Origin of the sequence: Pseudomonas simiae, from assembly GCF_000934565.1 — a bacterium.
Classification (GTDB): domain Bacteria; phylum Pseudomonadota; class Gammaproteobacteria; order Pseudomonadales; family Pseudomonadaceae; genus Aquipseudomonas; species Aquipseudomonas simiae.
The window spans coordinates 2070228-2127635 of the sequence record NZ_CP010896.1 but is presented as its reverse complement, the minus strand read 5'-3'; the positions used below and the strand labels follow the sequence as shown (position 1 = coordinate 2127635).

The 57408-nt window shown below is 60.0% G+C and carries 48 protein-coding genes, 2 tRNA genes, 3 rRNA genes and 1 pseudogene (1 of these 54 cut by a window edge); 29 read left to right on the top strand and 25 right to left on the bottom strand.

The features are described 5' to 3' along the window. Positions 1–87: 87 nt before the first annotated feature. From cysC to PF1751_RS09720, 8 genes are read right to left on the bottom strand one after another with little or no spacing between them, the layout of a single operon-like run. The gene (gene cysC / locus PF1751_RS09755; protein WP_052806506.1) at positions 88–702 is read right to left on the bottom strand and encodes an adenylyl-sulfate kinase; all 615 of its coding nucleotides are present in this window, start codon (positions 700–702) and stop codon (positions 88–90) included. Further along, positions 699–1928 (bottom strand): MFS transporter, encoded by a 1230-nt coding sequence (locus PF1751_RS09750; RefSeq protein ID WP_010211530.1) that lies wholly within the window; start codon positions 1926–1928, stop codon positions 699–701. The genes cysC and PF1751_RS09750 overlap by 4 nt, the downstream gene beginning before the upstream one ends. Before the next feature lie 10 nt (positions 1929–1938). Next, a complete protein-coding gene (locus PF1751_RS09745; protein WP_010211531.1) occupies positions 1939–2709 on the bottom strand; it encodes a class I SAM-dependent methyltransferase in 771 nt (256 codons plus the stop codon). Positions 2710–2716: 7 nt separating this feature from the next. Further along, positions 2717–3853 (bottom strand): Rossmann-fold NAD(P)-binding domain-containing protein, encoded by a 1137-nt coding sequence (locus tag PF1751_RS09740; RefSeq protein WP_021492059.1) that lies wholly within the window; start codon positions 3851–3853, stop codon positions 2717–2719. Beyond that, complete coding sequence (locus tag PF1751_RS09735; protein ID WP_010211533.1) at positions 3850–4575, bottom strand: SDR family oxidoreductase; 726 nt, start codon at positions 4573–4575, stop codon at positions 3850–3852. The genes PF1751_RS09740 and PF1751_RS09735 overlap by 4 nt, the downstream gene beginning before the upstream one ends. A 10-nt stretch (positions 4576–4585) precedes the next feature. Further along, positions 4586–5314, bottom strand: coding sequence for a sulfotransferase-like domain-containing protein (locus PF1751_RS09730; RefSeq protein WP_042571005.1), 729 nt, complete (start codon positions 5312–5314; stop codon positions 4586–4588). After that, positions 5311–6534, bottom strand: a complete 1224-nt coding sequence (locus PF1751_RS09725; RefSeq protein WP_010211535.1) for a transaldolase family protein — start codon at positions 6532–6534, stop codon at positions 5311–5313. Before PF1751_RS09725 ends, PF1751_RS09730 begins: the two co-directional genes overlap by 4 nt. Before the next feature lie 25 nt (positions 6535–6559). Next, positions 6560–7282, bottom strand: coding sequence for an HAD family hydrolase (locus tag PF1751_RS09720; protein WP_044286946.1), 723 nt, complete (start codon positions 7280–7282; stop codon positions 6560–6562). A 253-nt stretch (positions 7283–7535) separates the two neighbouring features. Here PF1751_RS09720 and PF1751_RS09715 point away from each other — a divergent pair, with 253 nt between their 5' ends. From PF1751_RS09715 to PF1751_RS09700, 4 genes are all read left to right on the top strand, one after another. Then, a complete protein-coding gene (locus PF1751_RS09715; RefSeq protein ID WP_010211537.1) occupies positions 7536–8336 on the top strand; it encodes a glucose 1-dehydrogenase in 801 nt (266 codons plus the stop codon). After that, entirely contained in the window at positions 8329–10155 is a 1827-nt protein-coding gene (locus PF1751_RS09710) for a glycoside hydrolase family 15 protein (RefSeq protein WP_010211538.1), read from the top strand. The genes PF1751_RS09715 and PF1751_RS09710 overlap by 8 nt, the downstream gene beginning before the upstream one ends. Before the next feature lie 48 nt (positions 10156–10203). Further along, a complete protein-coding gene (locus tag PF1751_RS09705) occupies positions 10204–10677 on the top strand; it encodes an isochorismatase family protein (RefSeq protein WP_021492061.1) in 474 nt (157 codons plus the stop codon). 74 nt (positions 10678–10751) lie between these two features. After that, positions 10752–11666, top strand: a complete 915-nt coding sequence (locus PF1751_RS09700) for an alpha/beta fold hydrolase (protein WP_021492062.1) — start codon at positions 10752–10754, stop codon at positions 11664–11666. Here PF1751_RS09700 and PF1751_RS09695 read toward each other — a convergent pair. Further along, entirely contained in the window at positions 11600–12604 is a 1005-nt protein-coding gene (locus PF1751_RS09695; RefSeq protein WP_038453072.1) for a GlxA family transcriptional regulator, read from the bottom strand. The two genes, PF1751_RS09700 and PF1751_RS09695, sit on opposite strands and share 67 nt — an antisense overlap. 90 nt (positions 12605–12694) lie before the next feature. Here PF1751_RS09695 and inhA point away from each other — a divergent pair, with 90 nt between their 5' ends. Continuing rightward, positions 12695–13375, top strand: a complete 681-nt coding sequence (inhA, locus tag PF1751_RS09690) for an isonitrile hydratase (RefSeq protein ID WP_044286945.1) — start codon at positions 12695–12697, stop codon at positions 13373–13375. A gap of 362 nt (positions 13376–13737) precedes the next feature. Here inhA and PF1751_RS09685 read toward each other — a convergent pair whose 3' ends face one another. Continuing rightward, a complete protein-coding gene (locus PF1751_RS09685; RefSeq protein WP_021492065.1) occupies positions 13738–14367 on the bottom strand; it encodes a LysE family translocator in 630 nt (209 codons plus the stop codon). Between the two features lie 160 nt (positions 14368–14527). On the opposite strand from PF1751_RS09685, the gene PF1751_RS09680 reads away from it, so the two are divergent. The 3 genes from PF1751_RS09680 to PF1751_RS09670 all read left to right on the top strand — a co-directional run bounded on the left by PF1751_RS09680 (position 14528) and on the right by PF1751_RS09670 (position 18569). Further along, entirely contained in the window at positions 14528–15043 is a 516-nt protein-coding gene (locus PF1751_RS09680; protein ID WP_044286943.1) for a sigma-70 family RNA polymerase sigma factor, read from the top strand. Then, positions 15030–15980: a FecR domain-containing protein gene (locus PF1751_RS09675; RefSeq protein ID WP_021492066.1), complete on the top strand. Its 951-nt coding sequence runs from the start codon at positions 15030–15032 to the stop codon at positions 15978–15980. Before PF1751_RS09680 ends, PF1751_RS09675 begins: the two co-directional genes overlap by 14 nt. A gap of 105 nt (positions 15981–16085) precedes the next feature. Further along, on the top strand, positions 16086–18569 hold the full coding sequence (locus PF1751_RS09670) for a TonB-dependent siderophore receptor (protein ID WP_044286942.1): 2484 nt from the start codon (positions 16086–16088) through the stop codon (positions 18567–18569). A gap of 247 nt (positions 18570–18816) precedes the next feature. Here the strand turns inward: PF1751_RS09670 and PF1751_RS29170 are convergent, their stop codons facing one another. Continuing rightward, the gene (locus tag PF1751_RS29170; protein WP_162484834.1) at positions 18817–19113 is read right to left on the bottom strand and encodes a hypothetical protein; all 297 of its coding nucleotides are present in this window, start codon (positions 19111–19113) and stop codon (positions 18817–18819) included. Between PF1751_RS29170 and PF1751_RS09665 the strand changes: the two genes are divergently transcribed. From PF1751_RS09665 to PF1751_RS09610, 12 genes are all read left to right on the top strand, one after another. Continuing rightward, a complete protein-coding gene (locus PF1751_RS09665; protein ID WP_044286941.1) occupies positions 19013–20452 on the top strand; it encodes an undecaprenyl-phosphate glucose phosphotransferase in 1440 nt (479 codons plus the stop codon). The genes PF1751_RS29170 and PF1751_RS09665 overlap by 101 nt on opposite strands. Beyond that, complete coding sequence (locus tag PF1751_RS09660) at positions 20452–21912, top strand: mannose-1-phosphate guanylyltransferase/mannose-6-phosphate isomerase (RefSeq protein WP_021492068.1); 1461 nt, start codon at positions 20452–20454, stop codon at positions 21910–21912. Before PF1751_RS09665 ends, PF1751_RS09660 begins: the two co-directional genes overlap by 1 nt. Position 21913: 1 nt before the next feature. Then, positions 21914–22825 (top strand): glycosyltransferase family 2 protein, encoded by a 912-nt coding sequence (locus tag PF1751_RS09655; protein WP_010211549.1) that lies wholly within the window; start codon positions 21914–21916, stop codon positions 22823–22825. Between the two features lie 29 nt (positions 22826–22854). Further along, a complete protein-coding gene (locus PF1751_RS09650) occupies positions 22855–23631 on the top strand; it encodes a polysaccharide biosynthesis/export family protein (RefSeq protein ID WP_010211550.1) in 777 nt (258 codons plus the stop codon). A gap of 14 nt (positions 23632–23645) precedes the next feature. Next, positions 23646–25637, top strand: a complete 1992-nt coding sequence (locus tag PF1751_RS09645) for a GumC family protein (protein WP_021492071.1) — start codon at positions 23646–23648, stop codon at positions 25635–25637. Continuing rightward, entirely contained in the window at positions 25637–26827 is a 1191-nt protein-coding gene (locus PF1751_RS09640; RefSeq protein WP_021492072.1) for a glycosyltransferase, read from the top strand. The genes PF1751_RS09645 and PF1751_RS09640 overlap by 1 nt, the downstream gene beginning before the upstream one ends. Continuing rightward, on the top strand, positions 26817–28145 hold the full coding sequence (locus tag PF1751_RS09635) for a GH39 family glycosyl hydrolase (RefSeq protein ID WP_044286940.1): 1329 nt from the start codon (positions 26817–26819) through the stop codon (positions 28143–28145). The genes PF1751_RS09640 and PF1751_RS09635 overlap by 11 nt, the downstream gene beginning before the upstream one ends. 8 nt (positions 28146–28153) lie before the next feature. Next, entirely contained in the window at positions 28154–29371 is a 1218-nt protein-coding gene (locus PF1751_RS09630; RefSeq protein WP_044286938.1) for a glycosyltransferase family 4 protein, read from the top strand. Next, on the top strand, positions 29362–30465 hold the full coding sequence (locus PF1751_RS09625; protein ID WP_044286937.1) for a glycosyltransferase family 4 protein: 1104 nt from the start codon (positions 29362–29364) through the stop codon (positions 30463–30465). The genes PF1751_RS09630 and PF1751_RS09625 overlap by 10 nt, the downstream gene beginning before the upstream one ends. A 2-nt stretch (positions 30466–30467) precedes the next feature. After that, complete coding sequence (locus tag PF1751_RS09620; protein ID WP_010211556.1) at positions 30468–31895, top strand: O-antigen ligase family protein; 1428 nt, start codon at positions 30468–30470, stop codon at positions 31893–31895. After that, complete coding sequence (murJ, locus tag PF1751_RS09615) at positions 31895–33304, top strand: murein biosynthesis integral membrane protein MurJ (protein ID WP_021492076.1); 1410 nt, start codon at positions 31895–31897, stop codon at positions 33302–33304. Before PF1751_RS09620 ends, murJ begins: the two co-directional genes overlap by 1 nt. An 85-nt stretch (positions 33305–33389) precedes the next feature. Next, entirely contained in the window at positions 33390–34436 is a 1047-nt protein-coding gene (locus tag PF1751_RS09610; RefSeq protein ID WP_031290839.1) for an acyltransferase family protein, read from the top strand. A 26-nt stretch (positions 34437–34462) separates the two neighbouring features. On the opposite strand, the gene PF1751_RS09605 is transcribed toward PF1751_RS09610, so the two are convergent. From PF1751_RS09605 to PF1751_RS09590, 4 genes are all read right to left on the bottom strand, one after another. After that, complete coding sequence (locus tag PF1751_RS09605) at positions 34463–35038, bottom strand: DUF4174 domain-containing protein (protein WP_010211560.1); 576 nt, start codon at positions 35036–35038, stop codon at positions 34463–34465. Positions 35039–35202: 164 nt separating this feature from the next. After that, on the bottom strand, positions 35203–35835 hold the full coding sequence (locus PF1751_RS09600; protein ID WP_044286936.1) for a glutathione S-transferase N-terminal domain-containing protein: 633 nt from the start codon (positions 35833–35835) through the stop codon (positions 35203–35205). A gap of 12 nt (positions 35836–35847) precedes the next feature. Next, positions 35848–36426 (bottom strand): GNAT family N-acetyltransferase, encoded by a 579-nt coding sequence (locus tag PF1751_RS09595; protein WP_042571016.1) that lies wholly within the window; start codon positions 36424–36426, stop codon positions 35848–35850. A 70-nt stretch (positions 36427–36496) separates the two neighbouring features. Next, positions 36497–38854: a DNA polymerase II gene (locus PF1751_RS09590; protein WP_038453063.1), complete on the bottom strand. Its 2358-nt coding sequence runs from the start codon at positions 38852–38854 to the stop codon at positions 36497–36499. A gap of 195 nt (positions 38855–39049) precedes the next feature. Here PF1751_RS09590 and PF1751_RS09585 point away from each other — a divergent pair, with 195 nt between their 5' ends. Next, positions 39050–41287: a TonB-dependent receptor gene (locus PF1751_RS09585; RefSeq protein ID WP_044286934.1), complete on the top strand. Its 2238-nt coding sequence runs from the start codon at positions 39050–39052 to the stop codon at positions 41285–41287. Further along, positions 41274–41475: pseudogene (locus PF1751_RS29420) on the top strand (hypothetical protein); the annotation flags it as partial. The gene PF1751_RS09585 and the pseudogene PF1751_RS29420, both read left to right, overlap by 14 nt. A 50-nt stretch (positions 41476–41525) precedes the next feature. Here PF1751_RS29420 and PF1751_RS09580 read toward each other — a convergent pair. Continuing rightward, positions 41526–41993 carry an SRPBCC family protein gene (locus tag PF1751_RS09580; RefSeq protein WP_010211569.1) on the bottom strand — a complete coding sequence of 156 codons (468 nt, stop codon included), beginning with the start codon at positions 41991–41993 and terminating at the stop codon, positions 41526–41528. 98 nt (positions 41994–42091) lie between these two features. On the opposite strand from PF1751_RS09580, the gene PF1751_RS09575 reads away from it, so the two are divergent. Then, on the top strand, positions 42092–42493 hold the full coding sequence (locus PF1751_RS09575) for a GFA family protein (protein WP_031290841.1): 402 nt from the start codon (positions 42092–42094) through the stop codon (positions 42491–42493). Here PF1751_RS09575 and mrdA read toward each other — a convergent pair whose 3' ends face one another. Then, a complete protein-coding gene (gene mrdA / locus PF1751_RS09570; RefSeq protein ID WP_010211572.1) occupies positions 42494–44386 on the bottom strand; it encodes a penicillin-binding protein 2 in 1893 nt (630 codons plus the stop codon). Between the two features lie 142 nt (positions 44387–44528). On the opposite strand from mrdA, the gene PF1751_RS29640 reads away from it, so the two are divergent. Continuing rightward, positions 44529–44651: a hypothetical protein gene (locus PF1751_RS29640; RefSeq protein WP_021492086.1), complete on the top strand. Its 123-nt coding sequence runs from the start codon at positions 44529–44531 to the stop codon at positions 44649–44651. Positions 44652–44724: 73 nt separating this feature from the next. Here the strand turns inward: PF1751_RS29640 and rrf are convergent. The 5 genes from rrf to PF1751_RS09545 form a co-directional block, all read right to left on the bottom strand. Continuing rightward, a 5S ribosomal RNA gene (gene rrf, locus PF1751_RS09565) occupies positions 44725–44840 on the bottom strand. Between the two features lie 156 nt (positions 44841–44996). Continuing rightward, a 23S ribosomal RNA gene (locus PF1751_RS09560) occupies positions 44997–47888 on the bottom strand. Positions 47889–48126: 238 nt separating this feature from the next. Beyond that, positions 48127–48202: transfer RNA gene (locus tag PF1751_RS09555), tRNA-Ala, on the bottom strand. Between the two features lie 10 nt (positions 48203–48212). Then, positions 48213–48289, bottom strand: a tRNA-Ile gene (locus PF1751_RS09550). A gap of 122 nt (positions 48290–48411) precedes the next feature. Continuing rightward, positions 48412–49948, bottom strand: a 16S ribosomal RNA gene (locus PF1751_RS09545). The 16S, 23S and 5S rRNA genes sit together here with 2 tRNA genes alongside, the layout of an rRNA operon. 642 nt (positions 49949–50590) lie before the next feature. Between PF1751_RS09545 and rhtA the strand changes: the two genes are divergently transcribed. The 4 genes from rhtA (at position 50591) to PF1751_RS09525 (ending at position 53392) form a co-directional block, all read left to right on the top strand. Continuing rightward, positions 50591–51478: a threonine/homoserine exporter RhtA gene (gene rhtA / locus PF1751_RS09540; protein ID WP_010211573.1), complete on the top strand. Its 888-nt coding sequence runs from the start codon at positions 50591–50593 to the stop codon at positions 51476–51478. A gap of 163 nt (positions 51479–51641) precedes the next feature. Beyond that, complete coding sequence (locus PF1751_RS09535; protein WP_021492088.1) at positions 51642–51923, top strand: hypothetical protein; 282 nt, start codon at positions 51642–51644, stop codon at positions 51921–51923. Between the two features lie 111 nt (positions 51924–52034). After that, positions 52035–52766, top strand: a complete 732-nt coding sequence (locus PF1751_RS09530) for an SDR family oxidoreductase (protein WP_044286933.1) — start codon at positions 52035–52037, stop codon at positions 52764–52766. A gap of 35 nt (positions 52767–52801) precedes the next feature. Further along, complete coding sequence (locus PF1751_RS09525; RefSeq protein ID WP_010211578.1) at positions 52802–53392, top strand: 2-hydroxychromene-2-carboxylate isomerase; 591 nt, start codon at positions 52802–52804, stop codon at positions 53390–53392. Here PF1751_RS09525 and PF1751_RS09520 read toward each other — a convergent pair. Then, positions 53389–54375 carry a zinc-dependent alcohol dehydrogenase family protein gene (locus PF1751_RS09520; protein WP_044286931.1) on the bottom strand — a complete coding sequence of 329 codons (987 nt, stop codon included), beginning with the start codon at positions 54373–54375 and terminating at the stop codon, positions 53389–53391. The genes PF1751_RS09525 and PF1751_RS09520 overlap by 4 nt on opposite strands. A 115-nt stretch (positions 54376–54490) precedes the next feature. On the opposite strand from PF1751_RS09520, the gene PF1751_RS09515 reads away from it, so the two are divergent. Further along, positions 54491–55399, top strand: coding sequence for a LysR family transcriptional regulator (locus PF1751_RS09515; protein ID WP_042571648.1), 909 nt, complete (start codon positions 54491–54493; stop codon positions 55397–55399). Here the strand turns inward: PF1751_RS09515 and PF1751_RS09510 are convergent. Continuing rightward, a complete protein-coding gene (locus PF1751_RS09510) occupies positions 55392–57200 on the bottom strand; it encodes an aminopeptidase P family protein (RefSeq protein WP_042571649.1) in 1809 nt (602 codons plus the stop codon). The two genes, PF1751_RS09515 and PF1751_RS09510, sit on opposite strands and share 8 nt — an antisense overlap. 49 nt (positions 57201–57249) lie before the next feature. Next, positions 57250–57408, bottom strand: partial view of a cysteine desulfurase family protein gene (locus PF1751_RS09505; protein ID WP_044286929.1) — the final stretch only. It continues 1002 nt past the right edge of the window; the window shows 159 of its 1161 coding nt (coding positions 1003–1161); its start codon lies off the right edge, out of view; the stop codon is at positions 57250–57252.

The window sequence follows — 57408 nt, the reverse complement described above, 5'->3', positions numbered from 1 at the left end:
TGAAAAAACGCGTTCTCCCTGCGATGGCGCAGATTACCTTGTTTTTTCAGCATGCAGACAGTGTCATCCTCGCGCAAAGACAGACGGCTAGGTGCAACCGTCGTTATGCGCCACCCAATCAAGAATCGTCGCGACCGACTGTTCCACTGAAAGCGCCTGGGTATCCAAATGCACTTCCGGAAACACCGGTACATCGTAGCGGGAGTCGATACCCGTGAAGTTTTTGATCAACCCGGCGCGGGCTTTTTTATACAGACCCTTGGGATCACGTTTTTTCGCGGTTTCCAACGGCGCATCCACATGCACTTCGACGAAAAACTCGTTGCCGATGATCGAACGCGCAAAGTGCCGGCTGGCCGACGAAGGTGAAATCAGCGCCACGATCACGATCAACCCCGCCTCCAGCATCAACCGCGCCACTTCGGCGACGCGACGGATGTTCTCGTCGCGGTCGCTGTCGGTAAACCCCAGGTCCCGGCACAGCCCGCCGCGTACCGAATCGCCGTCGATAATGGCAGTGATTCGCCCCTGCTCCTGCAGCGCGATATCCAACGCATCAGCAATGGTCGACTTCCCGGACGCGGAGAGGCCGGTCATCCAGATGACCACGGGTTTGTGTTTCATGCTCGGATGCCCGGCGCGCCGGCGGCTGAACGCAAAGGCGTGCAGGTTCTGGTTTGAAGTGTCTGGAAAATAACTCATGACTGCTCGCCCTCCCCGACCGAAATGGGCCGTTTACCCAACAGGAACACCATCACGCATTGCACGAACAGCAACAGCGCCACCACCCAGTAGACCGTCGAAAACGACCCGGTCAAATCCTTGGAAAACCCGCCCAGGAAATTGCCACACACGCCACCCAGGCCGATCAACACGTTGGCAATACCGAAGGCCTGGGTCAGACGGCTGACCGGGACGATTTGCCCGATATAACTGGGGACCAGCCCGAAGATGGGATAGAACGCCAGCGCAAACAGAAACGCCGCCAGATAGAACAACGGCAGGCTGTTGAAACTGAACACCAGGCTGGCGGCCAGCCCCGCGCTCAGGAAACACATTGCCAGCGACGCGCGCACGCCCACCTTGTCGGCGATCCAGCCCACCAGAAAACCCGACGCCATGCCTACGGCACCAAGGGTGGTCCAGATAAACCCGGCGTCCCGTACCGACACACCCAATTCATCGCGCAGGAACGGCGCCAGGTAAGTCTGGAACGGCAGCAACGCCATGCCATTGAGAAAGGCAATGGCCCAGGTCAGGTACAACGAGCGACCGAGCCAGGGTTGCTGACGGTCAAAGGCGGTGGTGTCCTCGCCGGAAAACCCGGCGTCCTGGCCCGCAGCCAGGTTGCGCAACAGAAACCACGCCACCCCACACAGGGCCACCGAGATCAGCCCGGCGGTGAGCCAGATCGAGCGCCAGCCACCATTGAGTGTCAGAAACGACACCAGCAAACCGTTGATGAATACGCCGTAGCTGGTGCCGCTGGAAATCAGCCCCATGACCCGCGAGCGATTGCCCGGGCTGAACCCCTTGGTAACGATCTCCGCCAACGGGATATACACCGAAGCGGAACAGCCACCGAGCAAGATCAACAGCGCCCCCGACAACCAGATGCTGTTACTGACGCTTAACCCCAGCAGCGCCAGGGACGTCATCACCGTAGACACCAGGCTGATTTTCCATCCCTCGAAAAACCGGCTGATATAGCTGGTAACCGATGAAAACAGCAGGAAACCAATCTGCGCGCCGCCGGTGATCAGGCCCACGGTGGTGTAGTCGAAACCGATGTCGCGGCGCATGTCCACCACCAGGTTGGCGAACAGGTAAACGCCAAAACCATAAGTGCTGGCCACGAACCCGGTGAGGACCACCGCCAGCACGACGCTGTCCAAGGGGCGCGCATTGCTCTGTACGAGTGTGCTCATCAAGCCCTCCTTATTCGGCGCGCGCAGTGTGGATGACGAAATCACAATCCATCATGTCGTAGTCCAGTTCGAAATCACCGTAACTCTCATGGTGGGTGAACCCGGACTTGAGCACCTCCCCCTTCAATTCGCCCGGCAACAGGGGATAGACCTGCAGCCGGTACAGTTCCGCGTTATCAAAGGAATAGATGAACTCACACAGGTGCTCATCGACCTGTCCCAGGCTGACCGACGCGTTCTTACCGCAGTAATAGTAATTTCCGCTGGCCTTGTAGTTGCCGGCACGGATGGCGAAGAAATTGCGCTGATCCACAATCAGCAAACCACCCGGTTTGAGCAAAGCCCTGAACCTCGCCAACACCCGCAACCGATCGTGGGCGGCGAAGACATGGCACAGCGAACTGCCCAGGCACACCACGGCGTCGAACTGGCCCAGTTCCTGGGGATCCAGTGAGTGCCAGTCGCGATAATGGGACTGAATGTCCAAGCCATGTTTGCGAAAGTTCGCCCGCGCCTTGGTCAACATGGTGCTGCTGCCATCCGTGGCAACCACCTCAAAGCCCGCCTGCTTGAGTTGGACGGCATGGAAACCGCTGCCCGTCGACACGTCGATCACCGAGCGCACACCGTGGCTGCGCAGCAGGTTTTCGAAGAACCCGCCCTCCCCGGCCTTGCGTTTTTCCCAATCGATCAGCTCATCCCAACGCTCGACGAAATCCGCCGAATATTGCCTGGCATAGCTGGGTACATCGTTGTGCTTGCGCCCCGATATCTGATTCATCACACACCTACCAGGTTGAATTTTTGAAGGCCAGGTATTTACTCGCCAGCTCATGGGCAAACTCGGCGGACTGCTCGATGGACATGGTGTTCCTGGAGTACCCCAGCATCGATTGCATGACGGCCATGCAGTGCGGGTTGTAAGTGACCGAACCATCACAGTGGATTTCGTCGATGCCGTCCTGGCTCTGGCAGATGCTATTGATGCGCACCGCCTCATCCTGTGGACAAGCCTCGGAGAACTGCACCTGGATCCGCCCTTCGTGCAGCCACACTGGATAGCCGCCCGGAAGCCCGAGAGGACCCGGCGCATGCACCAGGACCGGCACGGACGAGAACAGCCCTTCGATGACCGTGACCGCAGAGCACGCGGTGAGGAATTGCCCATCCACCCCGCCCAGGCGACGGAACTCGGACTTCACCGTTGAGAAAATCGCCTCGGCCGGCAGGCGCGCCACCTCTGGCCGATTGCGCACGTCATACAGCAGGCGGTAGCTGGCACGCGGTGGCAAACCACCGCGCGGCACGTAGTGGCTGAAGTAGTGCTGGGCATACAGCTGCACTTGCACATCAGCGGGTGCACATTCAAGCAAGCGTGCGATGGAAAGGCGCACGGCCGGAACCAGATTGGCCACATTACCGACGCCAATGTCCGGCGCCAGGCCGATGCGCGCCAGGATCGGGTTGACCGCATCGGGGAACGCCGCATTCACGGTTTTGGTAGCGATGCCGGAGGCTTTCACCGCCTGCATCAAGCAATGCATCAACGTCAGGTGCATGGGCAGCCAGGGACCGAACTGGGCCTGGTCGAGCTTCTCGAACGACAGCTTGGGCAACCCGGTGATGACCCGCCATGACTGCAACGACGCGCAGTTCACCAGCATATCCGGGGCTTCTTCACGTAACAGCCGCGTGACCTTGCCGATGTCCGTCAGGTCGGCAATCACCGGTTTGATGTCGATAAACTGGCCCAGTTGCGCACAGGACAACGCCACCAGGTTGCACAGCCGGATCGTGGCCTCCTCATTGCGGCCCAACACCACAAACTCGAACGCGTTTTTCGGCCCCAGAATCTTCAGGATCTGCAGGCACAGGTTGCCAGCGCCCACCAGCAACAGTTTCCTCTTACGTACCGGAAGGCTCATCGTGGGTAGGCTCCATTGTCGACCGGAATCACTCTGCCAGTGATATGGCGCATCGCATCGCCCACCAGCAGCAAGATGACCTCGGCCACGCCACTGGGCAGGATCGGCTCCTTGAGCACTTCCTGGCGGGCGTACTCGGCGCGTCGGTATTCGGGGATGGTGCCGTAGATGGCGGTTTCATGGATCAGTGCCGGAGAGACCGCGTTCACCCGTACGAACGGCGCAAAGTTCCAGGCATTGGCCTTGGTCAGGCCGATCACCGCCGCCTTGGTGGCGCCGTAGAGCGCATCGCAGCTGCCCACTTCACCGGCCACCGAAGCGATGTTGACGATGCTGCGCGGGGCTTCATGCTGCATTTCCCGTTCGGCGAAGTCCTTGGAGAGGTAAACCAGTGCCTTGAGGTTGACGGTGAGGATCTCGTCTATCTGCTCATCGGAGTAGGCATAGACACTTTTGCCGTGATAAATACCGGCGTTATTGACCAGGCCGTCAATACTTGCATGCCGCTCATAAAGCGTTGGGATAAACCCCTTGATAACAGCCATATCCGAGAAATCAGCACTGTGCGCCTCGAATACATCAGCACCATACAGACCTTGCAGCACGTTAAGGCCCTCGGCATCCTTGTCCGCACCGATTACGAAATAACCCTGCTGAATCGCCAATTCCACAGTGGCTCGGCCAATTCCGTTGGCCGCTCCAGTAACAATCAACTTTTTCATACAACAATCCCTATTGGCAAAATTCATTCATGCGCGCGTAAAACGTTCGATGGTATTCATACATCGCCTTTAACTTCGGATACTGTTCGACTGCTTCAATATCGACGCCCTGCTTATCTGGCGAAACAATCCGCTCACTGTTTTCCGCTTCGACATGCCAACTACGCCACGTCTTCCATTGTTGTGGGCACTCACGTTTCCACGTCATGGCGTGTGGCAGAAACTCTATATTCAGGTGATCACACAATTTGCGAATCACCCGCTCCGGTTCTGCGGCCAAATCATCGGCATTGATTACATAAGGCACTTTCCCCGTCAGTTTGGTGACGACACAAAATATGTCGTACAGCGCTTTATGCCCGATGGCCTGCAAGGGCATTTCGGGATGCACCCGATGATGGGAAATAATGCTGCTGGCGGGTTCGCGAATAAGAAAGATATTGTCCTGTTGCGCGAGAAAGCCAATATCAATTTTCAAGTCATCCAAACAGTGATAACACATGTCTTTATGAAAGACATTCGCACGCTCACGGGCATCAAGCAGATGTTCTTTAATGCCTTGGTAAGTCGTGGGCAAACTGTGATCCCACTCATCAGAGGGGATCGCCGAGTCCTCGGAAAATGCCATATGCGCAAAAGGCTCATGGAAGACCTCGAAATCGCCCCGCTCGATAAATACGCGCTCAAGCACCGTGGAGCGCGAACGTGGGTGCGCCCACAATCCGATCATCCTGTTCATGCAATCACCCCAAATTCGGCGGCGAGCAACGCGTTGAGTGCGCGTTTGAACGGTCTGGTCACTGGGCAGAGCCGAACGCAGTAATCCGCCAGGCGCCGATGCGCGCTGTTGGCTTCATTGCAGGCGTTGATAAAGGCTTCATGGTTACCGAAGTCGTACGGTTCAATGCTGTCGACAAAGTAGGCTTCGTAGAAATAGGGGATGCGAATCAGCTTCGCAAAGGTCGACGTGGGCGGTTTCTGGTGCTCCAGCGCGGGTACGACGGGTTTGCCATGGCTTTCGCGCTCGATCAGGAACTCCACCACCTCCGGTGTCAGCGTGTAGCAGGTCGCCGTCTGCCCGGTCTTCTCCAGATGCCAGCAATGCTTGTTGCCACGTTCGTCCACATCGACCTTTATGCTGGAAAGCAGGGTCTTGACCGGCACGCTCGAGGCCGCCACCAGCGCCTGGATCTGCTCGTAGATCAACAACTCAGCCCAGCGCAGTTCCTCGGCACTCAAGGCCAGACCACGCTCGGCAGCCTGCAGCGTGAACTCGGGCTGGCAGGCGAAACGCCCGATCATGAAGGTGATCACGTACTTGCAGCGCCCGGTGTCGATCCCGTTGCTGCGCGCAGTCGCCAAGCCGCGCTCGATGGCTTGGATACCGGCCTGGAACTGCGCAACCGTGAAGCAGAAGGTGATATTCACCGACCCACCCTGGGCCACCAGGTGTTCGACCGTGACCAGCCCTTCCAGACTGCCGGGCACCTTGACCATCACGTTCGGCGCCAGGCGCTGCAACTCCAACCCTCGGGTGGTCATCCGTTCGGTACAGCGCACGTCAACCGGGTCGACCTGGGCGGAAATCCAACCTTCGACCTGTGCCGATTGCACCCACCTTGGCATCAGCGTCGCGGCACCTTCAACAATGACCTCGTTGTACAACTGCTTGCGCAACTCACTGGGAGACAGGTTGGCCAAGTTGAAACGTGAGGACCAATACTCACGCTTATCGAGGATCACGGCCGTCACCAACCGGGGGTTGGTGGTCGCACTGCACAAGCCCCAAGGTTGGGAAAACTCATCCGGCATCAACGCTTCTATATAAACCGCGGCCGCCGGGTATTTTTCCAGCAGGTGTTGTTTGTACGGCAGGTACACGGCAGGCGACGAATCCCACCACACTTCTGAAGATTGATCGTTGCGTTTGAGCCGTTCCAGGTAACCAAGTGTGTTCACAACGCCGCCTCCCTGAGTTAATAAGTCAATTGAAAATGGTCAATACTTCACGCATGTCGGCAATCGGCAATGCTCCCGCCGCGGCCAATTGCGCATGCCGATGCGGTGGACCAAAGCCCAGCACTTTTATTTGGGCAGCAACGGCTGCCTGGATACCCGTCACACTGTCTTCAACTACCAGCGCATCACTCACATCAATACTGTAAGTGCGACAAGCCGTCATAAACACCAACGGATCGGGTTTCCAACGACCCAATTCATAACAGCTGAATATCCGCCCTTCGAAATAAGAAAACAGTCCAGCCAGGCGCAAACAGTGTTCTATCTTATTGCGTGGTGCACTCGAGGCGACGCAATAAGGCACTTCCAAACTTTCCAGCACTTCGACTATTCCTTCCGTCGCTGTCAACCCGAGTGTCAGCGCGTGCAGCGCTCGCTCGCGAAAGCGTTGTTCAAACACTTCGTCCACACTGATGTTCAATATCTGCTCGGCTTCGCGCAAACACTCAGCAATCTTCCGCCCACGAAAGTGTTCGGTGAAATGTGTCACATCAAGCATCGTGTCGCCCTGAACAAGAGCATTAAGCATGGAGATCAATACAGACAGGGTTATTTCTTCACTTTGGACGAGGACACCATCGCAATCGAAGATGACTAACTTAGGCACGCCAACTAACTTATGCACGCCAACTAAGGCCGCTGCTTTTACCTGAACGGGTAGTTCCCCTATATCGGCCGAATGGCACATGGATTTCTCTTATAGGTGGCCCCGCGATGACTTCCGAACTACCAACGGAGCGGGTTGATGTGTGCCTATAAGACACGCGGCGAAAAAGCCTGTCAAACGCTTTTGAGCGGTTTTTTAGTATCTTATGGTTATTTTTTATAGTTCTGTTATTCCATTTTTCACCATGGTTGTAGTCGCTAATTTCACACGGGTGAACTTCCTTTGCGCGCGATCAGTCAGCTACTTGAACTCACGAATTCAAGGTCGGTGAGCAATGCGTATTTCGTTGGAGCAACAAGTAGCGCTGGTGACCGGTGCCAGCTCCGGAATCGGTGCCGGCGCGGCCAAGGCACTGGCGCAAGCCGGAGCGGCCGTGGTGCTCAATTACAACAGCCAGGCCGCACCGGCCGAGGCCCTGGCAGAGCAGATCAACGCCGAGGGGGGCCGGGCGATTGCCATCGGCGCCAACGTCTCAAAAGAAGACGATGTGGAAAGTCTTTTTGCCCAGACCCTGGATGCCTTCGGTCACCTGGACATCCTGGTGGCCAACTCCGGGATGCAGAAGGACGCCAACCTGGTGGACATGAGCCTGGACGACTGGAACGCGGTGATCGGCGTCAACCTCACCGGCCAGTTCCTGTGTGCCCGCGCGGCGGTGCGCATCTTCAACCGCCAGGGCGTGCGCGAAGGCGTATCGCGGGCGGCGGGCAAAATCATCCACATGAGTTCGGTGCACCAACTGATCCCCTGGGCCGGGCATGTGAATTACGCAGCGTCCAAGGGCGGCGTGGAGATGCTGATGCGCACCCTCGCCCAGGAAGTCAGCGAACAGCGCATCCGCATCAACGGCATTGCGCCGGGGGCGATACGCACCGCGATCAATCGCGCGGCCACCGAAGGCGCAGCGCAGAAGGAACTGTTGAAGCTGATCCCCTACGGGCGAGTCGGCGACGTGGAAGACGTGGCCAACGCCGTGGTGTGGCTGGCCAGCGATGCGTCCGATTATGTGGTCGGCAGCACGCTCTTTATTGATGGCGGCATGAGCCTTTATCCGGAGTTCCGTGGCAATGGTTGATTTGAAGAACGAACAACAAAGCCCCATCGATGCCCACGGCATTATCGGCGATATGCGCAGTGCCGCACTGGTTAACGACAAAGGCAGCATCGACTTCTTCTGCTGGCCGGAATTCGACAGCCCGTCGATCTTCTGTTCGCTGCTGGACAGTCCCGACGCCGGCATTTTCCAACTCACCCCGGACCTGCCCAACGCCCGTCGCGAACAGATCTACCTGCCCGACACCAACGTGCTGCAAACGCGCTGGCTCAGCGACGAGGCCGTGGTGGAGATCACTGACTTGTTGGCCATCAGCGAGGACGTTGATGACCTGCCGCTGCTGATCCGCCGGGTGCGTGTGGTCAGTGGCAAGGCCGACATTCATCTGCGCTGTGCGGTACGCCACGACTACGCGCGAACGCCCACCCAAGCCACCCGTGACGATGGCACGGTGTGCTTCAGCGCCGAAGGCCAACCCGGTCTGCGATTGTCCGGCAGCTACCCGCTGCAGATCAAAGACGGTGCTGCCGTGGCCAGCTTTACCCTGGGCCAGGAAGAAGGCGCCGAGTTCGTCCTCGGTGGCCAGGAGGATGAACGGGTGGACAGCCGCTGCACCGACCTGGCGCTGGCCCACACCTTGACGTTCTGGCGCGGCTGGATCGCGCAATCGAACTACCGCGGGCGCTGGCGCGAAATGGTCAACCGCTCGGCCCTGGCCCTCAAGCTTTTGACCTCGCGCAAACACGGCGCAATCATCGCCGCCGCCACCTTTGGCCTGCCCGAGACGCCCGGCGGTGAGCGCAACTGGGACTACCGCTACACCTGGATCCGCGATGCATCATTCACCGTCTACGCCTTCATGCGCCTGGGCTTTGTCGAAGAAGCCAATGCCTATATGCGCTGGCTCAAAGGCCGGGTCAGCGACTGCTGCAACCAGCCGACCAAGATCAATATCCTGTACGGCATCGACGGCCGCCAGGAATTGCCGGAGGCCGAACTCGACCATTTCGCCGGCCACGGCGGTGCCAAACCCGTACGCATCGGCAACGAGGCGTTCGACCAGATCCAACTGGACATCTATGGCGAACTGATGGATGCCGTCTACCTGGTCAACAAGTACGGCGAGGCCATCTCCCATGAAGGCTGGAAACACACCGTGGAGGTGGCCGATCAGGTCTGTGAAATCTGGAACACCAAAGACGTGGGCATCTGGGAAATGCGTGGCGAGCAGCATCACTTCCTGCACTCACGACTGATGTGCTGGGTGGCGCTGGACCGCGCCATCCGCCTGGCCTCCAAGCGTTCGTTGCCGGCGCCGTTTGCACGCTGGGACCAGACTCGCCAAGCGATCTACGCCGACATCTGGAGCAACTTCTGGAACGAAGAACGCGGGCATTTCGTGCAGCATACCGGCACCACGGCGCTCGACGGTTCCATGCTATTGATGCCGTTGGTGAGGTTTGTCGCGGCGACCGATCCACGCTGGCTCTCGACCCTGGAAGCCATTCAGAAAAGCCTGGTGCGCGACGGCATGGTCTACCGCTACCGCAACGACGACAGCCAGATCGATGGCCTGCAAGGCACCGAAGGCGCGTTTGCGGCCTGCTCGTTCTGGTACGTCGAATGCCTGGCCCGCGCCGGGCAAGTGGAAAAGGCCCACCTGGAATTCGAACAACTGCTGCGTTACGCCAACCCCCTGGGCCTCTACGCCGAAGAGTTCGACAACCAGGCCCGGCACCTGGGCAATACACCCCAGGCCTTGAGCCACCTGGCGTTGATCAGTGCGGCATCGTTTCTGGACCGTAAGCTCAGCGGGCAGAAAACCACCTGGCAACCCTGAAGTGGCCTGTGCACAATGGGCAGGCCCTCGACCACGGACAGGAACGCCATGCGCCAGGTACTGCTGATCATCGACGTGCAACCTTCCTTCAACCCGCCCACGTGGCTGGTGGACGGCATCAACGCCCTGCTCGGGCGCATGCCGTCAGTCGCCACCGTGGAACGCCATGACGAAAGCATCACGCCCTTCGCCCGGCAGCTCGGCTGGCAACCGGCACCGAATGACCAGAGCCTGATTGCAGCCGACCGCATCTTTATCAAGCATGGTTACGCCCCGACACCCGAGACCGTTGCCTACCTGAAAAGCCTCGGGCCAGAGCGCGTACTGGTGTGCGGCATCCAGACCGACACCTGTGTGCTGGCGGCGGGGTTTGCGCTATTTGACGCGGGGTTGCAGCCGACCTTGATCAGCGATCTCACGATGGGTTCGTCGCTGGACCGGTCGGGGCAGTTGGGGGTGGACCTGTGGCGGCATCACTTCAAGCATGTGCTGCGCCGCGCCGACCTCGGCCTGGACACGTAACGCCCCAGCCTTCAGTCCCGCACCCTGCCGTCACGCCTTTCGGCTAGAGTTCCAGCACCTGACAGGAGTCCGCCATGACCATCGCCTTCCCCCTGCACACCGTGCGCACCACCCTGCTCGACGTGGCTTATGAAGCCCACGGCCCACTCGACGGTACGCCGGTGATCCTGCTGCATGGCTTCCCCTACGACCCGCGCGGCTATGACGAGATCGCGCCGGTACTCGCCGCGCGCGGGTGTCGGGTGCTAGTGCCGTATCTGCGCGGTTATGGCCCGACGCGTTTTATCAACGAGCAGGTGATGCGTTCCGGGCAACAAGCGGCGTTGGCCAAGGACCTGCTGGATTTCATGGATGCGCTGGGCATTCCCCAGGCGACCCTCGCCGGCTATGACTGGGGTGGGCGTGCCGCGTGTATCGTCGCGGCGCTGTGGCCCGAGCGGGTGCGCGGGTTGGTGACCGGGGATGGCTACAACATCCAGGACATCGCCAAGTCACTGAAGCCCAGGGCGCCGGTGACGGAGCATCGCTTGTGGTATCAGTTCTACTTTCACACCCAGCGCGGCGTGGACGGCCTGACCGCCAACCGGCGTGAACTGTGCAAGCTGTTGTGGGCACTGTGGTCGCCGTCCTGGGCCGAGGGGCCGGGCCTTTATGAGCAGACCGCGTCGTCGTTCGATAACCCGGATTTCGTCGAGGTGGTGATTCACTCGTATCGCCATCGTTTCATGTACGCGCCCGGCGACCCGGCGTTGGAATCCATTGAAGCCGCGCTGGCCCTGCAACCGACAATTTCAGTGCCGAGCATTTCGTTGTGCGGCGCCGATGATGGCGTGGGCCCGCCGCCCGACGAGGATGATGACATCGAGCATTTCAGCGGGTTTTACCGACGCCAGGTGCTGCCGGGCGTGGGCCACAATATTCCTCAGGAAGCGCCACACGCCACGCTTGATGCGCTGCTTGAACTGCTTGGCGAAAAGCGCTCGCGGTAGGCCTGGGGCGTCACCGACAGGGCGCGAAGGAAGCTGCGTCGCAAGGTCTCTTCACAGCCAAACCCGCACTGCACAGCGATGCGTTTGATCGATGCGGTGCTGTCCGCCAGTTGGCGGCGCGCGGTTTCGACGCGGATCAATTCGACGGCGCGTGCCGGGGTCTGGCCGGTTTCGGCACGGTAGTGGCGCACGAAGCTGCGCTCGCTCATGCCGGCCTGGGCGGCCAGGGTGGGGATGTTCAGGTCGAGGGTCAGGTTTTCGGCCATCCAGGCGTGGAGTTCGGCGAAACGGCTGTCGTCCTTTTGCAGGGACAGGGTCACGCTGAATTGGGACTGACCACCGGGGCGCTTGAGGAACACCACCAGGTGCCGCGCCACTTCCAGGGCGATGGCGCGGCCCAGGTCTTCCTCCACCAGCGCCAGGCACAGGTCGATGCCAGCGGTGACACCGGCGGACGTCCAGACTGCACCTTGCTGAATGAAAATCGGGTTGGACTCCACCGTCAACGAAGGAAATTTGCGCGCCAGCTCTTCGCAACGGGTCCAATGAGTGGCCACGCGACAACCGTCGAGCATGCCGCTGGCGGCCAGCAGGAACGCGCCGGTGCAGACGGACGTCATGCGCCGGGTGTGTTTGGCTTTCTCGCGCACCCAATCCACCAGGGCCGGGTCTTCGGCAGCGCCGTACACGCCCCAACCGCCGGCGATCACCAACGTATCGCACGGCGCGTCCGCAGCCGGTAACGGCTCGGCCACCAGGGCCAGGCCGGCGGAGGTCATCACCGGTTCCGATTGGGCGGCGATCACCGACACCGCGTAAGGCAAGGGTTCGCCGCGCTGGCGCGCCAGGTCATTGGTGGAGGCGAACACCTGCAGCGGCCCGGTCACATCGAGCACCTGGGCATTATCGAAAGCGAGGACGTGAACGATTCGAGGCATGATTGGCGTGATTCGTGGCTTCAATGGCGTATTCGCCAAAGCCTAGGCCTCTAGAGTGAAGCCGTCCACCCCTTTCACGGAGCTTCATTCATGACCTTGCAGATCGGCTTTCTGTTGTTCCCCGGCATCCAGCAACTGGACCTCACGGGCCCCTACGACGTGCTGGGTTCACTGCCGGAGGTGAACCTGCACCTGGTGTGGAAAGACCTGGAACCCATCACCTCCAGCACTGGCCTGGTGTTTACCCCGACCATGACCTACGCCGACTGCCCGCGCCTGGATGTGATCTGCGTACCCGGCGGTTCCGGCGTGGGCGCACTGATGGAAGACCCGCAGACCCTGGATTTCCTCAAGGTCCAGGCACAGATCGCGCGCTACGTGACCTCGGTGTGCACCGGCTCGCTGGTACTGGGCGCGGCAGGTTTGCTACGGGGACGCAAGGCGACTACACACTGGGCCTACCACGACCTGCTCGCCCCGCTCGGCGCCATCCCCGTACACGAACGCGTGGTCCGTGACGGCAACCTGCTGACCGGCGGCGGCATCACCGCCGGCATCGACTTCGCCCTGACCCTGGCGGCCGAGTTGTACAGCGAGGCGGCGGCGCAACTGGTGCAGTTGCAGATTGAATACGCCCCCGCGCCACCCTTCGACTCCGGCCGCCCGGACACCGCGCCCCAGCACGTGCTGGAAGAAGCCAACAAGCGCACCGTCGAATCGCGCAGAGTGCGCGGTGAGATCGTCGCGCGCGCGGCGGCACGGTTGGGCTGACTCTGCCAAGCAGCTGCAGGCGCCGGCTTGTCGGCGATAGTCGTAGGTATCTAAACGCTAACCACGATGCGAAGGGAGCCGCTCTTGATCTTGATCTAAGGCGGTCCCCCAAATCCTTGTCGGATTACGGGCACACCGAGCCTAGGCGAGGTGCCGAGTGTTGGGGCAAGAGTCCTTTGCTTACTTTGGGCTGGGCCGGCATTCCGGCCTTTCCAAAGTGAGTCGCCGTAAGGGCGAAACCCATAGCAGCCGTTACCTAAATAACGGATAGGTACCCGGCCTGATCCAACATCCAGGTCGGCTGTCAGGCCGCCTTCGCAGGCAAGCCAGCTCCCACATTGATCAGCCGTACTCTCTTCAAGTCAGGTTGGGCGAGACATCACCGCCAAGCGCACCGCCAACACCGTCAACACCGTCGCCAACCCCCATTTCTGTAGCCAGGCCCCCTGTGAGCGACGGGCAAAAAACCGACTCAGCGCCCCACCGAAAATGCCCAACAGCCCATGAAATACAGCTGCAATCACGGTCAACACCCCCCCAAGCACCATCAACTGCACCGCAATGTCCCCTGCTTCCGGCCGTACAAACTGCGGCAAAAACACCACAAAAAACAGCAACGCCTTGGGATTGAGCAAGCTATTGAGCATGGCCTGCAAAAACACCCGGCCCAAGGGCACACGGTCGATGTGCCCCGCATTCGGCACGGGGCGTTTCTGCAAGGTCTTGAACACCAGCCACAACAGGTAGACCACCCCCGCATACCGGATCACGTCAAAGGATGGCGGCCAACTGGCAACCAACGCCGTCACCCCGGTAGCGGTCAAGGCGGTCAACAGCACGTCGGCCACGCCAATACCCAGGGCCGATGCCATCCCCCCGCGCCAACCATGGGTGACGCCATGACTGACCACAAAGGCCATGTTCGGCCCCGGGGACAACAGCAACAACAGCACAGCACCGGAAAATACCGCCAGGGTCGCCAGGTCGATCATGCTCAAGCCTTCCACCGGGAAAAGCCTGCAGATTAGTCCGTGCATCCAGGGCGGACAAAAAATTGTGCTGGATACATTGCGCTGCGGCAATTGCGAAGCGTCATGAGCAACGATTAGAATGCGAAACATTATCAATTAAGACAGCTGCGCCAGGATGCCCATGTCGAGCGATCACCCACTGGACCATGCCGCCATCGGCCAGCTTTACCATGCCCATCATGCCTGGCTGCGCGGCTGGTTGAGCCGCCGCACCGGCTGCCGCGAACACGCCGCCGACCTGGCCCAGGAAACCTTCGTGCGCCTGCTTAATGCGCGCAGGCAGCAAACCTTGCAGCAGCCGCGCGCGTACTTGAGCAGCATCGCCCGCAGCCTGATGATCGACCAATACCGCCGCCGCGAACTGGAGCGCGCCTACCTGGAAAGCCTCGCGCACTTCCCGCAAATCGAGGTGCCGTCGGAAGAAACCCGCCTGTTGATCCTCGACAGCCTGGAACGTATCGACCGTCTGCTCGACCAGCTCAAGCCGCGCGTGCGCGAAGCCTTTTTGCTGGCGCAACTGGATGGCCTGACTTGCGCACAGATCGCCCTGCGTCTCGGCGTGTCCAAGGCCACGGTGGAACGGGACCTGTCCAAGGCGCTGCACGCGTGTTACCGGTTGCGTTATGTCGAAAACTGACGCGCAGCTGGTCGACCAGGCGATCCAGTGGATGATCACCCTGCGTTTCAATGTCGCCGACGATGCCAGCACCGCCGCCTTCGAACGTTGGCTGCACACCAGCGCCGAACACCAGCGGGTGTGGCAGCGGGTGACAGCGATGAATGACGATTTCAATCATCTACCGGCCCAGGTCGGCCGGCATGCCCTGCGCGGGGCGCGCCAACGCATCAGTCGCCGTGAGGGCTTGAAACTGCTGGGCCTGGTGGCCGGCGCCGCGGGCTTGACCTGGCTCGGTCGCGACTACACGCCCCTGCCCGCCTGGATGGCCGACTATCGCACCGCGACCGGCGAACGGCGCTGGGTGGCATTGAACGATGGCAGCCGGATCCAGCTCAACAGCGCCAGCGCGATCGATGCGTCGCTCAACGCAGACCGACGCTTGGTGCAGTTGCGCCAGGGAGAAATCGTGGTGAATACCGGGGCCGACGACCGCCCTTTCTGGGTCCAGACCCGTGACGGTTACCTACGCGCCCTCGGCACGCGATTCCTGGTACGCGAAGACGCCTACGGCACTTTGCTCGCCGTGCAGCAAGGCGCGGTGGCGGTGTTTGCCGACAGCCAGACGGCCAGCGCACGCCAGGTCCTCAAGCCCGGCGAACAGGTGGTGTTCAACCGCAGCGGCATTCGCCCGGCGGTCGCCAACGGCCTGGATCCCTGGGCCTGGAGCGATGGCGTGATCAGCGCCCACCACATGCGCCTGGACGATTTTCTCACCGAACTGGGTCGCTACCGCAACGGCTTGTTGCGCTGCAGCGAGGCAGTGGCCGGGTTGCGGGTGTCGGGGACTTATCAGTTGGACGACACCGATCAGGTGCTGGGCCTGGTGGCGCAGTCGCTCAAGCTCGATGTCACGTACCGCAGCCGCTATTGGGTGACCGTTTCACCGCGCGTGTAAATTTTCAAAAATAAATGAGGTGAATTCTCATTGCCGCTCGACCTGTAAGGAAAGGCCGATCAACAGGCCAGTTTTATCCACTTCCTTCAGGAGCATCCCGCGGTCATGCAAGCGTTCCCTTCCCCTCGTTCCCCCCTCAAGCGTGCGGTACAGGCCGCCTTGCTTGGCGTCTGCCTGAGCAGCGCCTTGCCCGTGGCCGTGATGGCCGAAACCCCGGCCAGCGACACCCAGGCCCGCGACTGGAACATTGCTGCCGGTGCCCTGGCAACAGCACTGGACCAGTTCGCCCGCCAGGCCGGCATCAGCCTGTCGTACGACGCCACCAGCGTCGCCGGCAAAACCAGCCCGGGTTTGAGTGGCCGCTTTGATTCTCAGCAGGCCCTCGAACAACTGCTACGCGGCCAGGGCCTGCAAGCCCAACGCCAGGGCAACAGCACCTGGATGCTGCTGCCACAAGTGGCCGATACCGGTTCGCTGAACCTGGGCGCCACCCTGATCAACGGCGAACGTCTGGGCGCCACCACCGACGGCACCGGCTCCTACACCACCGGCGCGGTCACCATCGGCAAGGGCGAACACAGCCTGCGGGAAACGCCGCAATCGGTGAGTGTGATGACTCGCCAATTCATGGACGACCAGAACGTCACCACCATCGACGACGTGATGGAACGCACGCCCGGCATCACCACCTACGAGTCACCCATGGGCGGCAAGTACTTCTACTCCAGAGGCTTCAAGATGCTCGGCCAGTACCAGTACGACGGCGTGCCCCTGGACATGGGCAAGGACTACGTCCAGGCCGACAGTTTCAGCGCGAACATGGCGATTTATGACCGCGTGGAAGTCCTCAAGGGCGCCGCCGGCATGCTCAAGGGCGCCGGCACCGCCAGCGGTGCGGTGAACTTCGTGCGCAAGCGTCCACAGGCCAAGCCCACCACCAGCTTGTCGCTATCGGCCGGCACCTGGGACAACTACCGCGCCGATGTCGACACCGGCGGTCCGTTGAATGACAGCGGCACCCTGCGTGGTCGCGCGGCGGTGAGCCAGCAGACGCGTGGGTCGTACATGGACATCGCCAAGCGCCAGGACCAGGCGTTCTACGGCGCGCTGGATTTCGACCTCACGCCGGACACCACCCTGGGCGTCGGCGCCAGCTACGAAGATGTCGACGCCACGCCGTGCTGGGGCGGCCTGCCGCGCTATGCCGACGGCAAAAGCGCCAACCTGAGCCGCTCGACCTGCCTGGGCCAATCCTGGAACGACTGGCAAAGCCGGCGCACCACGTTCTTCGCTGATGTAACCCATCACTTCAACGATGATTGGAAACTCAAGGTCGCGGCGGTCCACAGCCGCAACCTGCAAGACACCAAGTATGCCGCCAGCGAAGGCACCATCAACTATGGCAACCCGGCGCCCACGGCCAACTCCTATGCTGCGTTGATGGACTACGACCACAAGGACTTCGGCCTCGATGCCTATGTGGACGGCAAGTTCGAAGCCTTTGGCCTGGAGCATGAGCTGATCCTCGGCGCCAACGGCAGCCGTGGCACCCAGGACGATGTGTACGCGATCCAGAACCTGCCCAAGCGCCAGAGCATCTACCAGCCCGACCACCACTTCCCTGAGCCGGATAACAACACCTTCTGGCCGAACATGTATCGCGGCGGCACGGTCAAGGAAACCGCCACTCAATACGGCACCTACGCGACCTTGCGCTTGCGCCTGGCCGAGCCCTTGATGTTTATCGTCGGCAGCCGCGTGAGCTGGTACGAGAACCGTCGCCAGTCCAACAACCTGGCCTGGGGTGAATGGGCAGTGCAGGACGCACGCACCAAGGAAACCGGTGAAGTCACGCCGTTCGCCGCGCTGATCTATGACCTCGACGAGCACCTGTCGGTGTACGCCAGCTACGCGGATATCTTCCAGCCGCAGAGCTCTTACGCCACCGTCGATGGCGCGGCACTCAAGCCCAAGATCGGGGACAACTACGAGCTGGGGATCAAAGGCGAATGGTTCGACGGACGCCTCAACAGCTCCGTGGCACTGTTCCGCGCCATCGAGAAAAACGGCGCCGAATCCGACTACACCACGATGTGCCCGACCTCCGCCGATGGTTATTGCTACACCGACACCGGCAAAGTGCGCGCCCAAGGCGTGGAGACCGAAATCAGCGGTGAATTGCTCGAGCGCCTGCAGCTTTTCGGCGGCTACACCTACACCCAGACCAAGTCTCTGAAAAACATCGACAGCCAGGTCGAAGGCGGTTCATCCAACACTTACGTGCCTCGGCACATGCTGCGATTGTGGGGTGACTACCAGCTCGACGGCGCGCTGGCGAAATGGAGCGTGGGCGCCGGGGTCAATGCCCAAAGCAGCAACTACCGCGTGCAAACCATCAAGCTCGAACAGGCCGGGTATGCGACCTGGAGCGCACGCATGGCGTACCGCATCGACGACACCTGGACCGTGGCGCTCAACGGCAACAATTTGTTCGACAAAAGCTATTACAACACAGTCGGTACCGCCTCCTGGGGTAACTTCTACGGCGAACCACGCAATTTCACCGTTAGTTTAAAAGGCAACTTCTGATCGGGCGAACGCCCCGGTGGCAGGGCAGTAAGTACGCCCTGCCACGCTCTATTTGTCCCCCTTTCCTTCCCCGCCTCAAAAAAGGTTTTTCCTTTAAGCAGGAAAAATCCGACATTTGTTCCTACACTCAAAAACACACCTTATTAACGAGTGTCCAGACAAGGAGCGTCAATAAAATGCCTCAAAAAAGACTAATTAACCTATCTAGCACGCCACTTCCGCGCAGCGGTCAATTAATTGACAGGTCTCAGTAAGGACACACGCCTTTAGTCACCACCCCAGTCACTACCCTGCAAAATCCATTCAAATGGATAGCTGCATTTGCAATGAAAAGTTGCGTATTACCCAGAGTAGCCAGTTTGTCCAGCGCGCTAAAGCAGCCTGCTGCTTTATTGAACAAACAATCAAACAGCGAAGTCTGGAGTGCAATGAGGGATGTTTTTATGCGAGAGAAGTCGTCTGTCGACAGTTTGTTTTTAACGCGCGCCGGTTTTGTTGAGTTCTTTGTTGTTTTCGTCAAGTTGATCCATGGCCTGACGGCCATTTTGCCTCCACTGGTCCTGGTACTCTTCCTGGACCCGATAGACCCTGAGCTGCGCGCCCACTTCCTGGGCCTGCTGGTGTTTTTCGCGGTCCTGACCATTATTCTGTTCCAGGCCCTGGGCACCTATTCCGAAGAATTGTTCAGCAACCGGCTGCGCCTGAAAGCCAAGATCAAGGCCTGGACGGCGGCTTTTTGCATCCTGCTATTCATGTACCAGATCCTGCAGTTCTTCCCGCAATTGACCCCACGCAACCTGGTGACGTGGTACATCGTCAGCCTGGGGCTGTTTTGTCTTGAACGCCTGGTAATGCTGCGCCTGTACCGCCGGCTGATGCGTGCCGGCAAATACCTGCAACGTACGGTGATCCTGGGCTTTACCGACACCGCGGTGCATGTCGCCGATCATTTGCAGCGCAACGGCGATATTCGTTCCGGCCTGGTCGGCTTCATTGATGACCGCACCGAACGCATTCCCAAGGAGCTGAGCAACCTGCCCCTGTTGGGCAACACCCGCGACCTGGAAAAACTGATCCGCGCCGAGCAGGTCAACCAGGTGATGATCTGCCTGCCCTGGGCCGCCGAACAACGCATTCACGGCCTGGTCAACCGCCTGCGGCAGTTGTCGGTGAACGTCGTGCTGGTGCCGGACATGGCCGCCCTGCGCTACGGCCACAGCAAAATCACCGACGTGGGCGGCATCCTGATGTTCAACACCTCGCAGTTGCCGCTGCGTGGCTGGTCGCCGGTGATCAAGCGCTGTGAGGATTTGCTGCTGGCCAGCCTGGCGTTGGTGGCGCTGTCGCCGGTGATGCTGGCAACGGCGATTGCCATCAAGCTCGACTCCAAGGGCCCGGTGTTGTTTCGCCAGAACCGCTATGGCTACAACGACAATGAAATCCGCGTGTTCAAGTTCCGCTCGATGTACACCGACCAGAGCGACTTCACCGCCGAACGCCAGACCACTCGCGAAGACCCGCGCATCACCCGCGTGGGCCGCATCATCCGCAAGACCAGCATCGACGAGCTGCCGCAACTGTTCAACGTGCTGCTGGGCAACATGTCCATGGTCGGCCCGCGTCCGCATGCCACCGCCACCAAGGCGGCCGGGGTTCCCTTCGAGGTGGCGGTGAGCGAGTACAGCTCTCGGCACCGGGTCAAGCCGGGCATTACCGGCTGGGCGCAGATCAATGGTTACCGGGGTGAGACCGACACCCTGTTCAAGATCCAGAAACGTGTCGAGTACGACTTGGAGTACATCTCCAAGTGGTCGGTGTGGTTTGACTTGTACATCGTTTTCATGACGGTCCCGGCCGTCCTTTCCACCAAGGAAGTCTATTGATGAACACACTCAACGGATTAATTCCCTGCATCATTTCCGGTGGTTCGGGCACGCGGCTGTGGCCGGTGTCTCGGCAGAACATGCCCAAGCCGTTCATGCGCATGCGCGACGGCCAGAGCCTGCTGCAGAAAACCTTCCAGCGCGCCGCCAAATTGCCCGGCGTGGAAAGCGTGTTAACAGTGACTAACCGTGACCTGCTGTTCCGCACCCTGGATGACTATCGCCTGGTCAACAAGGCCCACCTGCCCCTGGACCTGCTGCTGGAGCCGTTCGGTCGCAACACCGCGGCGGCGATCGCCGTGGCGGCGCTGCATGTGCAAGAACATTTCGGGGGTGAGGCGCAGTTGCTGGTGATGCCTGCCGACCATTTGATCCTCAATGAAGTGACGTTCGCCGAGGCCGTGACCCAGGCCCGGGACCTGGCCGAAGCCGGCTACCTGGTGACTTTCGGCATCCAGCCGGACCAGCCGGAAACCGGCTTTGGCTATATCGAACAAGGTGAACGGCTGGGCACGGGCAACCGGGTCAAACGCTTTGTGGAAAAACCCGACCTGGCCACTGCCCAGGCCTACCTGGATGGCGGCAAGCACCTGTGGAACGCCGGCATGTTCTGCTTCAAGGCCAGCACCCTGGTGGACGAACTCGCCACCCATGCACCTGACGTGCTGGAGGCTGCGCGTGCCGCCCTGGACCACAGCCAGAGTCTGCAGAACAAGACCTCGCGCCAGCGTGAACTGGACTCGGAGGCCTTTGGCAGTGCGCCGGATATTTCCATCGACGTGGCGCTGATGGAGAAGTCCACGCAAGTCGCCGTGGTCCCCTGCGATATTGGCTGGAGCGATATCGGTTCCTGGGAAGCCCTGCGCCAGCTCACCCCGAGCGACGCTCATGGCAATCAGGTCAATGGCGAAGCGATTCTGCATGACGTGCACAACTGCTACATCGACTCGCCCAAGCGTGTACTTGGCGCCGTGGGTGTGCGTGACCTGATCATCGTCGACACCCCGGATGCCCTGCTGATCGCCGACGCCCACCGCAGCCAGGATGTGCGCTACATCGTCGCCGAGCTCAAGCGTCAAAACCATCCGGCGTACAGCCTGCACCGCACCGTCACCCGGCCGTGGGGCACCTACACCGTGCTGGAGGAAAGCAGCCGTTTCAAGATCAAGCGCATCGTGGTCAAGCCTCAGGCATCGCTGTCACTGCAGATGCACCACCATCGCAGCGAACACTGGGTGGTGGTCAGCGGCGCGGCGCAAATTACTAACGGCGAGCGCGAATTCCTGATCAACGCCAACGAGTCCACCTACATTCCGGCCGGGCACAAACACCGCCTGACCAACCCCGGCATCATTGACCTAGTGATGATTGAGGTGCAGAGCGGCGAGTACCTCGGCGAGGACGACATTGTGCGCTTCGACGACATCTACGGGCGCGCCCCGGCAGACGTGAAGAAATAACATGCGCACGTCACTGATTATCCCGACCCGCAACGCCTCCAGCCACCTGGCGCGTCTACTGCCGGCGCTGCGCATGCAAACCCTGCAACCTGACGAGATGCTGGTGGTGGACAGCGCCTCCAGCGATGACACGGTGGCGCGCTTTCGCGAGTTCGGCGCACGGGTCGAGGTGATCGACGCGCGTGACTTCAACCACGGCGGCACGCGGCGCTGGGCCAGCGAACAAGTGTCCGGCGACGCGCTGATCGTGATGACCCAGGACGCGATTCCCGCCACCCCCGAGACCTTCGCCAATCTGCTCGCCGAATTGCAGCAGGACCCGCTCAACGGCGTGGCGTACGGCCGCCAGTTACCCCACCCCGATGCGGGTGTGCTGGGTGCACAATCGCGGCACTTCAACTACCCCGAACAGAGCCGCAGCAAGAGCCTGGCCGATGCGCCGGAGCTGGGGATCAAGACCTGCTTCAGTTCCGACTCGTTTTCCGTGTACCGGCGCAGTGTGCTGCAAGCGGTGGGCGGTTTTCCGGCGGATGTGATCGGCAGCGAAGACGCCTATGTGGCGGCGCGCATGCTGCTCGAAGGCTACAAGGTGCGCTACGCCGCCACGGCGCTGGTGCATCACTCCCACGATTACAAGCTCTTGGATGAGTTTCACCGCTACTTCGATATTGGCGTGTTCTACGGTCGCGAACCGTGGATCAAGCAGGCCTTTGGCGACGCGGGAGGCGAAGGCAAGCGCTATGTGCTGGCCGAACTCGCGGCCTTGCGCAAAGCCGGTGCCTTGTACCGCGCCCCCGAAGTATTGGTACGCAGTGCGTTCAAACTGCTCGGCTACCGGCTGGGCCATCTGGAGCGTCGCCTCCCCCTCGCCCTCAAGCGGCGCATCAGCATGTTTCCCGGTTATTGGAGGTGAGCATCATGCCCTACAGGAAGTCCCCCTTGATGAAACGAACCCTGCTTGTCGTGGCCATGATGGCCTTGGCCGCCTGCAATACGCCGGCACGCATCGTCCCGCCCGACGACAAAACCGTCGAGGAAGGCAAACGCGCCCTCGACCAGCTTGCCCAACTGCCGCCGGCGGTGGAACGCATCCGCATCGGCGACCAGTTGCGCATCGTGCGCGATGCCGGCGAGATGCCGACGCTGTCGGCGTTCAACGTCAGCACCATCTATGAGCTGACGCTGTACACGGTGCAGACCGACGGCAAGATCAACTACCCGTTCCTGGGACCGGTCCAGGTCGCCGGACGCCAGCCTTCGGAACTGGCCACAGAGTTGACCAGCAAACTCGCGCCCATCTACCGCGAACCGCGCGTGACCGTGAACATCAACCAGGCGCCGGGCAGCTCGATCATCGTCGGCGGCGCGGTGAACAACCCGACGGCGGTGCAACTCGGCACGGCCAACACCCTGGAACAAGCCATCATTGGTGCCGGCGGGGTCAGCCCGGCGGGCAACGCGAGCATGGTCGCCCTGCTGCGCGAAGACGCCCAGGGTGCATATCGCGCGTACTTCCTGGACTTCAGCCAGTTACTCAAGACCGGCCCCAACGGCCGCAAACCCGTGCACCTGCAACGCGGCGATGTGGTGTTCGTGCCCAAATCCAACGTGGGCGAGCGCATCCAAGGGGTCGATACCTACATGAACCAACTGATCCCTTTCACCAAGTCCATTGGGGTTGGCTACAACTACACCCGAACCAGCGGCGGCAATAACTAAAGGAGCGACATCCCATGATCGAGATCCGTTCTTTTCGTGATCTTCTGCGCTTGTTCTTCATCTTCCGGCGTGAGTTCAAACTGGCGGCGATTGCCGCGCTGGTGATCATCCTGCTGGGGGCGTTCCTGCTGCCGGCCAAGTACGAGTCCACCGCGCGGCTGCTGGTGAAACCAGGGCGCGATTCGACCTTGCCCATCGAGATCAGCAACCGCCAGGCGCTGGTGATGCCCAGCACCCAGCGTGACCCGATTGTCGACGAGGAGCGCCTGCTCACCGGCCGGCCCATCGTGCGCGCGGTGGCTGAGCATTATCTGGAAGTGATCGAAAACGCACCGCCGCCGGAGGGTTTCTGGAAGCGCACCAAGTACTACGTCAAGAGCGGCGTGGGTGCGGTGTTCGACGGCGTGCGCGTGATCATGGAAACCGTCGGTATCGTCGAAAAAACTACCCCGGTCGAACGTCTGGCTGCCGGCCTGGAGAAGAACTTCGAGGTGAGCCACGCCGCCGGTTCCACGGTGATGGACATCAGCTTCAAATGGAGCGACCCGGAAATCGCCCAGGCGGTGGTCAAGGATTGGGTCGAGACCTACATCAACGAGCGCACCGAGGCCCTGGGCCGCAAGAGCCTGTACGCGTTCTATGAAGGCCAGGTGGCCAACAGCGCGACCGAGATCAAGAGCTACAAGGAACAGATCCTCACCCACCTGAACAAGATCGGCGCCGCGAGCATCACCGACCGCCTGGAAGACTTGTCCGAGCGCATCAACGTGCTGCGCGGCGAGACCTTCAACACCACGCGGCTGATCGCTTCGTCCGACAGTGCGATCCAGAGCACACGCACCCAGCTCAAGGGCCAACCCAAGGAAGTCACCACAGTGCGCCAGATCGCACTGAACCCGCAGCAGCAGGATTTGCGTCGCCTGCTCAACCAGAAGCTGCTGGAAAAGGCCGACATGATGCGCACCTACACCGACAACGCGCCGCCGGTCAAAGCCCTGGACGCGTCGATTCGGGCAATGCAGATGCAGGTCAACAACGAGAGCAACACGGTGCAAGCGTCAGAGAACCGTGCGCCAAACACCTTGGAAATTCACTTGCAGCGCGTGTTGCTGGATGAAACCAGCAACAACCAGGCGCTGCGAACCCAGCTGGTTCAACAGCAGAAACAACTGCTGACCCTGGAAGCCCAACGCAAGGAGGCCCTGGAGATTGAGCCGGAGCTGGCCCGCCTCTCCCGCGAGCTGAACACCACCGAGCGCAACTACGCGCTGTACGTGGATAACCTGGAAAAATCCCGCATCGACCGCGAGCTGGATAACAGCCAGATCAGCAACATCGCCGTGATCGAAGAGGCCACCCTGAACCCGGGCCGCATCTTCCCGAAAACCCTGGTGATGCTGGTGTTGGCGATTCCGTTTGCCATCGTGGTCGGCCTGCTGGTGATCTACCTGTGCTACCTGCTCGACCAGCGGATTCACGACGGTGGCCTGGTGGAACGCAAGTTCGGCTTGCCACTGTGGACCACCCTGCCGGAGCTGGACACCTCCACCGCGCAAAGTACCAACGCGTTCAATGCGAGCATCTACCGGCTGTACAGTCTGCTGCAGCCCGACCGCATTGCCGAGCATGGCGTGACCCTGGGCCTGACCTCGGCGCGCCATGGCGAAGGGGTGACCTTTGTGGTGGAGCAACTGCGCCAGCTGCTGCATGAAAACGGCATCAATGTGCGGGTCGGCGGGGTGGAAGCCGCCGCACCGGGTGAAGTGGTGTTGCTCGACGCCTCGGCCCTGCTGGATAACCGCGAAGCCTTCATCAACCTGCGCCGCGCCGACCTGATCGGCCTGGTGGTGGAAGCCCGCAAAAGTACCGTGCCGGTGGTGGAGCATGCGCTGTCGATCCTCAACACGGCGTTTGGCAAGGTGGACGGCATCATCATCAACCGTCGCAAGTTCGAAGTGCCGGGCAAGGTGTTGCAGACCATCGGTAAATACCGGGGAGCGTTCTGATGCGTATCGCCCTGCTCGCGCCCTTGCCGCCGGAAAAGAACGGGATCGCCGACTACGCGAACCATTTCCGCACGGCACTGGAACACCTCGGTGTGACGGTGCTGACGCCGTTGACCGGGGTCGCGGGCAACTCCGAGGCGATCAAGCAAGCCATCGCAGCTTTCGACTGGCACTCCGTCGACCTGGTGCACGCCGAGCTGGGCGGCGGGCGGCTCGGGGAATTCCTGGCCTTGCGTGAACTGCGCAAGACTTACCCGCAGTTGCCACTGACGGCCACCGTGCATGACCCGGAGCGCATCGTGTGGCGACGTGAACAGTTGCCGTTTCCACTGAACCTGATGGCGCGTCTGCCCAGCCCATTGCCGCAGGCGGCGGTGGTGCTGGCCGACCCGCTGACCCTGCGCGAAGAACGCCAGGTGGCCAAGGGACTGACCCGGTTGGTGACCCTCACCCGACTGGGCGCCGACTGCTTGACCCAACGCATGCAACTGCCGGCCGGCAAAGTCGCGGTGATCAACCATGCCAACCTGGCGATTGCACCGGCAGCATTGCCGTCGCTGGACACCTTGCGCCTGCTGTATTTCGGCTTTATCTACCGCGGCAAAGGTATTGAAGACCTGGTGCAGGCCCTGGCGAATGTGTTCAAGCAAGCCCCTCACTTGCGCGACCGCGTGCGCCTGACCCTGGCCGGCGGCACTGCGGCGGAAATGGCGTTCGGCGCGGGCGGCAACTACCTGGAGCAGTTGAATGCCCAGATCGCGGAATTGGGGCTGACCGACGCAATCGACTGGCGCCTGAACCTGCCGGCCGATGAAATCGCCCAGACCATTCAGGCCCACCATGTGATGGTGCTGCCGTATCGCGAATCGAAAAAACTCGGCCTGCTCGGACGCCAGCGCGGCACCAGTGGCGCGCTGTCCTGGGCCACCGCCTGTGGGCGCGGCGCAATCACCTCCGACGCGCGTGCGTTTGCCGAGGAAGTCGCCAGCGGCAACGGCGCGATCTACCCCGAAGGGGATGTGGCCGCGCTCGGCGAACAGCTACTGCGCTTGGCACGCACGCCACTGCTGGCGCGGGATTGGGCCGAGCGGGCCGGGGAAATCGGCCGCGAACGCCTATGGCCGTTGACCGCGCAGAAGTTCAAGCAGCTCTTCGAGCAGGCCATCACCGGAGCCCCTTATGGCGCGTAAACGCACTTACCTCGCCACCTTTGCGGTGGTTGCAGCCCTGGGCTTGACCGCATTCTTGTGGGGACGCCAAGCGGATGCCGAAAGCCATGTACTCAAGGGCACCAAGGAAGTGGTGTGGAAGGATTTCCTGGGGGTGAATGCGCAGTTTCTGTGGTTCAGCCCCGAGCGCTACCAGAAGCAGATCGACCGCCTCAAGGCCCTGGGCCTGGAGTGGGTGCGCCTGGATCTGCACTGGGATCAGCTGGAAACCGCGCAGAACCAGTACAAGCTCGCCACCCTCGATGAGCTGGTGGGCAAGCTGCAACAGAACCAGATCAAGTCGGTGTTTTACTTAGTCGGGTCGGCACGCTTTATCACCAGCGCGCCACCGATGTCGCAGTACCCGGACCAGTACCCGCCGCAAGATCCCAACGTGTTCGCCAACCGCATGGCGCTGCTCTCACAGCGCTACCCCAGCGTGGATGCCTGGCAAGTCTGGAATGAACCGAACTTGATCGGTTTCTGGCGCCCGGTGGCGGATCCTGCCGGCTACGCGAATCTTCTGACCGTTACCACCAACGCGTTACGCGCCGTGAACCCGAACAAACCGGTGGTCGCCGCCGGCATGGCGTTTTTCAGTGAAATGCCCAACGGCCAGACCATGTTCGACGCCTTGGGCGCGCTGGGCGTGGCCAGTCTGAACACCATCATCTCCTACCACCCCTACACCCAATTGCCCGAAGGCAACGACCCGGCCAACCTGGACTTCATCGCCAAATCCACCCAGCTCAACCAGGCCCTGCGCAACGGTGGCGTGCAAACCTTGTGGAGCACCGAGTGGGGCTGGTCGACGTACAAGGGGCCAAAAGACGCCCAGGACCTCATCACCCCTCAGGCCCAGGCCGACTACGTGGTTCGTCGCCTGGCGCTGATGAGCGCGATGGATTACGACAAGATTTTCCTGTTCACCTTGAGCGACCTCGACCAGCGCGCCAGCGTGCGTGACCGCTCCTATGGCTTGCTGGATATCGACACCAACCCCAAGCCGGTCTACACCGCACTGAAGAACTTCCTTGATGTCAGCGGGCCGAAGCTCACGCCGGGTGATCCGCCTGCTGCCGACGCGCTGCCCGATGGCCTGTTCAGCATCGGCTGGACCCGCACCGATGGGCGCAAGCTGTGGTTCTTCTGGTCCGCCCAGGGCGGCAACGCGCACCTGCCGGGCTTGGCCAGCGCCACCCTGTACGACCCGCTGCACGGCACACAAACCCCGGTAAGCGGCACCAATGGCCTGACCGTTCCGGTCAAGTCGAACCTGCAAATTCTGTTATGGGAGTGAGGCCTGCCATGCGCATTTTATGGATCCTGCCCTACTCACCCTGGCCCGCCACCAGCGGCGGCAAGACGCGCCAGTTCCACCTGCTGCGCAGCCTGTCCGCGCGTGGGCATCGGATCACCTTGCTGCTGCATGACAAACATCCGGTGTCGCTCACCGACCGCCAGGTGCTGGAGGCGTTTCTCGAACAACTGATCATCCTGCCGCGTCGCCCTCTGCGCAGCGTGAAGACCCTGCTCGCCGGGCTGTTTGCGCCCTACCCGCTGCTGGCGAGCGTGAATGGCTTGTCGGGCGCGTTGCAGGACCGGTTCAACCAACTGCTCAACGAGCATTGGGATGTGGTGCAGATCGAGCACACCTATAGCTTCCAGCCCTATGAAGAGGCGCTGGCGCGCAAATCCCAGCCGTTCGTGCTGACCGAACACAACGTCGAATCGGCCCTAGGCGCGGCCACTTACGACCGCTTGCCGGGTTGGTCGCTGCCGTTCATTCGCTATGACCAATGGCGTTACACCCGCTGGGAACGGCGCGTGATGCGCCAGGCCACCCAAGTGGTGGCGGTGACCGACAGCGACGCCCAGGTCCTGGAACCCATCGCCGGCAAACCGGTGTCAGTGGTGGTCAATGGCGTGGATTGCGATCACTTCGCCGCCGCCCGACCTGACCCGTCGACCCACCGCGTGCTGTTCCTCGGCAACTACGAATACGCGCCCAACGTGGACGCCATCGAATGGGCCCTGGACGAAATCCTGCCCAAGGTCTGGGAGCGTTGCCCGCAGGCGCGAATGAGTGTGTGTGGCTTCGGCATGCCGGACAGTTGGCGTGAGCGCTGGCCGGACCCGCGCATTGAATGGCAAGGGTTTGTGCCCAACCTGCTGAAACTGCAGTCGAGCTGCTCGGTGTTTCTGGCGCCGTTGCGCCATGGTGGTGGTTCCAAGCTCAAAGTGCTGGAAGCGTTGGCCGCGGGCCTGCCATTGGCAAGTACCGAACAAGGCGTGTCCGGGTTGGACCTGGTGGAAGGCCTGGACTACCTCGGCGGGCAGACCGCTGTGAGCCTGGCGGACGCCGTGGTGCGCCTGCTGCAATTTCCCGATGCCGCCGCGGCCATGGGCGAAGCCGCCCGCGCCTATGTGCGCCGCGCCCACGACTGGAGCGTCGCCGCCAGCCAGTTGGAAAAGGTGTACGCCAGCCTTTCGCCCCTGAATCAAAAGGAGCCCGCATGCGTGTAGGCCTGGATTACCGCACCGTCGGCACCTCGCCGCAATCGGGCATCAGCCGCCAGGTGTACGCGCTGGAAAGCGCCCTGCACGGCCTGCCGGGCATCGAGCTTGAACGGTTCACTGTGGCTCCCTTGGGCGATGAAACCCGCTTGCGGGCCCATTGCCCGGCCTGGGGCTGCTCTAAAACCGCCATGCACCAGCCACACAATCGCCTGCGTTTCGAGGCCGGCTTTTTGCCGCGTGCGTTGCGTGAGCAGCATATCGACCTGTACATCAGCACCTTCAACATGGGCCTGCCATTGCCGCCCCACCCGAAGGGGCTGCGTACGGTGGTGCTGTTGCACGACCTGTTCCAAATCACCCTCGACAACTATCACGCCAACCGTCTGAAGGCGCTGATCTACAAGACCAGTGATCGCCTGTCGATTGCCTACGCGGTGCACAGCGCCGATCGGGTGTGGACGCCGTCGCAGTACAGCGCCGATGAAACCGCGCGGTTGTTTCCCAAGGCGGCGGGCAAGATTCGGGTGTTGCCCAACCAGGTCGATGCCTTTTCCGAACAGGCAGCGGATCTCAGTGCACGCCAATTGCCTGAACGCTATTGGTTGCTGGTGGGCACCCGCGAGTTGCGCAAGAACGTGCCGTTCCTGGTAGACGCCTGGCAGCAGGCGCGACGCCAGTCCCCCGCCGTGCCGGAGTTGGTGCTGGTGGGCAGCCTCGACCATTTGCCCGAGGCCCAGCGCACCCTGCCGGGCATTCGTGCGCTCAGCGGTGTGTCGGATGCCGAGTTGCATGCGCTTTATCGCCAGGCTTCGCGCCTATGGCAGCCTTCCTATGCCGAAGGCTTCGGCCTGCCAGTGATCGAAGCGCTGAGCGTCGGCACCCCGGTGGCGGTGGCCAGCGGTACCTCGTTGGATGAAATCACCCCGCCCTCGGCACCGCGTTTTTCGCCCACCGATGGTCCGGCGCTGACGCAATTGATGCTCAGCCTCGGCGATCGCGCGGAAGAAGAATCACCCGAGCAACGCCGGCAATGGGCGCAACGCTTCAACCATCAAGCCTACCGCCGACGCCTGGCCGAACTGATCGAGGAATTGAAGTGAGAGTGAACCTGCCCAGCCTCGTCGCCATCCTCTTCGGCCTCCTGTTTGGCGCCGCCGCCCTGCTGCTGTCACCGGCCAAGGCGTTCCTCGCGGTGATCGGCCTGGCCGGCGCGGTGACCATCCTACGCTTTCCGTTCTGGGGCCTGCTGCTGTTTGCCCTGGTTGCCACGTTCATGCCCTATTCCACGGTTAACCTGGGCATTCGCAGTACCGTCAGCGAAGCTATCCTGGCGATGACCTGGGGCGCGGTGCTCTGGCAAAACTTCCTGGTACGCCTGCCGGATACGCCGAGCCTCACCCGGCGCCCGACCGACCAGATGCTGTTGTGGCTGATGGTGTTCAGCGTGTTCCCCTTCATTGTCGGTCAGGTCACCATCCACGCCGACAGCAGCGGCGTGGCCAACTGGCTGCGTTGGTTGCTGAACTTGTCGGGGGTGTTCCTCTGCGCCAAGTTGCTGGTGGACCACAAGCACCGCGAGTCCCTGGTGATCGCCCTGCTGCTGGGCAGCCTGGCGATGCTGATGCTGTCGATTGCGGTGTTCGTGCGCACACGCTCCGGAGCCGGCATTGCGCCGGTGCTGGCACTGTTCAATTACGGCAACTTCGACATGCTGAAATTCGGCCTGGAAGCCATGTCTTCGCGGATGGGCTCGCCGTGGATGCACCCGAATGCCATCGGCGGAATCATGGCGCTGCTGCTGCCCCTGGCGTTTTGTTTCGGCATGACCGAACAAGGCTGGAAACGCGCACTGGGACTGGGCGTGGCGTGCCTGGGCGCGGCGGCCTTGCTGTTGGCGAGTAGCCGTGGGGCAATGGTCAGCCTGGCGCTGGTGCTGCTATGGATGGCAACGCGCCGGGTGCCCTACACCGGACGTCTGCTGATGATCGGCGCGGCGCTGACCGCCGTGCTGGTGATGGCTTATCCACCGCTGCAGGAACGCCTGGCGACGATTTTTTCTTCGAGCAACGCCAGTACCGAAGTGCGTTTCGACGAGTACCGCATGTTTCCGCAGGCGATGGTGTCGTACCCGTTCGGTATCGGCTTCAAGGTCGATCCGCCCGTGCCTGGCACGCCCTTGCTGGGCATCTCCAACCTGTGGCTGAACTACATCTACAAGACCGGCATCGTCGGCATGCTGTTCTTTATCGCGGTCACCGTGCGCTGGTGGCGTGAAGCCCGCCCGGAAAGCGGCCCGATCCGCCTGACCAAAGACAACGCGCTGTGGCTGGGCACCACAGCCGGAATTCTCTCGGCGCTGGTCAGCGGCCTGTTCGACCACTACTTCAGCTTTGCGGTGGTGATGGTCGCGCTGTTCTGGCTGATGGTCGGCATCAACGTATTGGAGGCACGTCGACTGTTTCCGGCACGCCTGCCTCAGGTGAAACGTGTGGTATTCGGCAAACCCGTGCTTGATGGCGCACAGCCCTGATGCTGGGCTCCGCCGCCTGGCTGACACTGGCGACGCTGCTGGGCCTGTGCCTGGGCTTTGCCCGTGAATGGCTGCTGGTGGCGGCCTGGGGCGCGGGCGAACGCAGTGATGCATTCCTGATCGCACTGTTTTTGCCGGAGGCGCTGCGCATGTCATTGGCCGGCGGCGTGCTGAGTGCCGCGGCGCTGCCGCTGTATCTGGCGCGCAAGGACGACGAGCGGTTGGGCTGGTTGGCCGCGTTGTTCCCCGCACTGTTGCTGATCGCCCTGGTCACCAGCCTGTTGCTGACGCTGCTGGCGCCGTGGCTGGTGCAACTGCTCGGGCCAGGCCTGGCGGCGAGTGCCACGGCGCTCGCCAGCAGTAACTTGCAGATCGTCGCCTGGTGCGTGCCGGGGTTGATGCTGCACGCACTGTTTAGCATCCCGTTGCAGGCCAGCGAACGTTTCGTGCTGGCTGGCTTGGGTTCGTTATTGTTCAATTTGCCACCGGTGACCTACCTCGCCCTCGCCGGCACCGCCACCCAACCGCACGCCCTGGCCCTGGCCTGCCTGGCCGGCAGCTTGTTGATGCCGTTGGCGCTACTGCCATCGATGTGGCGCCAGGGCTGGCGGCCGTGGTGCTGGCAATTGCCGTGGGCGCCGCTGCGGGAATTGGGGCAGCGCATCGGTCCATTGTTACTGAGCAACGGCGCCAGCCAGGGCCTGGCGCTGATTGAACGGCTGGTGGCATCGCTGTTGGGTGAAGGCGCGGTGACCTGGGTCAACCTGGCGCGCAAGCTGATGAACCTGCCGCTGATTGCGCTGATGAGCCTCAACCAGGTGTTGCTGGGCATGATGAGCCGTCGTCAGGGCGATGAGCGCCTGGCCCTGCTCAAGCGCGGCCTGGAAACCGCCAGCGTGCTGACTCTGCCCGCCGGTGTCGGCCTGGTGGCGGCGGCCCCGAGCCTGGTGGCGTTGCTGCTGCCCGCGCAATCGCTGGACTCGCCGTTGCCGCTGCTGCTGGCGTGGTTTGCCGTGCCGCTGGTATTCGGCGCCTGGAACGCCTTGCTCGCGCGTTATGCCTACGCGGCCGGGGATACGCGCCAGCCGCTGCGCTGCGAACTGCTCGGCAGCCTGGTCAATGTGCTGTTGCTGGGCGTCCTGCCGTTTGTGTTTGGCCTGGCAGGCATTCCGTTGGCGGCGCTGGCCGGGGTGATCTGCACCGCGCTGCTGCTGATGCAACGCCAGGCCTTGCTCAGCGCCCTGCCCTGGGCTCGGAGCTGGCTGCTCAGTGCCGTGCTGATGGGTGTGGCGGCGTTGGCGCTGTTTCGGATTGAAGGCGTGTGGCTGCAACTGGGGCTGAGCACCCTGGCCGGTGCAGTGGTGTTGCTGGGCATGGGGCTGTGGTTGAAGCCGTGGCGCAAGGCATGACTCATGCCGCGCATTCCCGTTGACGATTTTCGCTGGCAAGCCAGCTCCTACAAGGGCGGTGTTTTTTTTAGAGGGAGGGGTTCAGGTGAAACATCGTTGGATTCAAATGGACATTGCCAAGGGCATTGGCATCCTGGTGATCGTATTCGCCCACAGTTGGTTCGTCGCCACCTCGCCGGACCTGCTGTATCCGGTGCTGGCGTCGTTCATCCTGCCGCTGTTCTTCTTTTTGTCCGGGGTGTTCTTCAAGCCTGAACAGCCCTTCGTGGAGATGGCGGTGCGCAAGGCCGACGGCCTGCTCAAGCCGTTTTTCTTCACCATGCTTATCTACGTGATCGTGCGCAGCCTGCTGCGGGGCCAGCCGCTGCTGCCGGATATCGGCGGCGTGCTGTATGCCTCGGTGGACACCATCCCATGGCAGGCGCTGTGGTTTCTGCCGCACTTCTGGGTGGCGATCCTGTTCAGTTGGCTGATGCTGCGGCTGATCCAGCGCCTGAAGCTGTCGCTGTTGCTGAGTTGCGCATTGGTCACGCTGCAATTGATCGTGGGCGTGTGGATGCTGCCCTGGTTCTGGCAACTGCCGGTCACGCTGGGCGGGCACACCTGGGTCCTGCCGGGCCTGCCGTTCAGCCTGGATATCACGCTGATCAGCAGCACCTACTTCATTGTCGGCTACCTGCTGCGCGACTGGCTGCGTGCCCACTCGGGCTCCTGGCTGACGCTGGTGGTCTCCGTCGCGCTGTTTATCGCAGTATTCACCTTCACCTGGGACACCATGGACCTGGCGCAGCGGCGCTACGACCACTGGTTATGGACCACCCTGCCCGCCGTGATCGGTGTATACGCGTGCTGGGCGCTGGCAAAGGTGCTGATGGTCTCGGCCTGGGTCACGCGGGCTATGACCTACATCGGCCAGAACACCCTGATCCTGCTGATCTTCCATGGTGAAATCCAGCACAAGACTTTTGACCTGATGGAGCGCCTGGGGCTGCACGCGTTTGCCGCGGCCTGCATCGGTTTTGTGGTGGCGGTGGTGGCGCCGTTGTTGATCGGGGAAGTGATCAAGCGGGTGGCGTTCCTGCGGTTTTTCTACTTTCCGTTTCCGGTGCGAAAACCACAAAAAACCCTGTAGGCACTCACGCCTACAGGGTCTTGGGTTCAGTCATCCAGCTGTTGCGGTGCAGGCTTGCTGCCATGTTTGGCAGGCTTGGCGCCCTTGGCTGGCGCAGGGGCCGCAGGTTCAGGCTCCGGGGCGGCGGCGGTTTCTTTCTCGGCCATCGGCATCTGGTCGATGGCAGTGAAGAATTCCTTCAAGTCGAGGGTATCCGGTGGCACGGTCTTCTCGACTTTCTTCTCGCCGTCCTTGCCCACCAGGATCACTTTGGTGCCACTGCCGGCACCCAGTTTGAGGGCACGGATCAGTGCGTTGGTTTCCGGGGGCGTGAGCTTTTTATTGTCCTTGGGGTCCTTGGCGAACTTCTCGCCTTCGGCGCCGATGCTGCCAAACTTCACGGTGTAGAACACCATGCTGCGTTCTTCGAAAGACTGCTTGGTCGCAGGCTCGTCCAACTGTTTCTTGAGGGTCGCCAAGGTGTCGTTGCCGGAATCAAGCTCTACCACTACCAGCGGCCGGGCCTTGCCCAAGTCTTGCTTGAGCGGGTTGATATCATCAGCAGCCAACAGCGGCCCCGTAAAAGCCATCAAGGTAGCCAGGGTCAGCGACCGGATGAGCATGCGCACCTCCTTTGTATTCCATGCAGGGTTCTTGAGTTTCATGTCTGCGACAGTCAAATTCAAGGATGATTCCTACACCACGTTACGAAAGCGTAGGACAAGACGCCCGCTACGCAAGGGTTTGGTGGGCGCACCTGTCATTGTTTCCACTGATTTCGGAAACATCATGAGACCTTCCACGCGGGCCAATGCCGCGCAAATACGGGGGCGACGACAGGGTCGGCATCCACTTGCGCCAGGCTTTGGGCAAAGCCCGGCGCCAGACCGTTCAACACCTCCCGCGCTTCATCCCAACGCGACACCGCCGCCGCCATCACGCCCAACGCGTTCGGCGCGCCGTTCGGGGCGAACAACTGCCCATCGAACTGATCGGCAAACACCACCCAGGCCTGGTGCAAGTATCGTCGAGTGCCTGTCACCAGCTGCGCCTGTACGGTTTCGTTGACGTCGCCGAGCCAGCGTTGCGGGTAGTCAATGATGCCGATCGCCGAATAGCAGTTGGCCGCGATGTACACAAGGCCGCGAATGATCTGCGCGCGGTCGCCGGCCAGCAGCTCCGAGGCGGGATATTCCAAGCCCAGGTGGATCAGGATCGCGGCGCTTTCCGTCAACACCTGGCCATCGGGGGTGATCAGGGTGGGTACCTGCTTGAGCGGGTTGATCCGGGCCAGCTCATCACTGCCCTCACCCTCTGCCCAGGAGGCCGCGTCCACCCGTCGCCACGGCACCGCACAGCGCTGTAGGGCGACTTCGATCATGCAGGAGCCGGATTCGTCGATGCCATAAAGGGTGTACATGGGCTTTTCCTCCTAGCGTTGCAGTTTGGCCTGCAAGTTGGCCTTCACCTGCGGCCATTCCGAGTCGATGATGCTGAAGCGCACCGAGTTGCGCTTGCGCCCGTCGGGCATGATGCGTTCGTGGCGCACAATGCCTTCCTGCACGGCGCCGAGCCGCAGGATCGCGGCGCGGGATTTTTCGTTGAGTTCGTCGGTGGTGAATTGCACGCGCACGCAGTCGAGCACTTCGAACGCGTAGGTCAGCAACAGCAGCTTTGCTTCGGTGTTGATCGCGCTTTTCTGCGTGGACAGCGCCAGCCAGGTATGGCCGATTTCCAGCTTGCGATTGATCCGGTCGACCTTCCAGAACCGCGTGCTACCCACCACCTGGCCGTCATCACGACGCACCAAGGTAAACGGGATCATGCTGCCGGCGTCACGCCCTGCAAGGGCGGTGTCGATGTACTGATCGACGGTGTCCGGGCCCGGTACGTTGGTGACCTTGAGGTTCCACAATTCGCCATCGGCTGCGGCTTCGAGCAAGGCGGTCTTGTGTTCCCTTTGCAGCGGCAAGAGTTCGACCGTGGTTCCGGTCAGAGAGATCAGGGTCATGGTGCAAGCGCCGTCTGGGTGGTCATCAGTGACAGAGAGTGCAGGCTCCCACCCGGACGAATCAAGCGTTTTAAAACAGGCCCATCTGACCGCCCACCAGGGTGCTGAAATCGTCATTCACGAACGGCAGGATCGCATCCGCCACCGGCTGCAGTTGCCGGGTGACGTAGTGGTCGTAGTCGATGGGCGCGTGCCGCACTTCCAGCGGTTCCGGGCCGTTGACGCTGATCACGTAACTGATCCAGCCACCGCGCTGGTACTGGCGCGGGCGGTTCATGCGATCGTTGTACTCATCGGCCAGGCGCGCGGCGCGGACATGGGGCGGCACGTTGCGCTCGTAGTCGTCCAGCTGACGGCGCAGGCGTTTGCGGTAGATCAGCAACTCATCGAATTCGCCGCTGAGGGTTAGGCGCACATAGTCGCGGATGTAATCCTGGTGGGGCTGGCGATGGAAGATGCGCTGGTAGAGTTCCTGCTGGAATCGGCGCGCCAGGGGCGACCAGTCGCTGCGCACGGTTTCCAGGCCTTTGTAGACCATTTCTTCACGGCCATCGCTGTGCACAACCAGCCCGGCGTAGCGTTTTTTGCTGCCCTCCTCTGCGCCCCGGATGGTCGGCATGAGGAAGCGGGTGAAGTGGGTTTCATACTGCAATTCCAGCGCGCTTTGCAGCCCGAATGCCGTTTGCAGGTGCTCGCGCCACCAGTCGTTGACGTGCTGCACCAACGCCCGGCCGATGCGCCCCGCGTCCTCCTGGCCGTGTGCACTGCCGAGCCAGACAAAAGTCGAGTCGGTGTCGCCGTAGATCACCTCATAACCTTGGGCTTCGACCAGCTCGCGGGTCTGGCGCATGATCTGGTGGCCACGCATCGTAATCGACGAGGCCAACCGCGTATCGAAGAAGCGGCAGCCACTGGAACCGAGTACGCCATAGAAGGCGTTCATGATGATTTTCAGGGCCTGGGACAGCGGGGCATTGTGTTCACGCTTGGCCACTTCACGGCCTTCGGAGACCCGCGCGACGATGGACGGCAGGCAATGCCGGGTGCGAGAGAAACGTGCGCCGCGAAAGCCTTCCACGGACTCGCTGTCGTCGGGGTGCTTGAGGCCTTCGATCAGGCCCACCGGGTCGATCAGGAAACTGCGGATGATCGACGGGTAAAGGCTTTTGTAATCGAGCACCAGCACTGATTCGTAGAGGCCTGGGCGTGAGTCCATGACAAAACCGCCGGGGCTGGCCTGGGGCGGTTTATCGCCCAGGTTCGGCGCGACGAAACCCTGGCGGTGCATCAGCGGCATATACAAATGGGTGAACGCAGCGACGGAGCCACCGTTGCGGTCGGCCGGCAAGCCGGTGACGCTGGCGCGCTCCAACAGGAACTTGAGCAGTTCGGTTTTCTCGAAAATCCGCGTGACCAGTTCGCAGTCCTTGAGGTTGTAGCGCGCCAGCGCGGGCTTGTCCTCGGCGAACATGCGGTTGATTTCGTCCATGCGCTGGTACGGCGTGGAGATGTCCTTGCCCTCGCCCAGCAGAGTTTGCGCGACGTTTTCCAGGCTGAAGGATTCGAAGCTCCAGGTGGCCGAACGCAGGGCTTCGATGCCATCGATGATCAAGCGCCCCGCCGCCGCCGCAAAGTAATGGTTGCGGCTGCCGTGTTCGCGCCAGGCCATGGGTTCTTCACCCCGCCCAAGCATGAGCGGCACATTGAGGCGCTGGGCATGTTCGTGGAGCACGCGCAGATCGAATTGCACCACGTTCCAGCCGATGATCGCGTCGGGGTCGTGCAGGGCGAGCCATTGATTGAGGCGTTCGAGCAGTTGGGCGCGGGTGTCGCAGTAGTCGAGCTTGAAGTCCACGGCGGCGGGTTTGTTCGGCGGGCCGAGCATGTACACCTGGCGCTCGCCGCAGCCTTCGAGGGCGATGGAGTAGAGATCGCCCTGGGCGGTGGTCTCGATGTCGAGGGACACCAGCTTAAGCGGCGGGCGGTAGTCGGGCGCGGGCTTCATCTGCGCGTCACAGAGCACGCCGGTGGCGTCCGGTGTGCCGCCGAACCACACCGGTGCGGTGATGAAGCGCTCCATCATGTAGCGCTCGGGTGGGCGCACGTCGCCTTCGTAGACATCAACCCCGGCAGCGCGCAGGCGTTTTTCCACGTCCATCGCTTGGCGGTGCTGGCGCGTATACAGGCCCAGCACGGGGCGATGATGAAAATCGCAGAGCTGCAACGGGCGCAATTCGATGTCGCGCTCGCCCTTGAGCAGCCAATCCAACGGCTTGCGATGGGCTTCGGGGATGAACATCACCGACGTCTGCACGGGTAGGCGGATAAACCTCGGGCCCTGGTCGGTGGCCAGCCAGAAGCTGACCTCCGTACCCGCCGGGGTATCTCGCCAATGCCGGGTCAGGACAAAACCCTGCTGTAAATCCACCGTACCGCACCTCAGGAATCGCTTTCAGGGCGTGATTCTACTCGGCATCCGCGCGCGCAGACCTGAATCTCATAAATTTGTTGCAAGACGTTAATAATAATTACTATCATTCGCGACGGAGTCGTATCCGCGCAGTGAGGACGCGCAACGCTGTTGCCCTTTTCCTCACATAACGGTTCGCCGTCAGGATCGACCATGCCCATCCGTGCCACCTTTGCTGTGCCATTTCGCCCTACCCTGCTCGCCCTTTGCTGCTCCATGAGCCTCACAGCCCACGCCGCAACACCCGCCACTCCGGAGGATGCGAACAACCGTCAGGATGGCAACACACTGGAACTGGGCGCCACCAGCATCAACGCCGAAGCGCCCGCTCCAAACGCCCTGCCTCCGGTATACGCTGGCGGCCAGGTGGCACGCGGCGGTCAGTTGGGTGTGCTGGGTAACCAGGACATCATGGATGTGCCGTTCAGCATGGCCTCCTACACCGAAAAGTTGATTCGCGACCAGCAGGCCGAAACTGTCGGTGATGTGCTGCTCAATGATTCGTCCGTGCGCCAGGCGTCAGGTTTTGCCAACCAGGCGCAGACCTTCATGATCCGTGGCCTGCCGCTGAACGGTGACGACATTTCCTTCAACGGCCTGTACGGCATCCTGCCGCGCCAGATCATCTCCACTGACGCCTTGGAGCGCGTGGAAGTGTTCAAGGGACCCAATGCCTTTATCAACGGCGTAACGCCAGGCGGTTCGGGGATCGGCGGTGGTGTGAACCTGCAACCCAAGCGCGCCGACGACGTCCCGCTGCGTCGCTTCAGCACCGATATCAGCAGCGATGGCCGAGTGGGCGAGCACTTGGACATAGGCCAGCGATTCGGTGAAGACAACCGTTTTGGCGCGCGGGTAAACCTGTCCCAGCGCGAAGGCGATACCGGCATCGATGATGAAAACCAGCGCTCGAAACTGTTTGCGGTCGGCCTGGATTACCGCGGCGATGCGTTGCGCCTGTCCAGTGACTTTGTGTATCAGAAGCAACGCATCAACGGCGGGCGCAACTCGGTGTTCCTGGGCACGGCCACCCATATCCCGGATGCACCGTCGGCTGACACCAACTACGCGCCGAGCTGGAGCAACACCAACCTTGAAGACACCCTGGGCATGCTGCGCGCCGAGTACGACTTGAACGACAACTGGACGGTTTATGCGGCAGGCGGGGCCAAGCACACCCGTGAAATGGGGCAGTACTCGTCGGTGACGCTGACCGATAACCTTGGCAATGCAACCGCCAGCGGTTCGACCATCGCGCATGAGGAAGACAACAGCAGCTTGATGGGTGGCCTGAATGGCAAATTCCAGACCGGCCCTGTGAGCCATCGTCTCAACTTCGGCCTGGCCGGCATCTGGACCCAGGCGCGCAATGCCTATGTGTTCGCCACCCCACGCACCCTAACCAACATCTACAACCCTGTGACGGGAGCGCCACCGGCCCTGAATAATCCACGCAATACCCCTGGCACCGATTTCAGCGACCCGACCATCACGGCCAAGACCTTTGTGCGCAGTACGGCAGTGTCCGACACCCTGGGGTTCTTCGACGACCGCCTGTTGGTGACGGTCGGTGCACGCCGCCAGCAGATCGTTGTGCAGGGTTACAACTACATGAGCGGTACCCGCACGGCCAATTATGACGAGTCGATCACTACGCCGGTCTACGGCCTCGTCTTCAAACCCTGGGAACATGTGTCCTTCTACGCGAACAGGATTGAAGGCTTGGCCCAAGGTCCGACTTCCCCTGTCAACTCCGGGAACAGGACTGTTATTGGCGGAGGCCAGCCCTATGCACCGGCACGCTCCAAGCAGATTGAAGCCGGGGTAAAAGTCGACATGGGCACCTATGGGGCGACGTTGGGTGTGTACCGCATCGAACAGCCTGGAGCCGGCTACGTACAGGTCATTGATGCTACGACAGCGCGCTACGTGCGAGAGGGCCAGCAGATCAACAAAGGCGTGGAGCTGAACGTGTTTGGCGAACCGGTTAGCGGCCTGCGCTTGCTGGGCGGTGTGACAGTCATGAAGACCGAGCTCAAGGACACGCAAAACGGTGCCAACGACGGTAACCGCGCGATCGGCGTGCCTTCGTTCCAGCTCAATGCCAACGTGGATTGGGATGTGCCTGGCCTGCAGGGCGTGACGCTCAACGGCCGCATGCTGCGCACCGGTGGCCAGTATGCCGACGCCGCCAATAACCTGAGCCTGCCAGCGTGGAACCGCTTCGACGTAGGCGCACGCTACAACTTCAAGGTGGCTCAGCGGGATGTCACCCTCGGTGCCACCGTGGAAAACGTTGCCAACGAGAAGTACTGGGAATCAGCCCAGGGCGGTTTCCTCAGCCAGGGCGATCCACGTGTCGCCAAGCTGTCGGCGACTGTGGACTTCTGATCACCGTTGCCTGCGCCAGGCGGTTGCCCTGGCCACGCTTCTGTCCGCCCAACCTCGTCGCCCACGCTGTCGATATCCGCCGGTCAAAATCCGTTGGGGCCGATGAAGTCACCACAAAGGTATTGGCGGTGGATGCGGCCAAGCATCAGGTAGTGCTGGCAGGTGCCGAAGGCGGTGAGGTGCAGGTGTAGGCTGAATAGGTTAGAAAAGTGGGCATCAAGCATGATGCCCATTGCGGTCAAGCTTGACGGGCTTGGCTCAGGTAAGTTTCGATGTTGCCCATCTGCTCATCCCAGCCACGGGAATTCATCTTGAAGGCTTTCTGCCGCCGTGCCTCAGGCACTGCGTCAAACCCCGACTCGACCACCCGCAGTAGAATGCCCGGTGCTCGGTCCTCAATGGTGAATTCCACCAGTGTCGGGGTTTCCTGGTCGTAGTCGACGCCCTCCTCGACCGCGAAGGGGTGCCACCGGAACGAGAACAGTGTTTGCGGCAGGATGCGTTCGATTCTGGCCTTCCAGATCACATGCTCGTAACCGGGATAAGTGATCGGCGCCTCAAGGGTTTGCCCGGCAACAAAGCTTTTGCCGCTGAGGGCGATACCAAACCAACTGCCGAATTGCTCGGCATCGGTGAGGGCTTCCCACACCTGTTTACGTGAAGCGTTGAGCAGGACTTTTCGTTCGATGCGATCTAATACGTGCATAAGTCACCTCCTCCATTGACAGTAGGCGACATCAAATAATGCGCAACCTTGGGTTGTAAGCAATCATGATGACCCCATCCTTGAACCGGCTATACGTTATGACTGACCCGTTGAATGGAAGTTGCTTCTGTAAAGGCGTGCGCTACCAAGTGGACGGCCTCGACATGCCCATCAGCCACTGCCACTGCGACAGCTGTCGCAAGGTGCATGCGGCAGCATTTGTGGCGACGGCGGGCGTGATGCGTGAACACTTTCGCTGGACCCAGGGCGAAGCCCTGCTGGCGTCATTCGAATCGTCGCCAGGCAAGTTCAGGCATTTCTGTTCGCGCTGCGGTTCGCACCTGATGGCGGAGCGCGGGCACCAACCCCACGTCATTGTGCGGGTGGCGACGCTGGATGATGATCCAGGCGTCAGGCCCACCGCGCATATCTGGACATCCCATGCGGTGCCCTGGCTTGCCTATGAAGGCGTAGAGCAGTGGGACGGGTGGCAAACCTGATTAGACCTTCGGGTCTCCGGGTGCTTTAGCCGGTGTCGCGTACTGCGGCTTCAGGTGACCTTCTTGGTCGAGTAACCAGGCGTCCATGATCTGGCGCACTACCGGTCCTGCAACACGACCGCCGGCCTCGCCGTTTTCGATCATCACCGAAATCACGATCTTCGGATGTTCGGCTGGCGCGAAACCGACGAACAAGGCGTTGTCGCGGTGGCGTTCCAGGGTCTTTTCACGGTTGTAACGCTCACCCTGCTTGATCGCGACCACTTGTGCCGTACCACTCTTGCCGGCGATGCGGTATTGCGCACCTTGTGCGGCAGCGCGGGCAATGCCGCGTGGGTCGTGCATCACCAGTTGCATGCCGTGGTTGACCTGCTCCCAATCACGCGGGTCCTTGAGGACGACGTTGGGCATCGGGTTTTCATCCACGGGAGGCACGCCATTGATGGTCTTGGCCAAGTGAGGCCGATTCCACACGCCCTTGTTGGCGATCAGCGCTGTGGCTTGGGCCAATTGCAGCGGTGTGACCTGCATATAGCCCTGGCCAATGCCGAGGATCACGGTTTCACCCGGGAACCAGGGTTGCCGGCGGGTGGCGCGCTTCCAGGCCTGGGAGGGCATCAGGCCGGCTGACTCTTCGAACATATCCAGCGACACTTTCTGACCCAGGCCGAACTCAGCCAGGTAGTCGTGCAGGCGATCGATGCCGAGCTTGTGGGCTAGGTCGTAAAAGTAGGTGTCGTTGGAGCGCATGATGGCGGCGTCCATATCTACCCAGCCGTCGCCGCTGTGATTCCAGTTGCGGTATTTGTGATCGAAGTCCGGCAGTTGGTAGTAACCCGGGTCGAACACGCGGGTCTGGGCGGTGACGACGCCACTGTCCAGGCCGGCGATGGCGACCTCCGGCTTGATGGTCGAGCCTGGCGCGTAGAGGCCCCTGAGGACGCGGTTGAACAGCGGCCGATCGATGGAGTCATGCAGGGCGGCGTATTCCTTGAAGCTGATACCGGTGACGAACAGGTTCGGATCGAAGCTTGGCTTACTGACCATCGCCAGCACTTCACCGGTCTGCGGGTCGAGGGCAACCACCGAACCGCGTCGATCACCCAAGGCCTCTTCTGCGGCTTCCTGGAGGTGAACGTCGAGGCTAAGGACAATGTTTTTTCCCGGAATCGGATCGGTGTGCTTGAGCACACGCAGTACGCGGCCCTGGGCATTGGTCTCGACCTCTTCATAGCCTACGTGGCCATGCAATTCGGACTCGTAGAAGCGCTCGATCCCGGTCTTGCCGATGGACTGGGTGCCCCGGTACTCCACCGAGTCGAGGGCTTTGGATTCTTTCTCGTTGATCCGCCCTACGTAACCGATGGAATGGGCAAAGTGAGCGCCCAGGGGGTAGTGACGAACGAATTGCGGTTCTACGTCCACCCCCGGTAGGCGAAACTCATTCACGGCCAGCAGCGCGATCTGCTCTTCGGTCAGCTCATAAAACAATGTCACAGGAACGAAGGGGTGCCGCGCTTGCTTCAGTGCCTTGTCGAATACAGCACGGTCTTCTGCCGGCAAGTGCAGCAAACTGACGATGGCGTCCAACTCCCCCTTGAGGTCGGTGGTGCGTTCACGGGTGATGGTCAGGTTGTAGCTGGGACGGTTGTCAGCCAGCACGACGCCGTTGCGGTCATAGATCAACCCACGCGTCGGCGTAATAGGCAGCACGTGGACGCGGTTGTTCTCGGAAATAGTGGAGTGGTAGTCGAACTGTACGACCTGCAGGAAGTACATGCGTGCCACCAGGGCGCAGGTGATGCCAATAACCAACAGCGCGCAGGCAAGCAGGCGTTTGTTGACCAAGCGGTTTTCTTTTTCGTGATCCTTGATCGGTATAGGTTCAGGCATTTCTACAGCATCTCGTTGAAGAAGGTCGACGCCGCTTCCTGCGGTTGAAAGATCAGTCCTTGTGAAAATGTGCTGCACCATACCAAAAATGCGGAAACACTTTGTATCCATTTGCCCAACGGCAGGTTCATGAGCCGCTTTTATGAGGAAAGTCGTAGAGGAAGAGCGTGCGCTGGTCGGGATGCAAAAAGAGGGGATTCATGAGGAGTGGCGCTTCAATGGTCTGTTATCGGTGACGGCGTTGACCAGCAGTGCACGGCAATGAGTCTCTACGTACTTTCCGACCGCCCAAAACAAAACCCCTGTCTGCGTTAGCAAACAGGGGTTCTGGAATTTAATCTTGACGATGACCTACTCTCACATGGGGAAACCCCACACTACCATCGGCGATGCATCGTTTCACTGCTGAGTTCGGGATGGGATCAGGTGGTTCCAATGCTCTATGGTCGTCAAGAAATTCGGGTACTGAGTCGTGACCTAATGGCCTCGCTTCAGCAAATTGGGTATGTGACAGATCGGTGTTTTGTGAGATATCGAACTTTCGGTTCGTATCATCTTCACACACCGCAATCTGATGCTCGTTAGAGTAGTCAAATTGCTTGGGTGTTATATGGTCAAGCCTCACGGGCAATTAGTATTGGTTAGCTCAACGCCTCACAGCGCTTACACACCCAACCTATCAACGTCGTAGTCTTCGACGGCCCTTCAGGGAACTCAAGGTTCCAGTGAGATCTCATCTTGAGGCTAGTTTCCCGCTTAGATGCTTTCAGCGGTTATCTATTCCGAACATAGCTACCCGGCAATGCCACTGGCGTGACAACCGGAACACCAGAGGTTCGTCCACTCCGGTCCTCTCGTACTAGGAGCAGCCCCTCTCAAATCTCAAACGTCCACGGCAGATAGGGACCGAACTGTCTCACGACGTTCTAAACCCAGCTCGCGTACCACTTTAAATGGCGAACAGCCATACCCTTGGGACCGGCTTCAGCCCCAGGATGTGATGAGCCGACATCGAGGTGCCAAACACCGCCGTCGATATGAACTCTTGGGCGGTATCAGCCTGTTATCCCCGGAGTACCTTTTATCCGTTGAGCGATGGCCCTTCCATACAGAACCACCGGATCACTAAGACCTACTTTCGTACCTGCTCGACGTGTCTGTCTCGCAGTCAAGCGCGCTTTTGCCTTTATACTCTACGACCGATTTCCGACCGGTCTGAGCGCACCTTCGTACTCCTCCGTTACTCTTTAGGAGGAGACCGCCCCAGTCAAACTACCCACCATACACTGTCCTCGATCCGGATAACGGACCTGAGTTAGAACCTCAAAGTTGCCAGGGTGGTATTTCAAGGATGGCTCCACGCGAACTGGCGTCCACGCTTCAAAGCCTCCCACCTATCCTACACAAGCAAATTCAAAGTCCAGTGCAAAGCTATAGTAAAGGTTCACGGGGTCTTTCCGTCTAGCCGCGGATACACTGCATCTTCACAGCGATTTCAATTTCACTGAGTCTCGGGTGGAGACAGCGCCGCCATCGTTACGCCATTCGTGCAGGTCGGAACTTACCCGACAAGGAATTTCGCTACCTTAGGACCGTTATAGTTACGGCCGCCGTTTACCGGGGCTTCGATCAAGAGCTTCGCGTTAGCTAACCCCATCAATTAACCTTCCGGCACCGGGCAGGCGTCACACCCTATACGTCCACTTTCGTGTTTGCAGAGTGCTGTGTTTTTAATAAACAGTCGCAGCGGCCTGGTATCTTCGACCGGCATGAGCTTACGGAGCAAGTCCTTCACCCTCACCGGCGCACCTTCTCCCGAAGTTACGGTGCCATTTTGCCTAGTTCCTTCACCCGAGTTCTCTCAAGCGCCTTGGTATTCTCTACCCAACCACCTGTGTCGGTTTGGGGTACGGTTCCTGGTTACCTGAAGCTTAGAAGCTTTTCTTGGAAGCATGGCATCAACCACTTCGCTAACTAAAAGTTAGCTCGTCATCAGCTCTCGGCCTTAAGATCCCGGATTTACCTAAGATCTCAGCCTACCACCTTAAACTTGGACAACCAACGCCAAGCTGGCCTAGCCTTCTCCGTCCCTCCATCGCAATAACCAGAAGTACAGGAATATTAACCTGTTTTCCATCGACTACGCTTTTCAGCCTCGCCTTAGGGACCGACTAACCCTGCGTCGATTAACGTTGCGCAGGAAACCTTGGTCTTTCGGCGTGGGTGTTTTTCACACCCATTGTCGTTACTCATGTCAGCATTCGCACTTCTGATACCTCCAGCAAGCTTCTCAACTCACCTTCACAGGCTTACAGAACGCTCCTCTACCGCATCACTTACGTGATACCCGTAGCTTCGGTGTATGGTTTGAGCCCCGTTACATCTTCCGCGCAGGCCGACTCGACTAGTGAGCTATTACGCTTTCTTTAAAGGGTGGCTGCTTCTAAGCCAACCTCCTAGCTGTCTAAGCCTTCCCACATCGTTTCCCACTTAACCATAACTTTGGGACCTTAGCTGACGGTCTGGGTTGTTTCCCTTTTCACGACGGACGTTAGCACCCGCCGTGTGTCTCCCATGCTCGGCACTTGTAGGTATTCGGAGTTTGCATCGGTTTGGTAAGTCGGGATGACCCCCTAGCCGAAACAGTGCTCTACCCCCTACAGTGATACATGAGGCGCTACCTAAATAGCTTTCGAGGAGAACCAGCTATCTCCGAGCTTGATTAGCCTTTCACTCCGATCCACAGGTCATCCGCTAACTTTTCAACGGTAGTCGGTTCGGTCCTCCAGTTAGTGTTACCCAACCTTCAACCTGCCCATGGATAGATCGCCCGGTTTCGGGTCTATTCCCAGCGACTAGACGCCCTATTAAGACTCGCTTTCGCTACGCCTCCCCTATTCGGTTAAGCTCGCCACTGAAAATAAGTCGCTGACCCATTATACAAAAGGTACGCAGTCACCCAACAAAGTGGGCTCCCACTGCTTGTACGCATACGGTTTCAGGATCTATTTCACTCCCCTCTCCGGGGTTCTTTTCGCCTTTCCCTCACGGTACTAGTTCACTATCGGTCAGTCAGTAGTATTTAGCCTTGGAGGATGGTCCCCCCATATTCAGACAAAGTTTCTCGTGCTCCGTCCTACTCGATTTCATGACTAAGAGATTTTCGCGTACAGGGCTATCACCCACTATGGCCGTACTTTCCAGAACGTTCCGCTAATCTCAAAGCCACTTAAGGGCTAGTCCCCGTTCGCTCGCCACTACTAAGGGAATCTCGGTTGATTTCTTTTCCTCAGGGTACTTAGATGTTTCAGTTCCCCTGGTTCGCCTCTTGCACCTATGTATTCAGTACAAGATAACCATCTTATGATGGCTGGGTTCCCCCATTCAGACATCTCCGGATCAAAGTCTGTTTGCCGACTCCCCGAAGCTTTTCGCAGGCTACCACGTCTTTCATCGCCTCTGACTGCCAAGGCATCCACCGTATGCGCTTCTTCACTTGACCATATAACCCCAAGCAATCTGGTTATACTGTGAAGACAACATTCGCCGAAAATTCGAATTTCTCAACTAAGAGAACTCACAAATTTTACCTTAGCCTGATCCGTTACCAGTGAAAGTAACGTTCAGTCTATCTTTCTATCACATACCCAAATTTTTAAAGAACGATCTAATCAAAGACTAGAAATCAATATTCACACTTGAATATTCATTTCTAAACTCTAACAGCAGAAGCAGTTATATGGTGGAGCCAAACGGGATCGAACCGTTGACCTCCTGCGTGCAAGGCAGGCGCTCTCCCAGCTGAGCTATGGCCCCATAACAAAATTGGTGGGTCTGGGCAGATTCGAACTGCCGACCTCACCCTTATCAGGGGTGCGCTCTAACCAACTGAGCTACAGACCCAATTTCGAGCGCAACTGATTAGCTATGAGCTATCAGCTTGGAGCTTAAAGCTGCTTCTATCGTCTTCTTCAATGAATCAAGCAATTCGTGTGGGAACTTATGGAGCAGCTGATGTCGTCGATTAAGGAGGTGATCCAGCCGCAGGTTCCCCTACGGCTACCTTGTTACGACTTCACCCCAGTCATGAATCACACCGTGGTAACCGTCCCCCCGAAGGTTAGACTAGCTACTTCTGGTGCAACCCACTCCCATGGTGTGACGGGCGGTGTGTACAAGGCCCGGGAACGTATTCACCGCGACATTCTGATTCGCGATTACTAGCGATTCCGACTTCACGCAGTCGAGTTGCAGACTGCGATCCGGACTACGATCGGTTTTATGGGATTAGCTCCACCTCGCGGCTTGGCAACCCTCTGTACCGACCATTGTAGCACGTGTGTAGCCCAGGCCGTAAGGGCCATGATGACTTGACGTCATCCCCACCTTCCTCCGGTTTGTCACCGGCAGTCTCCTTAGAGTGCCCACCATTACGTGCTGGTAACTAAGGACAAGGGTTGCGCTCGTTACGGGACTTAACCCAACATCTCACGACACGAGCTGACGACAGCCATGCAGCACCTGTCTCAATGTTCCCGAAGGCACCAATCTATCTCTAGAAAGTTCATTGGATGTCAAGGCCTGGTAAGGTTCTTCGCGTTGCTTCGAATTAAACCACATGCTCCACCGCTTGTGCGGGCCCCCGTCAATTCATTTGAGTTTTAACCTTGCGGCCGTACTCCCCAGGCGGTCAACTTAATGCGTTAGCTGCGCCACTAAAAGCTCAAGGCTTCCAACGGCTAGTTGACATCGTTTACGGCGTGGACTACCAGGGTATCTAATCCTGTTTGCTCCCCACGCTTTCGCACCTCAGTGTCAGTATTAGTCCAGGTGGTCGCCTTCGCCACTGGTGTTCCTTCCTATATCTACGCATTTCACCGCTACACAGGAAATTCCACCACCCTCTACCATACTCTAGTCAGTCAGTTTTGAATGCAGTTCCCAGGTTGAGCCCGGGGATTTCACATCCAACTTAACAAACCACCTACGCGCGCTTTACGCCCAGTAATTCCGATTAACGCTTGCACCCTCTGTATTACCGCGGCTGCTGGCACAGAGTTAGCCGGTGCTTATTCTGTCGGTAACGTCAAAACAATCACGTATTAGGTAACTGCCCTTCCTCCCAACTTAAAGTGCTTTACAATCCGAAGACCTTCTTCACACACGCGGCATGGCTGGATCAGGCTTTCGCCCATTGTCCAATATTCCCCACTGCTGCCTCCCGTAGGAGTCTGGACCGTGTCTCAGTTCCAGTGTGACTGATCATCCTCTCAGACCAGTTACGGATCGTCGCCTTGGTGAGCCATTACCTCACCAACTAGCTAATCCGACCTAGGCTCATCTGATAGCGCAAGGCCCGAAGGTCCCCTGCTTTCTCCCGTAGGACGTATGCGGTATTAGCGTTCGTTTCCGAACGTTATCCCCCACTACCAGGCAGATTCCTAGGCATTACTCACCCGTCCGCCGCTCTCAAGAGAAGCAAGCTTCTCTCTACCGCTCGACTTGCATGTGTTAGGCCTGCCGCCAGCGTTCAATCTGAGCCATGATCAAACTCTTCAGTTCAAACATCTTTGGGTTTTTAAGAAACCCTAAACTTGGCTCAGCAATCGTTGGTTACATCTTTGATTTCTCGCGGAGTAACTTGTGATGCTGATAATCTTGTTGACTATCAGTCTGACTCCACAAGCACCCACACGAATTGCTTGATTCAGTTGTTAAAGAGCGGTTGGTTAAGATCTTTCGTCTCAACCGAGGCGCGCATTCTACAGCAGCCTCATTTGCTGTCAAGTGATTATTTTCAGAAGTTTTCGAAGAATTCTTCAACAACTTCAACCACTTGCGCCTTCGATCTCTCGTTAGCGGGAGGCGAATTCTACAGCGTTACACGCTGCTGTCAACACCTCTTTTTCAACTCCCTTTTGGCTTCGATGAACTGAAGCAACTTGCTGCCGAAACTTACATAACTCATTGTTTACCAAGGAGTTTTCCGTTTCGACTGCGCCGGAAGTGGGGCGAATTATAGACTTCTGAAATCTGCCGTCAACTCCTAATTTGGTTTTTCTATCAAAGGCGCTGGAAACTTCAAAATCCGCCCTTTATAAAAACGTCAGAAGGATAGTTGAGCAATATATTGCCCATTCTCAAACAGTTAAGCATCATAGCGCCCATGCTTCTTTTACTATGACTTTGGACAAACACTCCCAAATGACCACCTCCCCCCGCAGCCTGGGCGCGACATTGTTCCCCATTGGCCTGCTGCTGATCGCCATGGCCTCCATCCAGTCCGGCGCCTCGCTGGCCAAGACCATGTTCCCTATCGTCGGGGCACAGGGCACCACGGCACTGCGCCTGATTTTTGCCAGCGTGATCATGCTGTTTCTATTACGCCCATGGCGCGCCACGTTGACGGCAAAGTCCCTGCGAACGGTGATCATCTATGGAATGGCATTGGGCGGCATGAACTTCCTCTTCTATATGTCCCTGCGCAGCGTACCTTTGGGGATTGCGGTCGCCCTGGAATTCACCGGCCCGTTGGCTGTCGCTATCTATGCCTCTCGACGCGCAGTCGACTTCCTGTGGATTGCCCTGGCGATCATCGGCTTGCTCTTGCTTATCCCACTGGGCGAAGCGAGCAGCGGGATCGATCTAGTGGGAGCGAGCTACGCCCTGGGTGCCGGGGTCTGCTGGGCGCTCTACATTCTGTATGGTCAGAAAGCCGGTAATGACAACGGCGTGCAGACCGCCGCCCTTGGCGTAATGATCGCAGCCTTGTTTGTTGCCCCTATCGGCATCGTCCATGCAGGCAGCGCATTGCTGACCCCCGCGTTGATCCCTATCGCCATCGGTGTGGCCATTCTGTCCACCGCTCTGCCCTATACCCTGGAAATGGTCGCACTGACGCGCCTTCCCGCCCGCACCTTCGGCACGCTCATGAGCATCGAACCAGCGTTTGGCGCCTTCTCCGGCCTGTTGTTCCTGCACGAACACCTGTCATTCGCGCAGTGGCTGGCGATCATTTGCATCATCTTGGCCTCCGTAGGCGCAACGGTGACGATGCGCAACGACTCAAAACCGCTGGTTCCAGCCGATTGAAGCCTGTTTGAATGTAGCTCTGGCATTTGGCGCTCATTTAGGCCATGTTTAAGCGGTCAACAAATGTCATTCATGGAGAACTCCGACAAGGACAGCGCTAACGCGACACCCGAGAGCGAGTAGAGCCGCCTGTAGCACTGCAGGGTGGCTATTAAGGATAGGAATGAAGCGAATTTTTATACTGTTAATGGTCATGGCGATTGCCGGTTGTGCCGCGACCACCAAGACAGAAGTGAAACGTGGCAAAAAAGGGCTGCATATCAACTGTTCCGGCCTGTCTTCTTCCTGGGACCAGTGCTACACCAGCGCAACCAACTCTTGCGGCGCCAAGGGCTATCGGGTTATCGCAAAGTCCGGTGACAACTCCGAGGAACCAGGGGACTACCCCTTCGGCCTCAATCCTGCCGGCTATACCAGCCGAAGCATGATCGTCATCTGTAAATAGTTGCTCGAGCAGTCATCCCCTGACTGCTCCTATTAAATTCCAGATACAAATCCAGCCCTTCGCGGCGCTGCGTCTAAACTCCTGCTCGACTATCGAGCCAACGGAGTTCCCATGACGCACAACAAGAAAATCGTATTGGTAGTGGGCGCCGGTGACGCAACCGGCGGCGCCATTGCCAAACGCTTTGCCCGCGAAGGCTATGTGGCCTGCGTGACACGCCGCAGTGCCGACAAGCTGCAGCCACTGGTAGACAGTATTCAAGCTGCAGGCGGCGAGACCCATGGGTTTGCCTGCGATGCACGTAAGGAAGACGACGTCATCGCACTGATCGAAAACATCGAAACCAACCTGGGCCCCATCGAAGCCTTCGTGTTCAACATCGGCGCCAACGTCCCGTGCAGCATCCTCGAAGAAACCGCGCGCAAGTATTTCAAGATCTGGGAGATGGCCTGTTTTTCGGGCTTCCTGAATGCACGCGAGGTGGCCAAGCGCATGGTCACGCGCAATCGAGGCACCATTCTGTTCACAGGAGCCACCGCAGGATTGCGCGGTGCGGCAGGTTTTGCTGCATTCGCCGGGGCCAAGCACGGAATTCGGGCGCTTGCGCAGAGCATGGCGCGGGAATTGGGCCCCAGGAACATCCACGTCGCCCATATCGTGGTCGACGGCGCCATTGACACCGACTTCATTCGCGACAATTTTCCGCAAAAATACGCGCTCAAGGACCAGGACGGCATCCTCAACCCCGAGCACATCGCCGATAACTATTGGTACCTGCATAGCCAGCCACGCGATGCCTGGACCTTCGAACTGGACCTGCGTCCCTGGAATGAACCCTGGTGAGCACGCCCCATAACAATAAGCAGCGAGCATCGACCATGAGTAAAACCTTGGAATTCTTCTTTGACCTCGGCAGCCCTGCCACCTACCTGGCCTACACTCAACTGCCGGCGTTGTGCGCGGCAACCGGTACGCAGTTGGTGTACAAGCCCATGCTGTTGGGCGGCGTGTTCAAGGCCACCGGCAACGCCTCTCCAATCACCGTTCCCGCAAAAGGTCGCTACATGTTTGATGACCTGGCACGTTATGCCCGTCGCTACAACGTGCCGCTCCAGTTCAACCCGCATTTTCCCATCAACACCCTGGTATTGATGCGCGTGATCACCGGCGTCCAATTGCACCACCCTGAACGTTTCCAGGACGTTGTCGATTGCCTGTTCCGCGCGCTCTGGGTCGATGGCCGCCACTTGGGAGACCCCACTGTGGTGGCTGCCGTGCTCACCGAACATGGCTTTGACCCGGATGAGCTGCTGGCACTGGCTAATGAAGAACGTGTAAAGGCTGCCCTCAAAGACAACACCGAACAGGCCGTTCAACGCGGCGTGTTCGGTGCACCCAGCATGTTTGTAGGCAAACAGTTGTTCTTCGGTCAGGACCGTCTGGATTTCGTGCGTGAAGCCTTGAGTTAGATCTCGATCGCCAAGCGCCCTTGCGCGCCGCCTGCGAGCAGATCGTAAGCGGCGTTTGCACTGTGCAAATCGAATTGATGCCCATCCATGATCGGCTTGAGCTTGCCGGCATCGATCAACCGCGCGGCCTCGGAAAGGATCTGCCCGTGATGTTCACACCCTTTTGCAGTCAACAACGGTAACAAGGTAAACACGCCAGAGTAGCTCGCCCCACGAAAGGACAACGGCGCCAGGCTGTGTTGCCCCCATCCCAGGCAACTCACTACATGACCGTGATAGGTCTTGGCCGCTCGGAAGGATGCATCCAGCGTCTCCCCGCCGACGGTGTCATACACAATGTCGAAACCTTCGCCCGCGGTGTACTGCGCGACATAGGCTTCAACCGTCTGCTGCTGATAATCGATGAACGTCGCGCCAAGCCCCTCGATGACCGAGCGATGCCTGGCAGAGCCTGTGGCATACACCTGCGCGCCGTAAACAAGCGCCAATTGCACCGCGACATGCCCTACCCCGCCAGCACCACCCTGGATCAACACTTTGTGTGCAGAACCTACCTGAGCCCGGTCCACCAAACCCTCCCAAGCCGTAATCAACACCAGCGGCAACACCGCCGCTTCACGCATGCTCAAGGTCGCGGGTTTCTTCGCCAGCAAGCGCGCATCAACTACCGCATATTCCGCCAGCGAGCCCTGTGCGCCGCCAATCCCGGTTGCCAACGCATACACATCATCGCCAACCTGCCACCCACCCGCGCCAGGGCCGACGGCTTCAACGGTGCCCGCCAAGTCCATCCCGAGTACCGCCGGCAGAGGTTGGCGCGCATGAGCAGCCTGGCCTGCGCGAATTTTGCCGTCCAATGGGTTAAGGCCACTGGCGCGAATCCGAACCAGCACTTGGCCAGCGCCGGCCACTGGCTTGGGCATTGTCGTCAGCCGAAACGGCGCATCCACGGCGTCCACAATCAAAGCGTGCATATCAGTCATGTTGGCGATCTCGTGTCATAGGAGGATGAAGCCCATGATCCGTCTGCCGACTCATGCTGATAAGACGCTAAAAAGCTATAGTGCTCATGCCCATTTGGCATGGTTCGGACAGCTCATGGACAAACTCAACGCAATGGCGATTTTCGTTCGGGTAATTGAACGCGGCAGTTTTTCCGCCGTCGCCCGGGAAATGCAGACCACCCAGCCCACCATCAGCAAAATACTGCGCGCCCTGGAAACCGAACTGGGCGGCAAGTTGATTGCCCGCAGTACGCGCCAACTGTCTCTGACCGACGAAGGTCAACGGTACTACAGCCATTGCCGTGAAATCCTCGCCGCCGTGGACGCTGCCGAACACAGTTTCCAGACCGGCAAAGAGGCGATCGCCGGTCCCTTGCGCATCGGTTCGTCGGTCAGTTTCGGGCGCCTGCATATTGCTGCCCGCCTCAGCGATTTCCTGCAGCAATACCCTGACGTGCAGGTGGACCTGCAACTCAACGATCACCTGCAGGACATGGTCAGCGAAGGCCTGGACGTGACTCTGCGAATTGGCGAATTGCGCGACAGTGGCTTGATTGCACGACAGATCGGTACCACCCACCGGGTCACCCTGGCCAGCCCGGACTACCTGGCCCGCCATCCCGCGCCCCAAACCCCGCATGAGCTCAGCCAGCACAACTGTCTGCTTTTCAACCTGCTCAGCAGCCAGAACCAGTGGGTGTACGAAAAGGAGGGCACGCGACACAGCGTGCGCATCACCGGCAACGCCCAGAGCAACAACTCCGAAGCGGTGCGGGAAATGGTGTTGACGGGGCTCGGCATTGCGCTGTCGCCCCTATGGTTGTTCTACGACGATTTGAAGGCCGGCCGCGTGGTCGCACTGTTGCAGGACTACACCGCGCAGTCGCTGCCGATCCATGCGGTGTCGGCGCCCAACCGTCGCCAGTCAGCCCGGGTCAAGGCATTCGTCGACTATATGGCCGACGCCCTGGCCCAGGCCCCTGAACTGCAGGCGATCAAATAGCCGCAGTGCGTACCTGCAGCCACTCAAGCGCAGCACCACTGAGTAACGGGCTTAACCGCGCACGCACTTCAGCGTGGTAAGCGTTGAACCACTCGCGCTCGTCCGCCGTCAGCAGCGCGGGCTCCAGGCAGCGCGTATCGATCGGGCACAAGGTCAGGGTTTCGAACTTCAGGAACTCGCCGAACTCAGTCTTGCCGGCTTCGCGGTTGAGCACCAGGTTCTCGATGCGCACACCCCAACGTCCCGGACGGTAGGTGCCCGGCTCAATGGACGTGATCATCCCCGGCTGCATCGCCGTTTGCGGCGCCGTGGCGGCCTGATAGGCAATCACTTGCGGGCCTTCATGCACATTGAGGAAATAGCCTACACCGTGCCCGGTGCCGTGGCCGTAGTCCACGCCTTCCGCCCAGATCGGCGCGCGGGCAATGGCGTCCAGCAGTGGTGACAGGATCCCTTTCGGGAAGTGTGCACGGGACAAGGCGATGACGCCCTTGAGTACGCGGGTGCAGTCACGCTTCTGCTCGTCACTCGGCGTGCCGATAGGCACCATCCGCGTGATATCCGTGGTGCCGCCCAGGTACTGGCCACCCGAGTCAATCAGCAACAAGCCATCACCTTCGATCAGCGCATGCTCTTCTTCAGTGGCATGGTAATGCGGCATTGCGCCATTGGCGTTGTAGGCTGCGATGGTGTTGAAACTCAGCGATACATAACCGGGCCGACGGGTGCGCGCAGCGGTCAGGTGTTCGTCAATGGTCAGTTCGGTGATACGTTCGCGACCCAACGCACTCTCCAGCCAGGCGAAAAATTCGCACAGCGCCGCGCCATCCTGCTCCATGGCTTGGCGGATATGTTCCGCGTCGGCAAGACTCTTGCGGGACTTGGCCAATGTGGTCGGGTTAAGCCCTTCGACCAGCTTGACGCCAGCATCCAGGTTTTCCAGCAGGCCAGCGGTGACGCGCGCCGGGTCCACCTGCAAGCTGGCGCCCGCAGGCACCGCGCGCAACGCGTCAGCCACTTCGCTGTAGTCGCGCAGCGTCACGCCATCCTGCTCCAGCACCGCCCGCAGCTCACCATCGACTTTGCTCAGCGCCACGAACAACGTGGCTTGCTGCTGATTGATCAATGCAAAGGACACAAACACCGGGTTAAAGGAAACATCACCACCGCGCAAGTTGAACAGCCAGGCGATGTCATCCAGGGTTGCAATGAAATGCCAATCGGCGCCCTTCTCTTTCAAGGCGGCGCGCAGTGAGGCGAGTTTTTCACCACGGCTGACAGTGGCCTGCGGTGGCAAATGTTGATAGATCGGCTGGTTCGGCAATGCCGGGCGGTCTTTCCAGACTTCATCCAACAGGTCGACATCCGTACGCAGTCGGGCGCCACGCTCTGCCAACTTGCCACCCAGGGTTCGCGCCGACGCCACAGCCATGACTGCACCGTCCACCGCGACGACACCCCCTTCCGGTGTTTGCTCGGCCAGCCACTCCAGTGGCCCGGGTTGGCCCGGCTGCAGCTTGACCAGTTCGATGCCGCTGCCCTTGAGTTCCTTGGTCGCCTGTTCCCAGTAACGGCTGTCGGCCCACACACCGGCGAAATCCGCAGTGACAATCAGCGTCCCCACCGAACCATGAAACCCCGACAACCATTGCCGCCCCTGCCAGTAACCCGGCAGGTATTCGGACAGGTGCGGGTCGGCCGACGGCACCAGCAGGGCGTGAATGCCCTCGCGGCTCATCAGTTCACGGGTATGCGCCAGGCGCTGGGGAACCGTTCCATGGGTCAAAGGCTGCGTACTCATTGTGTCTCCTGCTAACCACGAATAATTATTATGTGTTGCGATAGATGAATCAGACCGCCCAGAAGGCCGGTGCACTGGCCAGGGCTGACTTGATCAACTGCACTGCCTGGTCAATATCCTGTTCGGTGGTAAACCGGCCCAGGCTCAAGCGAATGGTACGGCCGGCGCTGCGTGCATCATGGCCCAGGGCGAGCAGCACATGGGACGG

Bases quoted from the DNA above. Each gene is read 5' to 3' on its own strand.
- cysC (WP_052806506.1), bottom strand. From the start codon at position 702: ATGAGTTATTTTCCAGACACTTCAAACCAGAACCTGCACGCCTTTGCG.
- PF1751_RS09750 (WP_010211530.1), bottom strand. From the start codon at position 1,928: ATGAGCACACTCGTACAGAGCAATGCGCGCCCCTTGGACAGCGTCGTG.
- PF1751_RS09745 (WP_010211531.1), bottom strand. From the start codon at position 2,709: ATGAATCAGATATCGGGGCGCAAGCACAACGATGTACCCAGCTATGCC.
- PF1751_RS09740 (WP_021492059.1), bottom strand. From the start codon at position 3,853: ATGAGCCTTCCGGTACGTAAGAGGAAACTGTTGCTGGTGGGCGCTGGC.
- PF1751_RS09735 (WP_010211533.1), bottom strand. From the start codon at position 4,575: ATGAAAAAGTTGATTGTTACTGGAGCGGCCAACGGAATTGGCCGAGCC.
- PF1751_RS09730 (WP_042571005.1), bottom strand. From the start codon at position 5,314: ATGAACAGGATGATCGGATTGTGGGCGCACCCACGTTCGCGCTCCACG.
- PF1751_RS09720 (WP_044286946.1), bottom strand. From the start codon at position 7,282: ATGTGCCATTCGGCCGATATAGGGGAACTACCCGTTCAGGTAAAAGCA.
- PF1751_RS09715 (WP_010211537.1), top strand. From the start codon at position 7,536: ATGCGTATTTCGTTGGAGCAACAAGTAGCGCTGGTGACCGGTGCCAGC.
- PF1751_RS09710 (WP_010211538.1), top strand. From the start codon at position 8,329: ATGGTTGATTTGAAGAACGAACAACAAAGCCCCATCGATGCCCACGGC.
- PF1751_RS09705 (WP_021492061.1), top strand. From the start codon at position 10,204: ATGCGCCAGGTACTGCTGATCATCGACGTGCAACCTTCCTTCAACCCG.
- PF1751_RS09700 (WP_021492062.1), top strand. From the start codon at position 10,752: ATGACCATCGCCTTCCCCCTGCACACCGTGCGCACCACCCTGCTCGAC.
- PF1751_RS09695 (WP_038453072.1), bottom strand. From the start codon at position 12,604: ATGCCTCGAATCGTTCACGTCCTCGCTTTCGATAATGCCCAGGTGCTC.
- inhA (WP_044286945.1), top strand. From the start codon at position 12,695: ATGACCTTGCAGATCGGCTTTCTGTTGTTCCCCGGCATCCAGCAACTG.
- PF1751_RS09685 (WP_021492065.1), bottom strand. From the start codon at position 14,367: ATGATCGACCTGGCGACCCTGGCGGTATTTTCCGGTGCTGTGCTGTTG.
- PF1751_RS09680 (WP_044286943.1), top strand. From the start codon at position 14,528: ATGTCGAGCGATCACCCACTGGACCATGCCGCCATCGGCCAGCTTTAC.
- PF1751_RS09675 (WP_021492066.1), top strand. From the start codon at position 15,030: ATGTCGAAAACTGACGCGCAGCTGGTCGACCAGGCGATCCAGTGGATG.
- PF1751_RS09670 (WP_044286942.1), top strand. From the start codon at position 16,086: ATGCAAGCGTTCCCTTCCCCTCGTTCCCCCCTCAAGCGTGCGGTACAG.
- PF1751_RS09665 (WP_044286941.1), top strand. From the start codon at position 19,013: ATGCGAGAGAAGTCGTCTGTCGACAGTTTGTTTTTAACGCGCGCCGGT.
- PF1751_RS29170 (WP_162484834.1), bottom strand. From the start codon at position 19,113: ATGGCCGTCAGGCCATGGATCAACTTGACGAAAACAACAAAGAACTCA.
- PF1751_RS09660 (WP_021492068.1), top strand. From the start codon at position 20,452: ATGAACACACTCAACGGATTAATTCCCTGCATCATTTCCGGTGGTTCG.
- PF1751_RS09655 (WP_010211549.1), top strand. From the start codon at position 21,914: ATGCGCACGTCACTGATTATCCCGACCCGCAACGCCTCCAGCCACCTG.
- PF1751_RS09650 (WP_010211550.1), top strand. From the start codon at position 22,855: ATGAAACGAACCCTGCTTGTCGTGGCCATGATGGCCTTGGCCGCCTGC.
- PF1751_RS09645 (WP_021492071.1), top strand. From the start codon at position 23,646: ATGATCGAGATCCGTTCTTTTCGTGATCTTCTGCGCTTGTTCTTCATC.
- PF1751_RS09640 (WP_021492072.1), top strand. From the start codon at position 25,637: ATGCGTATCGCCCTGCTCGCGCCCTTGCCGCCGGAAAAGAACGGGATC.
- PF1751_RS09635 (WP_044286940.1), top strand. From the start codon at position 26,817: ATGGCGCGTAAACGCACTTACCTCGCCACCTTTGCGGTGGTTGCAGCC.
- PF1751_RS09630 (WP_044286938.1), top strand. From the start codon at position 28,154: ATGCGCATTTTATGGATCCTGCCCTACTCACCCTGGCCCGCCACCAGC.
- PF1751_RS09625 (WP_044286937.1), top strand. From the start codon at position 29,362: ATGCGTGTAGGCCTGGATTACCGCACCGTCGGCACCTCGCCGCAATCG.
- murJ (WP_021492076.1), top strand. From the start codon at position 31,895: ATGCTGGGCTCCGCCGCCTGGCTGACACTGGCGACGCTGCTGGGCCTG.
- PF1751_RS09605 (WP_010211560.1), bottom strand. From the start codon at position 35,038: ATGCTCATCCGGTCGCTGACCCTGGCTACCTTGATGGCTTTTACGGGG.
- PF1751_RS09600 (WP_044286936.1), bottom strand. From the start codon at position 35,835: ATGTACACCCTTTATGGCATCGACGAATCCGGCTCCTGCATGATCGAA.
- PF1751_RS09595 (WP_042571016.1), bottom strand. From the start codon at position 36,426: ATGACCCTGATCTCTCTGACCGGAACCACGGTCGAACTCTTGCCGCTG.
- PF1751_RS09585 (WP_044286934.1), top strand. From the start codon at position 39,050: ATGCCCATCCGTGCCACCTTTGCTGTGCCATTTCGCCCTACCCTGCTC.
- PF1751_RS09580 (WP_010211569.1), bottom strand. From the start codon at position 41,993: ATGCACGTATTAGATCGCATCGAACGAAAAGTCCTGCTCAACGCTTCA.
- PF1751_RS09575 (WP_031290841.1), top strand. From the start codon at position 42,092: ATGACTGACCCGTTGAATGGAAGTTGCTTCTGTAAAGGCGTGCGCTAC.
- mrdA (WP_010211572.1), bottom strand. From the start codon at position 44,386: ATGCCTGAACCTATACCGATCAAGGATCACGAAAAAGAAAACCGCTTG.
- PF1751_RS29640 (WP_021492086.1), top strand. From the start codon at position 44,529: ATGAGGAAAGTCGTAGAGGAAGAGCGTGCGCTGGTCGGGATGCAAAAA.
- rhtA (WP_010211573.1), top strand. From the start codon at position 50,591: ATGACCACCTCCCCCCGCAGCCTGGGCGCGACATTGTTCCCCATTGGC.
- PF1751_RS09535 (WP_021492088.1), top strand. From the start codon at position 51,642: ATGAAGCGAATTTTTATACTGTTAATGGTCATGGCGATTGCCGGTTGT.
- PF1751_RS09530 (WP_044286933.1), top strand. From the start codon at position 52,035: ATGACGCACAACAAGAAAATCGTATTGGTAGTGGGCGCCGGTGACGCA.
- PF1751_RS09525 (WP_010211578.1), top strand. From the start codon at position 52,802: ATGAGTAAAACCTTGGAATTCTTCTTTGACCTCGGCAGCCCTGCCACC.
- PF1751_RS09520 (WP_044286931.1), bottom strand. From the start codon at position 54,375: ATGACTGATATGCACGCTTTGATTGTGGACGCCGTGGATGCGCCGTTT.
- PF1751_RS09515 (WP_042571648.1), top strand. From the start codon at position 54,491: ATGGACAAACTCAACGCAATGGCGATTTTCGTTCGGGTAATTGAACGC.
- PF1751_RS09510 (WP_042571649.1), bottom strand. From the start codon at position 57,200: ATGAGTACGCAGCCTTTGACCCATGGAACGGTTCCCCAGCGCCTGGCG.